The sequence below is a fragment of the Bacillus sp. FSL P2-0099 genome, assembly GCF_038007445.1.
GTDB lineage: Bacteria > Bacillota > Bacilli > Bacillales > Bacillaceae_G > Bacillus_A > Bacillus_A mycoides.
In genome coordinates this window covers 4,514,281-4,571,951 of sequence record NZ_JBBOXE010000001.1, presented here as the reverse complement: position 1 = coordinate 4,571,951, position 57,671 = coordinate 4,514,281, and the positions used below count along the sequence as shown (strand labels likewise).

Here is a 57,671-nt window from a genome sequence, read left to right as displayed (position 1 = left end):
TGAAAGCTTAAGCCTACTTTCTTGTCACTTAGGTAACGGTGCAAGTATCGCAGCAGTAGAAGGTGGTAAGTCTATCGATACTTCTATGGGCTTCACTCCACTTGCTGGTGTAACAATGGGTACACGTTCTGGTAACATTGACCCTGCGTTAATTCCATACATCATGGAAAAAACAGGCCAAACTGTAGAAGAAGTAGTTAGCGTATTAAACAAGAAGAGTGGTATGTTAGGTCTTACTGGTTACTCTAGTGACCTACGTGACATCATTGCGAAAGAAGAAGAAGGCGACCACCGTGCGAAAGTAGCACTTGACGTGTTCGTGAGCCGTATCCATAAATACATCGGTTCTTACACAGCTCGTATGAAAGGCGTTGACGCTATCATCTTTACAGCTGGTGTAGGTGAAAACAGTGCAATTATTCGTGAGCGCGTATTAGAAGGCCTTGAGTACATGGGCGTATACTTCGACGTAAAACGCAATAACGTATTCGGTGAAGAAGCATTCATCAGCTTCCCACACTCTCCAGTAAAAATTATCGTAATTCCAACTGACGAAGAAGTTATGATTGCTCGTGACGTATTACGTCTTGGAGATATTGGTTAATATACTATATGAAAAAAAGACGAGATCCTATAGGATCTCGTCTTTTTTCTTTTGGATATATTTCAAAATTCCATCCGGATATAGTAATTTTTCTTTTTGAATGAATGCAGTGAGGGAAATCCATTTTGCATATGACAGTGTTTGTTCATCTGATATATTCAGTATTTCCATTTCATATAGTGACATGTCTAATAAGCATAAAGAATATAGCTGAATGATTTCATGACCAATTTCTCCATCTAGATGAAAGATGTTTTCTAAGCAGCCTAAATAATTGGTGATTTCCACTTCTGTGTGAAGCTCTTCTTGAAATTCGCGAATAACAGTATGTGCTGATTTTTCACCAAGTTCAATTGATCCGCCAAGAGGTCGGTAATATGTTTCATCGCCTGTATGATATTCTTGTACGAGAAGGCGACCGTGATGTATAGCGATGCCAAAAGCTTTTGCACGTGGATACATATATAATCACTCCTTATTTATTTTGTATAAGGATGATTATAAGGCAGGGTGTGATAAAAGGTGACGTGTATTTAAGCGTTTGGCCGAATTGTGATGCCATTAAATAAGTCATTCCAAAATGCTTCATTGTACTGGTATATATCCATCACTGGGCATTTTATAACACAAATATTTTGTAATCCCCAATCTTCTTGGGCGATAGTTGGTACATCTTTAGGAATGAGTAATAGGACAGAGAATGTATGTTTAACTATTTGAGATAAAATTTGTTCCAAGGAACGTGCTTCTTCGTATGTTCCTCCCGTTCGAATAAACAATGTGGATTCTGCCGTTTCGATTGTAGTTAGAAAACGATTAATTCGATGCTCATAGTTTAACTTAATTTCTGTATAAGAAGGCCAGGATGTTGGTGTGTTTACATCTGTTTTAAAGTCGTGACAGGAGTCGATTTCATATAGGTTGTCACGGAGTCTTAATTTCGCATCATCATCCCAAAATGAGATGAAGGATAAGTTTTCGAACTGTAAAAAACGGTCAAATCGATTTTGTAATAATAAATTCACTTTTTCTAATGAAGGGCTTAGCATAAAATCGATAACACCAAAAAATGGTGATAATTCGAATTGATATAAAGCCCAAGCAGGCCAGCAGTTTTGTCCTAAGCTGAATACTGCATTATATTCTTTTTTTATATTGGATAGATTCATGTGATTCATCTCATCCTTTTTGCTAATATTTTATGTCACTAAAAAATGGTATGTGAATAAAGATAGACAAGCATATTTGCAAAGAAGAAGCAGAAATATGTTACAATAGAAAAAAATCGAACGAGGTGGTTGTTACGATGCGATCGAAGCGAGAACAAGCCATTTTAGACAATATAAAAGAGTGGGAAGGGCAATTAGTAGAGCAAGAAGCGACCGATTTTCAAAAGATGTTTGATAAGTGGTTGCATACGACAATTGCGAAACTGCCTGAGAAAAAACGAAAAGACTTTTTTACGAAAGCAGATGGATGGCTCTTTCATTTGCATGCGCTTATTCAAAGTTCACAATCACAGCTAGATGCACGTAATCGTATTTTAGGAACGTCGAGATTATTTGATGAATCGATTGAGCAACTTGAAGATTTGAAGGCGTTATCTATTGATCAATTAACATACATAGCAGAGCAGCAAACAGCACGTCATCGTCTATATTCATTCGTACAAGGCGGAGCAACAGGTGCTGGTGGTTTATTATTATTAACGGCTGATTTTCCGGTTATGATTGCGTTAAATGTGAAGGCTGTCCAACTTGTTGCGACATCATTTGGGCATGATGTGAACAAGCCGTATGAAATGATGCTTGCGTTAAAGGTATTCCATGCAGCATTATTGCCGGCGAGACTTCAGCAATATGCATGGTACAATTTACTGAGAGAACTCGAACAAGAGGATTCATTCTTCTATGAAGGAGACGAAGCAGTATTAAAGCCAGCTTCTACTGAGGTTGTGTTAAAACAAATTTTGAAGGCGTTTTCGATTTATGCTCTTCGTCGTAAAGTATTCCAAGGCATTCCTGTACTCGGAATGGCGATTGGCTCTACAGTGAACTATCGCTTAACGAGGAATGTTACTGAATTTGCAAATAAGTTTTATCAAGTACGCTACATATTAGAAAAAGAAAAGAGAGCATGAAAAAAAGCGAGAGGCCGAAGCCTTTCGCTTTTTAGTTTGTCGCATGTTTTTTGGATATTGGAATAGAAACGGGTTGCTTTGCTGCTTTCTTTTCTGTTTTTGGATAGTAAATTAAATCCAATGTTTTTGCCTGTACGGCAATCGAAAGAATAGTAAAAGCAATTTCTGTCCAATTTAAATAATATAATGAAAGCGCAAGAACAATCGCGTCAAAGACGAAGAAAATTTGCCCAATTGTAAACCGAGTTCGTTTACTTAATATAATTGTTAAAATATCGTCTCCACCGGTTGCACCGCCAAATCGCAATATAAAACCGAGTCCAATACCAGCTAACGCACCGCCAACTACTGCAGCTACAAATAAATTATTTGATAAATCTACCGTAAAAGGAGAATAATTTTCCATAAGGGAATAAAATACTCCAAATGAAAGTGAACCTAAGAATGAATAGCCAACCATTTTTCTACCTAAAAATGAAGCACATAGTAAAATAATAGGGATATCCATTACTACAGTTGAAATAGATGGTGAAATATCATAAAAATTTTGGATAAATAGTGCAATACCTACAAAGCCACCTTCTGTTAAGTGGTTTTGGAAGTGAATGTGATATAGCGCTGCTGCTAATATAAATGAACCGATTAAAACCATAAAAACTTCTTTAATAATTTGTCGACTTTGGATGTTCCTCATCGTTATTCCTTCTTTCCGTAGTTAGTAGTCCTTTTGGTGTTGTAAACTAACTACGAGCTCACATGTAGCTTTCAGTTAGTTTACGAAAAAAACTAACTACGCTATATGTCGCTGAAGAAATAACGAATAATCCTCTCGTCCATCAATTCTCCCTACCTTCGTTTTAGTTTAAGTCTTAAAGCGACTAAACAAAACGGGGAGTAGGATTCTTCATTTAGCAATCCTGCTCTTCTTTGTTTTGTTTAGCTAGTAACAATTAAGTCCTAAACAAAACGCTATGTGTAAGAAGAGTCTTTTTTTTGCCAAATTATCCTTCGGGCAATCATAATTTCCCCACTCTCGTATTTTTTTCGCTAGACTAAAGTATCTGAGCTGAAAAATACGCTACGTGTATGATTCGTCAATACGATGCCACATGCTCCTTCGAGCGATCATGATATCAAAATCCCTTCCTTCAAGATTTATATTATTATATCATACTTTCAAAAAATACATGCGGATGGAAACCGACAATAACCGGAGGGAATCTACAAAAAATGTTATGTTTAAATATTTTTGTAGAAAAGCCTAAGTGATTTTGCAGGATTGGACAACTTTTAGAAGTTTGTCCAATAAGTAAGAAAAGAAGGGTTTTTATTCAATTGTATTGTTCTCATCACTTTTATCTTTAAAAAATGCATCCCAGCTAATGATACTTAAAAAAGTTAAAGCGATAATAATGAAAGCTCGCATAAGTTTGAGACCTCCTTTTGTACATAGTATATGAATAATTTGTTTCGGAATGTGTCATTTTTTTACAAGCTCTAACTATTATGAGAGTATATTAATATAGATAGATGAGGGGGAGAATGGAGATATGCTAAAAGACATGTTTAAAAGAAAAGAATTAAAATGTGTTTCATGTCAGAAAAAGATTCAATATGAAGAAGAGCTAGTTGCTTTTGTAAAGTTGCCGAAAGAAAGAAGTATATTAGTAGGCCCGTTTGATGTATGTTTAGCAAAAACGGCACAAGAAATATATTGCAAAGCTTGTTACGACAAAAAAGCATGACCCAAATTAATTGAGGGGCATGCTTTTTTCATTGGTGTGCTTTTCCCTCAGATACGTTTTGGGTTAGACGATACCAAAGCCAAAGATCGTTAATAATTGAAGCAAGATCGGCAATTTCTGAATTTAGCTTGCAAGAAATTCCAAAGTCTTCTTCGTTATTTAAGTGGTGTTGTTTAGCGTTAATATGGTGCTCAAGTTCCTTTATGCGATCAGGTATTTTTCCGCGAACTTGCTCCCATTTTAATAAAATAGAATGCTGCGCTTGTTCAGAGATGTCTTCCCATTTTTCTTGTATGTTCGGTACTTCAATTCCTAGATGTTCATTGTATATAAAATACTTTTTCATAGACACCCCTCCATTTTCCTTCCTCTATTTTACATAAAAAAAGAAAGAAGTTCGACGGAATTGTTTGAAAAAAATTTATAAATTCCCCTTGATTCATTTTATGAAAGGTGATAAAGTTTGGATTATTATAAGGAAAAATGAATATTTATTCTTTAGGGGGATGCAAAATGGAGAAGAAAAAAGTTGTATTAGCATATTCCGGAGGTCTTGATACTTCCGTTGCAATTAAATGGTTACAAGAGAAAAATTATGATATTATCGCGCTTTGCTTAGATCTAGGGGAAGGTAAAGACTTAGCGTTTGTAAAAGAAAAAGCACTTTCAGTAGGTGCAATTAAATCATATATGATTGATGTTCAAGAAGAATATGCGAATGAATATGCATTGATAGCGATGCAAGCTCACACGTTATACGAAGGGAAATATCCTCTTGTCTCTGCATTATCTCGTCCGCTTATTGCAAAGAAATTAGTAGAAATTGCAGAGCAGGAAGGCGCAAGTGCAGTTGCACATGGATGTACAGGAAAAGGGAATGACCAAGTTCGTTTTGAAGTTTCTATTCAAGCGTTGAATCCATATTTAGAAGTTATTGCGCCTGTACGTGAATGGAAATGGTCACGTGAAGAAGAAATTGCATATGCAAAAGAAAATGATATACCGATTCCAATTAATTTAGATAGCCCGTTTTCAATCGATCAAAACTTATGGGGACGCAGCAACGAATGTGGAATTTTAGAAGATCCATGGGCAGCGCCGCCAGAAGACGCATACGAGATGACGTTGGCATTAGAAGATACACCGAATAAACCAGAGTTTGTAGAAATCGGATTTGAAGCAGGGGTACCGACGACTTTAAACGGCACTGCATACCCACTCTCAGAACTAATTAAAACGTTAAATGCACTTGCTGGAAAACATGGCGTGGGACGTATCGACCATGTAGAAAATCGCCTTGTCGGTATTAAATCTCGTGAAGTATATGAATGCCCAGCAGCAATGACATTAATAACAGCGCATAAAGAACTTGAAGATTTAACACTTGTGAAAGAGGTCGCTCATTTCAAACCGATGATTGAGCAAAAACTAACAGAATTAATTTATAACGGTTTATGGTTCTCACCTTTAAAACAAGCGCTCAATGCTTTCTTACAAGAAACGCAAAAAAATGTAACAGGTACAGTACGTGTGAAATTATTTAAAGGTCATGCGATTGTAGAAGGGCGTAAATCTGAGTACTCTTTATACGATGAAAAATTAGCAACGTATACTGCCCAGGATGAATTTAATCATGATGCAGCAGTTGGATTCATTTCATTATTCGGTTTACCTACGAAAGTATACAGTCAAGTGAATCAAAAGAAGGTGGAAGCGTGAGCAAACTTTGGGGCGGACGTTTTACAGAAGAAGCGGAAGCGTGGGTTGAAGAGTTTGGAGCATCCATCTCCTTTGATCAACAATTAGTAAATCAAGATATAAAAGGGAGTATCGCACATGTAACGATGTTAGCAAAGCAAGACATTGTTACGAAAGAAGAAGCAGAGAAAATAAAGATAGGGCTTCAATATTTACTAGAGGAAGCGAAACAAAATAAATTGAATTTCTCAGTCGAGGCTGAGGACATTCATTTAAATATTGAAAAGATGTTAATTGAAAGAATCGGTGAAGTAGGAGGGAAACTTCATACAGGCCGAAGCCGTAACGATCAAGTAGCGACAGATATGCATTTGTATTTAAAAGAAAAAGTAGAAGATATTATAAAAGCTACAAAACAATTGCAAACTGTTCTTGTTCATCAAGCGGAAAATAACATTGAAACAATTATGCCCGGCTATACGCACTTGCAACGTGCACAGCCGATTTCATTTGCGCATCATATTCTTGCTTACTTTTGGATGTTAGAGCGCGATGTGAATCGTTATGAAGATTCGTTAAAGCGTATTAACATTTCACCATTAGGAGCAGGAGCACTAGCTGGTACAACATTCCCGATTGACCGAGAATATAGTGCGGAGCTTCTCGGATTTAATGGAATCTATGAAAATAGTTTAGATGCGGTAAGCGATCGTGATTTCATATTAGAGTTTTTAAGTAACTCATCTATGCTTATGATGCACTTATCACGCTTTTGCGAAGAACTTATTTTATGGAGTAGCCAAGAATTTCAATTTATTGAAATGAGCGATCAATACGCAACAGGAAGCAGTATTATGCCGCAGAAGAAAAATCCGGATATGGCGGAACTTATTCGTGGTAAAACGGGCAGAGTATACGGTAATTTATTCAGTTTACTTACAGTAATGAAAGGATTGCCGCTCGCTTACAATAAAGACTTACAAGAAGATAAAGAAGGAATGTTTGATACAGTGAAAACAGTAGAAGGATGCCTTCATATTATGGCAGGCATGCTTGAAACGATGACTGTAAACAAAGAAAAAATGGGGCAAGCTGTGACGCAAGACTTCTCTAACGCAACAGAAATTGCCGACTATTTAGCAAGCAAGGGACTGCCGTTCCGTCAAGCTCATGAAATTGTCGGAAAACTAGTTCTTCATTGTACGCAAAAAGGAATCTATTTATTAGATGTACCACTTGAAACGTATAAAGAAATGAGTCCGTTATTTGAAGAAGATTTATATGAAGTTCTTTCACCTTATGCAGCTGTAAAGCGTCGTAACAGTGCTGGCGGGACAGGATTTGAGCAGATTGAAAAGGCTTTGGAGAAGGCGAAGGGGGTAACTAAAGAAGTTATTAGGAATTGAGTTGGAAAGTACGCCAGTCTGTGAAAGTCTGGCGTACTTTCTTTTTTACTAGTGTGTAAGTTATAGTATAGTGAAAAAACACAATTTAGGGGGAATTTATGAAAAAAATAGTATTTATCATTTTACTGTTAATTAGCTTAATTGCAAACGTGAAAGTATTTCTTTTGGACAAATATATGTTTGTTGGTGAAAAAGAAAAGCGAGAAGAAGCGATTATCGCAACGATGTGGCACTTGCAAGAGAAAGGATATAAAGAAAGTGATATTTCATACATAAAACCGGCCTTTTATAGTAAAATCGGTTCTTACGGTATGAATGTACAGTTTAAAGATGAACCAAATGAATCGTATACATATAGAGTTTCGAAAGATGCTAAAACAAATAAAATAACTGTACACCAAGATAGCAATGAGCCAGGTGGTATGGGTGGGAAGCATCAAGAGCTTAAATAGATATAGGAGACTGCTGATAAGTAATATGAGCAGTCTTTTATATTTTTAGAAGGGAGTCGAGCATTTTATAGTTGTTCTTCATAATGCTAAAATGATGCTTCTCATGAATCGCTAATAGTTGGATAGATTGAATAAGGTTAGGATAGTGAGCAATTGGATCTAAAAATACGATATGTCCTGCAATATCTTCTTCTATATTTTGAACTAGTTTTTTTATTTCATCTGTTTCACGTGAAAGTAATTCTTCTAATTCGTTTACATTCATAGAGTAATAGACTTTTTTTGAAGGGATTAAAATCCAAGGAGCTTTCATTCCTTTACCGTGTTTTTCTTTATATTCGGCATAAATGTCCTGCATGTCAGTTGCAAATGGAGCGTTTTTTCTTAGTTTGGCATAAGGGATAAGAGTGAAAGAGAATTTAATCGCTACTTTTAGCATCCTTGCAATTAAATATAAGTGATAAAAGTGTTCACCAATAGACCATTTTCCGTCCTCTTTTCTATGCCATAGTTGTTCTTGTGAAAGTGAATGAAGCTCAGGAAGGAACTGGTTTCTTTGCACATGTAATGTGTGAAAATGTTTTGAGATATTTTCAGATTTCATATTCTGGTATCCTCTGCGTTTTTTCCTAATTATAACATTTTTCGTATAGATGTAATTAAGCCTAGAGCAATATGTTCTAGGCTTAAAGTTTCATTGATTAATCATACTTGTGTCGATCTTCCGTAATCCGAATGTATTCAATATCCATTAAATCTCGAAGCAATGCACCGTGACTTAGTTCAACACCATGTTTTTCTTTAAAATGCTCGCGAATCGTATTTAACATTTCGAGTTCTGTATCGTTCATATCTAAAATAATACGTTCATAATCATCCATGTAGCATCCTCCTTTTCTAAACACATATATTTTGTCCGTCTATTTCTAAAAAATGTATGTTAATGTAATGTTAGGTAATGAGAAAGGAATGGAAGATGAGACGTATTTACCCCGCATTAACGGGCAGTAAGACCCCCACCTCAAAATTCAGCGAAAGCAAAGAAGTTAGGTGGGGGATCAACTGCCCGTAAAAGCCCGATTGGTTCAACTAATAATCAGTGGGGGATGAACAAAACCCCCACTGATTAAAGTTTCACTTTATTTTGTAGGGTTAATTTTGTACACGCTAATTGTATTACACGCTGCATTCCCAGAAGTATTTTCATTTGAGAATGTAGAAACAATACACGTTGCGATATTTATCTTTACTCTATTTGTAGTAGATTGCTGTATTTCTGTATGGCTTTCTAGAAAAAAGAAAGTACAAGAAGTAAAAGATAAAAAAGAAATAGAACGGAAAAAGAGAAAACGTTCATTTTGGATGACAACGTATTGTTTTTCTTTAGTGATTGCTGCTGCATTTTTTAGTGAGCATATTCCACTAGAAAGATTGGATATTGAATTTTGGGCAATTGTATTTGCATGTTATTTTTTTATGCATTTTCTTCCTTATATGAAAGAAAGGCGAGGAGTAGAGGAAGATCCGATTGAAGAAGAAGTGAGAGAACAAGAGAGTAAGAGAATAGAAGAAGACATAAAGAAACTTGGCGAACAAAAGTGGTATTTAAAATCAAAAATTATATATGTTCTTTGCTTCATTACGCCGCCAATCGGTTATGTGTATGTTTTCTTACTTCGTAAAAAAATGACAGAAGATGCAAAGCAAACGTACTTAATTGTTGCGACGATAATGATGGCGCTATGGTCTTTGAAATTCCTTCCGCCGTATGTGTTGGCAGGTACCGTTGTTGTTGTAGCTTGTCTTGTATTTATAGTGAAGTTTGTGAAATGAAAAACACCAAGCCTATGTGGACTTGGTGTTTTATTTATAAATTAAAGATCACCTTGCTCCTCGTCACCACGAACAACAAGGACATCGCATTTCGCATAGCGAATAATATGTTCAGAGACGCTACCAATTAGGAAACGTTCTACAGCATTTAAACCAGTTGCACCACACATAATTAAATCCACTTTATGGTTTGGAGCGATTTCTTTTGAAATTTTAGATTTAGGATTACCAAATTCTAATACAGTTTCCACTTTTTCAAGACCAGCTTCAAGCGCAGTTTTTTTGTAGTCTTCTAATAAGTCTTCTGCAAATAGATTTGCACGTTCAGCAATTGCGCGGCTATAAGCCTCTACTGCTGAGTATGCTTTTACATCAACGATATGAGCAATTGTTAATGTTGCGTTGTTTCGTTTTGCAACTTGAATTGCTTTTTTAAAGGCTTTTTCTGCTTCTTTAGAACCGTCCACCGCAATTAAAATATTTGTATATGTATTATTCATAGTAAATTCCTCCCAATCATTTTTATTACCGTTTACAACTTTATTATAAAACAAATTTTGGTAATGTGCTTGTCGGAAACGTTACAGAATTTTGAAAACTTTGCCTTAATTCATTTTAGTTGTAATTGAAGCGAGAACTTGTTACATATGGAGTATAGCAATTTAAAAGGAGGCATGTTTGTGAGACACGCGCTCATTACAGCCGGTACGAAAGGTTTAGGAAAGCAAGTAACAGAAAAGTTATTGGATAAAGGATATTCAGTAACAGTAACATATCATAGCGATACAAGTGCTATGGAAACAATGAAAGAAACATATAAAAATATGGAAGAACGTCTACAGTTCGTGCAAGCTGATGTCACGAAAAAGGAAGATTTACATAAAATAGTAGAAGAAGCGATGAGCCGTTTTGGCAAAATTGACTTCTTAATTAATAATGCTGGTCCTTACGTATTTGAAAGGAAAAAATTAGTCGATTACGAAGAAGACGAATGGAATGAAATGATCCAGGGTAATTTAACAGCGGTGTTTCATTTATTAAAACTTGTCGTACCGATTATGAGAAACCAGCAATTTGGCCGTATTATTAACTATGGATTTCAAGGGGCAGATAGCGCGCCTGGATGGATTTATCGTTCAGCCTTTGCAGCTGCGAAAGTCGGACTTGTTTCTTTAACGAAAACAGTCGCATACGAAGAAGCTGAATACGGTATTACTGCGAATATGGTATGTCCTGGTGATATAATTGGTGAAATGAAAGAGGCAACGATTGAAGAAGCACGAAATCTGAAAGGTAGTAACACACCCATTGGTAGATCTGGAACAGGGGAAGATATCGCGAGAACCATTTCGTTTTTATGTGAGGACGATTCTGATATGATTACTGGCACGATTATTGAAATAACAGGCGCTGTTGATGTTATTCATAGACATCGATAGAATTAAATAAAGTGAAGTTTCGAATAATTGGACAGTTTATCCTTTATACTGAGAGGTACGGATAATACTGTCCTTTCATGTAAGATTAAATCTATCGGAAAACTTGTATTAATTTTTTGTCAAATATTGAGATATTATGTTAGAATATAAGAGTATAGAAAGCGCTTTAAAAAATGATTCAGGGGTCATTTCATAACTCAAGGGGGAACTAATAATGCGTATCGGTATTCCAACAGAAATTAAAAACAATGAAAACCGCGTGGCAATGACGCCAGCGGGAGCTGTACATTTAGTACAAAATGGTCATGAAGTTTTTGTTCAAAAAGGATCAGGTGTAGGATCAGGCTTTACAGATGAAGAATACGTACAAGCTGGTGCGAAACTTGTTGAAACTGCTGAAGAAGCATGGAATCAAGATATGGTTATGAAGGTAAAAGAGCCAGTTGAAAGTGAATACGGTTATTTCCGCGAAGGTTTAATTTTATTCACATACTTACACTTAGCTCCAGAGCCAGAATTAACGAAAGCATTAATTGATAACAAAGTGGTATCAATTGCATACGAAACAGTACAATTAGACAATCGTTCTTTACCATTACTTGCACCTATGAGTGAAGTAGCTGGTCGTATGTCTGCGCAAATCGGTGCACAGTTCCTTGAGAAAAACAAAGGTGGTAAAGGTATTTTACTTGCAGGTGTTCCAGGGGTGAAACGCGGTAAAGTAACAATTATCGGCGGTGGTCAAGCTGGTACAAACGCAGCGAAAATTGCAGTAGGTTTAGGTGCAGATGTAACAATCATCGACTTAAGTGCAGAACGTCTTCGTCAATTAGATGACATTTTCGGAAACCAAGTGAAAACGTTAATGTCTAACCCGTATAACATTGCAGAAGCTGTAAGAGAATCTGACCTTGTAATCGGTGCAGTATTAATCCCAGGTGCAAAAGCGCCAAAACTTGTAACAGAAGAAATGATTCAATCAATGGAACCAGGTTCTGTCGTTGTAGATATCGCGATTGACCAAGGTGGTATTTTCGAAACAACTGACCGTATTACAACTCACGACAACCCAACTTATGAGAAACATGGTGTTGTTCATTATGCAGTTGCAAATATGCCAGGTGCGGTTCCACGTACATCAACTCTTGCATTAACAAACGTAACAGTACCATATGCAGTACAAATTGCTAACAAAGGCTACAAAGAAGCTTGCCTAGGCAACACTGCATTATTAAAAGGTATTAACACATTAGATGGCTACGTAACATTCGAAGCAGTTGCAGAGGCGCACAGCTTACAATATGCAGATGCAAAAGAGCTTCTTGAAAAAGCTCCTGCTTTATCATAATAGAAATACATGTAAGCCCCTCCTTTTGTAAGGAGGGGCTTTTTATTTAGGCTAATTGTCTAGTTTCTTTACAATTCTTAATCCGAACATCATTGTAAAGAAAAGAATACCAAACAAATAATACAAGGCATACTCAACTCGTATCATCGAATTTTTGTCAGTGATATATAAAATAAATAGTATCGCAGAACCGATTAAATGAGAGAGGCCGAAAATTTGCGCCATAAGTTTTAAACTCATCTTCTCGATTCTTTCATCCATCTCAGGTAATGGATATTTCTCGGAATCGTGCTTCTTTTTCTTAAAGAATATTCGTTTCACTACTAATAGTACCAAGGCTAAGAGTATGTATACGCTAGCGAATAGAAGGACAGAACGAATCTTTTCTTCATCACTACTATTGAAATAAAGAAAGGCCGATCCTAACACTAAAATAGTAAGATGCGAAGCAAACCCTTGGATAAAATTATTTTTCATTTTTTCCTCCCCAGTCTTATCTAATTGAAATAAATCCTCCACTTTACAGCCGAAAAACTCACATAATTTCAATGCTAATTCTAAACTCGGGTTGTATTTATTCTTCTCGATAGCGATGAGGGATTGTCTAGTGATTTGAACAGAGGAAGCTAATTGTTCTTGGGTGATGTCTCTAACGACGCGGAATTGTTTTACTTTATTTTTAATCAAATATACAAAGTCTCCTTTTTGTAAATTTGTCACATTTATAATATCCATTTTTAGGTAAAAAGTAAATAAAACTTTACAAAAAGTAAATAAAACTTTACGAGAAATATTGCTTGTTATGATGTTGTTTTTTGTGATAATTTGGAATTAAATGAAAAATGAAAGTCGATAGAGGAGATTTAATGGGGAGCAAAAAGAGTAAGAAAAAGCAAGCTAAAAGACAAAAGTATATAAAGAAAAAACAGGAACAGAACATACCTCTTTCAAAAAAAGTAGTCATTATGATAGAAAAAACATTTCGGTATATTTGTATGGCTCTGTATGTGATTTTGTGTATGTATTCATTTGGACTGTTTTACAGTTTTGAGATAACTCCTAATATTATTGAGAGTAGTCTAGTTTTTATCCTTGTTGTAATAGAATTGGTTTTATTCGTTATATTCTTTCATAAAGTATGGCCTAGTTATGAAAGTAAGAGAGATAGGAAAAGAAAAAAGAGAAAAAAATCTTCATCCGATTCAAGCTCATCAAGTGGATTTGGTGATTATAGTAGCAACGATTGTAGCAGCTCAAGTGATAGTGGAGGAGATTGCGGAGGTGGTGGAGACTAAGTTAGTTTTTCAGAAGAACGACTAATGAAAGGGTGGGACGAAAGATGGAAACTGTAAATTTATTAGAATTAACAAAGGACATTCAAGAACAACATAAAAACTTCGTCGTTTCAAATGTAAATAATCATTGTTTACGAATCGCCGTATTTACTGGTGAATATGATTGGCACTATCATTCTAATTCGGATGAATTATTTATTGTGCTAGAGGGAGAACTACTTATCGATTTTGAAGATGGAGAGACGGCGGTTTTAAAGCCAAATGATTCTATCTTAATTCCAGCATGCACGATCCATAGAACGAGAGCATTCAAGAGAACGGTAAATCTTTGTTTTGAAAATATAGAGGCGGATACGATTAAAGTGGAGCAATTATGAAAAAATTATCTGTAGCCCAGTATAGAAAAATCCTTCCGATTTTAGAAGGTCATACAAGGACAACAACCTTTGCTCATGCGGTATGTGATCAAATGATAGATGGTGAAGTTTTTGCAAACGAGAAGTTAACAGCAGGACTAATTCGTACAGCTAATGGTATCTATTATTTATTTGGTGATACGGATGATCAAAATTATAACGAATATTTATTTGCATATTTAAAAATGGCTATTGAAAAAACAGAGAAGAGATTTACATTGTTCACTTCGAGTGACGAGTGGGAAATGATGTTAGAAGAGCGTTTTAGTAATGCATTTCGGAACATCCCACGAATGACATTTCAATTTCAAAGAGAAGTTTTTGAAGATAGAAAAATAGAATTAAACAAAAATACATATGAAATTAAACGTATTGATAAAAGTGATATAGAACGAAGTAATGAATTTACAGAGGATTATTATAAAGAATATTGGGGATCAAAAGAAGTGTTTTTAAATAACGGCTTTGGTTTTTGTATAGAACAAGATGGGATGATTGTAGCCGAATGCGTCTCAATATTTAGAGGGAATGGCTTTGCTGAAATTGATATTGCAACACATGAAGCACATCAAGGGAAAGGGTTAGCTCAAGCTGTCGCAACACGTTTCATTGAACAGTGTATACAAAATCATATTACACCATGCTGGGATTGTAATGTAGATAATATTCCCTCGCAAAAATTAGCTAGTAAATTAAGCTTCCATAATCCAGTAGAATATGTTTTGTTTGTCCGCAAGAAAATGGGGGAATAAAAGATGAACGTAGAATTAACAAGATTCAAAGTCAAGCCAGGTAAAAGTCATCGTGTAGATGAATGGATGCAGCTTCTTAATGATAATATGAAAGAAGTGCTTTTGACATTAAACGACGAAAAGATGTATGTAGAGACAATTTTCCGGGAAATAAGAGATGGAGAAGAGTACTTATATTGGTATTCTGTGCAAGGAGAAGGTGGGGCTCTTGTCGAAAATTCTCATCATGAAATTGATAAAAAGCACTTAGCGTTTTGGTATGAATGTATTGATGAAGAAACACCGTCTGTTGATATGAAAACAGAAGTTGTTATGATTCAAGATGTTGTGAAGGAAGTAATGAAATAATAGAATAGTATAGTATGTTGGAGAGAAGCGCATCAAAATAGATGTGCTTTTTATTTTGAAAAACGATTTAACAATAAACTCAAAAGAATTTCTATACCAAATGAAGTATTTAGCAAAAAATAGTGAAGGTATACCAAGTGATTATTTTGAACAATATTATAAAGAAATAAAAAACACGAAACCAAAAGACCTACCAATATACGGTGTAGTTGTAACAGGGAAAACAGAGGATTTACAAGGTTTACAAGGAGCACCATATATTAAGGCGGCTGTGAGAGGCGTAACAGTTGAGAAATATTGATTACAATTAATTAATGTGAATAATCAGAAAATTTATGTTATAATATGGGAAAAGGAGGTTTATATGAGGCAAATACATGGAGCAATTTATATTTACATAACAATGTTTTTCGTGGCGATATCCTATGGATTAGGGCACGTGTATTCGCATCCTATACTAACTTTTTTAAGCGGAGCATGTATGGCGTTTGCGCTTCTTGTCCACCTTTTCTCAGTTTGGATCGTGAAATTTCAAATAAATATTAGTGAGATAGAAGAAGGCACTTTTTGAGTGGCCTTCTTTTTTAGTAATAATATTTATGAAGTTCTTGTAGTAATTTTTCAACTTCACGTTCAGTTTTTTTACATATAGACATTGTACGTAATTTGAAAAATAAGCTGCGCAAGAAAGATTTTATATTTCCGTATAGAAATTCATACGAGTCAATATGTAGTGTCGGTTTTTGAACTTGTAATTGAGCTACTAGATCACGAAGGGCTAATATGAGTATTTCTTCCTCCAAGCCATTTTGCAGCATTACGACAATCGGATAAACGAGACGCTCATCTTCTTCATATTTGTAATAAATGGAATGGACACAAACTTTGTTTAATAAAGTTTGTAGTATTTCTTCGTAATGTGAAGTTTCCAGTTTAGGATTATTAACAAGTGCCTCAAATGTATCGGAAGCATGAGCGATACTATGTGCCCAGCCTTGGTCTTGTACATACCCACGGAAATCCTGTTCTTTGTTCATATATAGAATTAATTTATCTTTTACATTTAAAATATCAGTCTGTGATAAGAAATTATGATTTGTATCAGCATCAATAATGAGTGCGATTAATAATGTTGTAAATGCACGGGTAAATACAGCATCGTCTTTATCCGAATGAATCTTATAAAATAAATATTTTTCACTGATGCTTTCTGATAATAGTTTCTGTAAGTGGGTGTGTGAAATATAGTCCTTCTTGATTAGATGATAAAAAGTAGAGTAAATGAGTTTGTCCCTTAAATAGCTATCAGTAACACCGATATGTTGAAGCATACTTGAACTTAAAGAATCAATATTGAGTGCACCATTGATTACGTAATTATTATCACGAATTTCTGCTAACTGTTGTTGTAACATGTAAACCTCCTATTTTGGAAAATTCTGTATATTAATAGTATAATGAGAGGAAGAAATAGACAAGAAATAAGTGCTTTTGGATGGGGGGGCATTATGAAGAGAGCATTATTCTTTTTTATTAGTATTTTCTTTTTTGGAAGTTGTTCGATTTCGTATGTTACTTTTTCTAGCGAGAGCAAAAGTTGGACGGGACAATATAAAGGTCATATTAAGGATGACAGTGAAGAGGGAATGTTTACGTTTCAGTATAAGGGCGGAGATGGGAATACAGAATTTGAAAATTTAGAGATTGCTATTAATGAAGCGTTTAGTACAATGACACAAACGTCAGAAAGTCATAAAGGGGCAAGGATTGAAATGAAATCATCTTGTGTAAGTTGTGCGCCTTTATCTAAAGGTGAACCGATAGAGGTTGTGATTAAATGGGATGATAAGTATGAAGAGAAGATGGTTTTAAAGCGGAAATAGCGAAGAGTGAGGGATTAAAAATGAATAGAAATATGAAAATTTCTATGCATATATTTTTAAGTGTACTTCTAATCATATTATCAGCGTGTACTACGAAAACAGTAGAGCAAGTAGTGGGAAAAGAAGAACCTAAAGAAGGGTATGTAATATTGAGAAATGGCACAATATTTTTTGACAGTGATAAAACTTTTAAAACAAAAGTAGAGTTGCAAAATTATATGGAACAACAAATGAATAAAGAGCATCCATCACATACAGTCTTGAGTTTTAAGAATAAAGACGCATATAATCAATTAAAAACAGGGGATAAAATAAAAGTATGGTCTTCTCAAACACTTGAGAGTTATCCATCAAAAATGATTGTAGAGAAATTTGAAATAGTAGAGAAATAGAAAAGGCAGCGATCACGCTACCTTTTTTATTATTTCACAAATTGTAATTCTTTCGGGAATTTCGTTAAGATTTCTGATCCGTCTTTTGTGATGTAAATATCATCTTCAATACGAACGCCGCCTACGTTTGGTACGTAAATACCTGGCTCGATTGTGAAGACCATACCTTCTTTTAATAGAGACTCATTGCCTTCTTTTACATCTGGATATTCGTGTACGCTAATTCCAAGTCCGTGACCAAGTCGGTGTGGGAAGAAGTCTCCATAACCTGTATCTGCGATAACAGAGCGAGCGGCGTTGTCAATTGCACCAAATGTAACGCCTGGTTTACATGCTTCAACTGCTTGTAGTTGTCCAGCAAGTACAGTGTTGTAAATGCGAGTTTGTTCTTCAGAAATATCACCAAATGCTACTGTACGCGTAATATCAGAGCAATAACCTTCAATGATTACACCTAAATCAAATAGTACGAAATCGCCGCGTTTCATTTTGTTTGCACCTGGAATACCGTGTGGAAGAGCAGAGTTTGCGCCTGCTAATACCATCGTATCGAATGACATTTTATGGATGCCTTTTGTTTTTAATTCATGCTCAATAATTGCTAATACTTCTAGCTCACTACGATTTTCTTTAATTGCATTTACACCAACTTCAACAGCATAATCTGCCATTTTAGCCGCTTCACGCAAAATAGAAAGTTCTTTTTCGTCTTTAATTAAGCGAAGTTCGCGAACTTTCTCTTCAGCTGATTTGAAAGCTGCATTTGGGAATAACTTTGTTAATTCTTCGTAACGTTCTACGTTTAAATGTTCTTTTTCAATTGCAACTGCATTTGCATCAATACCACGATCTTTAATTGCTTTTGCAATCATATCCCATGGTCTGTCCGTATCAGTAAATCCAATAATCTCATGTGCCCAGCCAGCGTTACGTGCTTGGCCTTCTTCCATTTTAGGACAAATTAAAATAGGCTCTTTTTCTTGGAATACAAACATACCAAGTAGTCTTTCATGTGGTTCACAGTGGAAGTTTGTCATGTAGAAGACGTTCGGTGTAGAAGTTAAGAACGCAGCTTCTACGTTTTTTTCTTTTAGCCATTGCATTAAATTTTCTAATCTAGCATTCATCGATTGGCACCCCCGAGATATTTAATTACAAATATAACTTTACATCGGAGGAAAGTGTTATGACAAGTAAATAGATGTTAGAAAAGACAGGGAATTAAGAAATCATGTAGAATAAAAAGTGTGAATGTGAATAGGGGAGGAATGTAATGATGAAAGTATCTTATCACGGGCATTCAGTTGTAAAGATTGAAACGAATGGAAAAGTTATTTTAATTGACCCATTTTTAACGGGAAATCCGAAAACAGATTTAAAGGCTGAAGATGTAAAAGTTGATGCGATTATTTTATCGCACGGACACGGTGATCATGTTGGGGATACAGTAGCGTTAGCAAAGAACAATAATGCGGTCGTTGTGGCACCGTTTGAATTAGCGACATTTTTAGGATGGCAAGGTGTAAATACACATCCAATGCATATTGGTGGTTCACATGAATTTGACTTTGGAAAGGTGAAATTTACTCAAGCATTCCACGGCTCTAGTTATATTGATGAAGAAAATAAGACGATTACATATACAGGTATGCCAGCTGGTATTTTATTTACAGCAGAGGAGAAAACGGTATATCATGCAGGAGATACTGCTTTATTCTCTGATATGAAGTTAATTGGAGAACTGAATAATATTGATTTAGCATTTTTACCAATTGGCGATAATTTCACAATGGGGCCAGAAGATGCTGTGTTAGCAGCAAAATGGATAGAGGCGAAAACAGTTGTACCGATGCATTACAATACGTTCCCAGTTATTGAACAAGATCCATATCAATTTGTAGGAAAGCTACAAAATTGTACAGGGAAAGTATTAGAAGCTGGAGAAAGTATTACACTATAAAAAAGAAACCCTTCATTTGAAATGACAAGTGAAGGGTTTTTTATGTGTGTAGTACAGTTTTTAAAGCCTGTATTTGTTTAGCTGATTCTTCTCGTTTTGTACGTGGCTGTTCAGGTGTTTCATTCAATTCCATCGCAACTTTTTTCCCATCTACGAAAGCTAAAAACACAGCACCTATAACCTCTAAAAACTTTTTCATAATGTATTCGCTCCTTTGTTTCATTTCTTGTCTTAATTGTATATTGAAGCGTGTGGACAAAACATCGAACGAGATGACAATACCATTACATTGTTGTAATAGAATGACTGGTGTAATGTAAGGAGCATTTTGTTATAAAAAAAATAGTACAGACATACAAAGAGAGAGTGTAACAGTTTTGGAAATATAGTATACTGAAAATACAACACATGAAGAATTTAGGGAAAAGAAAGTATGGTGAAACCATTTGGCTACCAAACATAATCAAATTTTAGAACATATTAATAGCCTGCCAGTAGGGCATAAAATTTCTGTGCGGCAAATTGCGAAAGATTTAAGTGTAAGTGAAGGGACCGCTTACCGTGCAATTAAAGACGCAGAAAATAAAGGATATGTTAGTACAATTGAACGTGTCGGAACAATTCGAATTGAACAAAAGAAGAAAGAGAATATCGAAAAACTGACATATGCAGAAGTCGTTAACATTGTCGATGGTCAAGTACTTGGAGGCAGAGAAGGACTACATAAAACATTAAATAAATTCGTAATTGGGGCTATGAAATTAGAAGCGATGATGCGCTATACAGAAGCAGGGAATTTACTTATCATCGGTAACCGTACGAACGCACATCAATTAGCATTAGAAACAGGGGCTGCTGTATTAATTACAGGTGGATTTGATACAGAAGAGCATGTGAAAAAGTTAGCAGATGAATTGAAATTGCCAATTATTTCAAGTGGTTATGATACATTTACGGTCGCAACGTTAATTAACCGTGCAATTTATGATCAACTTATTAAGAAAGAAATTGTACTAGTTGAAGATATTTTAACACCAATTGAAGAAACACTATATTTAAAGCCTAGTGACATAGTGCAGAAATGGCATGAGTACAATGAAGAGACGATGCATGGACGTTATCCAATTGTGGATGAAAATAAAAAGGTGTTAGGTATCGTAACTTCGAAAGATATGATTGGTGTTGCGAAAGAAACACCGATTGATAAAGTTATGACGAAACACCCTATTACGGTAAACGGAAAAATGTCTGTCGCAGCTGCAGCACGTATGATGGTGTGGGAAGGTATTGAATTACTTCCTGTTGTGGAGGATGGAAATAAATTGCAAGGTATCATTAGTCGTCAAGATGTACTTCAGGCCTTGCAGATGATTCAGCGTCAACCACAAGTTGGTGAAACGATTGATGACATTGTAACGAATCAATTTATGACGCCGAAAGAAGCAAAAAATGAGCATTTATATCAATTTTCAGTGACACCACAAATGACGAATTCAATCGGGACGTTATCTTACGGTGTATTCACAACAATTGTGACAGAAGCAACAAACCGCGTCATTCGTGCGCAGAAGAAGAGCGATTCAATTGTTGAGAACTTAACAATTTATTTCGTAAAACCGGTTCAAATTGATAATGTTGTATCGGTTCATCCGAAAGTATTAGAAATTGGCCGTAAATTTGGTAAGGTCGATGTAGAAGTACATCATGAAGGTAATGTTGTCGGGAAAGCATTACTTATGGTGCAGTTAATCGATAAATAAAAAGGTGGAACAAATCGCTTTGGTTTGTTCCATCTTTTTTGTTTTATTGGGTTTTGAAGCTGTTGCTAAAGATGTGGAGGAGTTTTAGCTGGAAATATATATATAAGGAGAGATGATTGTATAATTAGAAAAAACAGAATATTAATCCATTTAGAGTGTATACTATGATATAATTAGATTGTAAGATAATGGATGACGGAAGGGGGATGCAATATGTCATCAGAATTACTCTTTTTTGGTGGTATCGCACTCTTTTATTTCCTTGTGATGATACCAATTCAATACTTATACTTACAAGGATTAAATGAAAAAAAGAAACGAACAGGATTATCTCAGCAAGAACTATACAAACAGATGTCTTTTGGAGAAGAACAATTACATTTTCACGTGCAAGGTAATCCCTTTAATATACCATCTGCGTTTGTTGCATATATGATTTTGAAAGTGAAGGGACGTAAAAAAGCATCACAATGTTGATGCTTTTTTACGTTGTTTTATAAGATTCGGCTTCTTTGACTGCTAATGGTAGAAAATGTTTATATTGGCGGAATCCATTAAATGTACTCGCGCTGCCAAGTAACATAAACAAAACACCAACGATAATGCGTGCAGTTGAAAGTTCTAAAAAGAATTGGTTTATCCCAAAGAATAGGACGAATAAGCCGAGTGCCATTGCGGATTTTCCAGAGAGCCAACCTTTCTCCATTGGACGGTTTGTACGAAAGAATTTTGTTTTATAGAAGAGGTACAACACAAATGAGATGATAATACAAAAGACGAATACTGGCATAATACACGCTCCCATCGATTGGTATAAAAATAACAATTTAGAAAAAAGAAAAATCTAAACTTTCTAACTTTTATTATAAAGCAATTGTTCGCATGTATGAAATGTTTTCCGTTATAATGGGGGATAAAGTGAAACTTTAATTAGTGTGGGGAGATCCCACGTGCTAATTATTAGCCCTCACCAATCGGGCTTTTACGTGCATCCAGGCTCCAAATTAATTTTGCCCCATTGTTTTTAATACTTTTGAGGTGGGAGTCTTACTACACGTTAATGCGGGATAAAATGAAGAAGTTGAATAAAAAGGAGATTATACATATGCATGAGCAAATTTTAGGAGCAATTAAAGAGTTTGATACAATTATTATTCATCGTCATGTACGTCCGGATCCGGATGCGTTAGGTTCTCAGTGCGGACTTGGTACAATTCTGCAAGAATCGTTTCCAGAGAAAAATATTTATATGGTTGGGTACAACGAGCCTTCTTTATCGTTTTTACGAGTAATGGATGATATTGAAGATAGTGTATATGAAGATGCACTTGTTATCGTTTGTGATACAGCGAACCAAGAGCGTGTTTGTGATCAGCGTTATGCAAAAGGAAAGATGTTAATTAAAATTGATCATCATCCGAATGAAGACCCGTACGGAGATATTACATGGGTGGATACGACAGCAAGTTCTACAAGTGAAATGATTTATGAATTTTACAGTTATGGAAAAGATAAAGGATTAACGATTTCAAAGGAAGCAGCTCGCCTTATTTTAGCGGGTATTGTTGGAGATACAGGGCGTTTCTTATTCCCGAATACAACAGCGAAAACACTTCGTTACGTAAGTGAGCTCGTTGACATGGATGTAAAATTCACAGATTTATACAATGAAATGTATAAGACGAAAGAAAAAATTGCTCGTTTGAACGGTTATATTTTACAAAACTTTACGATGGTAGAAGAAGGTGCAGCGTACATTAAATTAACGAAAGAGGTACTAGAAGAGTTTGATGTACTTTCTACTGAAGCATCTGGTGTTGTCGGAGCACTTGGTAATATTGATGGATTAAAGGCATGGGTTCTATTTTTAGAGGAAGATGATGTTATTCGTGTTCGTCTTCGTTCAAAAGGACCAGTTATTAATAAATTAGCAATGCAATATAATGGCGGAGGACATCCGATGGCTTCTGGTGCAAAAGCATCTTCTTGGGAAGAAGCAGATCGCCTGTTTGCTGATTTACGTGAGCTGTGTAGATAAAAATTGTATGTTGAACGAAAGAGAAGGAGAGGCACAGAAGCCCTCCTTTTTTTTATTTTTCTTTCTCTATATCAATACTAATTTCAAGTACGGTATCAAAAGAGACTGTGTCTACTTTAAAGCGGTATATACGATCGTAATGTTTGTACGTTTTATTTTCGATGACTTTTTTGAGCAGGTCTTTATTTTTTGCGATGCTTTGAATGTTTTTCGTTAAAAGATGCTGGAGATCATTATGGATAGAAGTGGTCATGTTTTCAAGTGTAAGATTGTCTAAATCATATTTTTTTCGATTTATAATTTTTATTTTGATTTCTTGAATTGTTAAGAGCCGTTTATTTTCTGTGTTCAATTTCTCTTGGTCTTCGAGAAGGACGTGGAGTTTTGCTTCTTGTTTTTCGATAATTTCTTTTTGTTCTGCTATTTTACTAGTTTGTTCTTCTTGAAAAACACCATATATGTACAAAAAAACAAACCAGCTCAACACTCCTCCAACAGCAGCACCAGCTAAAACTAAATACCACCTTTTGGCTGTATTGGCGCTGGGTACTCTCATACATGTTCCTGTGTAAGCCATTTAATAATAATAAGACCAGTTTGCATACCGCCAGTTGCAAAAAAAATAAGGAGAATTTGTTTTACGATATCTTTCATATCTCCGCCAAAGAAGCTTCTTTCAAAGCTATAAAAGGTATCGAACGTTCCGCCAATTGCTGCAACGAGTGCCCAAATTCTTAAATTTTGGGCGAATTGATTAATATAAGTTAGAGTTGGTTTTCCGATGAGAAATGCACCAAATCCGCCAATTAATGAACCACCAAGTATAACTCCAAAGGCAATAAAATAACTAATAATAAGCAGAGAGAAAAAAGTATGTTCTCTTACATCCATCGTCATTCCCCTTTCTTCTTCATATATATGGACAAAGTATGAGAAGTATGTTTTGATTTCCGCTTTCCTCATCACCTATAATAAAAGTAGTCACATAGGTAAAGAGAGGGTACAACAGTGAAGTTTGTGCATTTACAATGTCAAACCGTTTTTAGTTTATTAAAAAGTGCTTGTAAAATTGATGAGCTTGTCATTCGGGCGAAAGAGCTTGGATTTTCATCGCTGGCCATTACAGATGAAAATGTTATGTATGGAGTTATTCCGTTTTATAAAGCATGCAAGAAAAATGGTATACAGCCTATTATCGGCTTAACAGCTTCTATTTTTAGTGAAGAAGAAGAAAGGTCTTATCCACTTGTCTTACTTGCTGAGAATGAAATAGGCTATCAAAATTTATTAAAGATCTCTAGCAGCATTATGACGAAGTCAAAAGAAGGTATCCCGAAGAAGTGGCTTGCTCATTATGCGAAAGGGTTAATTGCAATTTCACCAGGGAAAGACGGAGAGATTGAACAGCTATTATTAGAAGACAAAGAGAGTCAGGCTGAAGAAGTAGCTCGTACGTATCAAAATATGTTCAGCAATTTTTATATAAGTTTGCAGCATCATGCGATTCAAGATGAACTACTTTTACAAGAAAAACTGCCTGAATTTATTAATAAGGTAAACGTTCCAGTCGTTGCAACAAATGATGTTCGCTATATTAATCAAAGTGACGCACTTGTTCATGAATGTTTATTATCTGTTGAAAGCGGAACGAAAATGAATGATCCAGATAGACCGAGAATGAAAACGGATCAGTATTATTTAAAGTCATCGGATGAAATGGGAGCACTATTTTCTCATGCTGAGGAAGCGGTTCAAAATACAATAACAATCGCGGAACGTTGCCAAGTAGAAATTCCTTTCCATGTAAATCAATTACCGAAATTTCCTGTTCCATCTAACGAGACGAATGATACGTATTTGCGCCGTGTTTGTGAAGAAGGCTTGCAGAAACGCTATGGTACGCCGAAAGAAGCGCATATAGGACGTTTGGATCATGAATTAAATGTTATTTCTCGTATGGGATTTAGCGATTATTTCCTCATCGTATGGGACTTTATGAAATATGCACATGAAAATCATATTTTAACTGGGCCAGGCCGTGGATCGGCAGCTGGTTCACTCGTTTCTTACGTATTGGAAATTACAGATATTGATCCGATTGAATATGAATTATTATTTGAAAGGTTTTTAAACCCTGAACGTGTGACACTTCCAGATATTGATATTGATTTTCCAGATATAAGACGTGATGAGATGATTCGATATGTGAAAGATAAATATGGTCAGCTTCGTGTTGCTCAAATTGTAACGTTCGGAACTCTTGCAGCGAAAGCCGCAATTAGAGACATTGCTCGTGTAATGGGGCTCCTGCCAAGAGATATTGACATATTTTCAAAACTTATCCCATCAAAGCTTGGTATAACGTTAAGAGATGCATATGAGGAATCGCAATCGCTCCGTGAGTTTATACAAGGGAATCTGTTACATGAGCGTGTGTTTGAAATTGCAAAACGTGTAGAGGGATTACCGCGTCATACGTCTATTCATGCAGCTGGCGTTATTATGAGCCAAGAACCGTTAACGGGAAGTGTAGCGATTCAAGAAGGGCATAACGATGTTTATGTTACGCAATATCCAGCTGATGCATTAGAAGAACTTGGATTGCTCAAGATGGACTTTTTAGGCTTACGTAATTTAACGTTACTTGAAAATATTATAAAATTTATTGTTGAAAAAACTGGGAAACAAATTGATATAAGAAATTTACCTCTGCAAGATGAAAAGACGTTTCAATTGTTAGGAAGAGGGGATACAACAGGTGTATTCCAGCTTGAATCAGGTGGTATGCGAAATGTACTTCGTGGGTTAAAACCGAATGAATTTGAAGACATAGTCGCTGTTAACTCGTTATACAGACCAGGACCGATGGACCAAATTCCAACCTTTATTGAATCGAAGCATGGGAAAAGACAAATTGAATATTTACATCCGGATTTAAAGCCGATTTTAGAAAGAACATACGGCGTAATTGTATACCAAGAACAAATTATGCAAATCGCATCGAAGTTAGCTGGATTTTCGCTTGGAGAAGCGGATTTGCTGCGCCGTGCAGTGAGTAAAAAGAATCGTGATATTTTAGATCAAGAACGTAAGCATTTTGTTCAAGGTTGTTTGGAAAACGGATACGATGAGACATCTTCAGAACAAATTTATGATTTAATTGTAAGATTTGCGAATTACGGTTTTAACCGAAGTCACGCTGTAGCTTACAGTATGATCGGATATCAGCTTGCATATTTAAAAGCAAATTATACGCTGGAATTTATGACTGCGTTATTATCAAGTGCAATTGGAAATGAAGATAAGATTGTGCAGTATGTACGAGAAACGAAGCGGAAAGGTTTTCACGTTTTACCGCCGTCTCTTCAGAGAAGTGGTTACAACTTCCAAATAGAAGGGAATGCGATTCGATATAGTTTACTTTCGATTCGGAATATCGGAATGGCTACCGTGACGGCATTACTCGAAGAACGAGAGGAAAAAATGTTCGAAGATTTATTTGAGTTTTGTCTTCGTATGCCATCAAAATTTGTAACAGAGCGAAATTTAGAAGCGTTTGTCTGGTCTGGTTGTTTTGACGGTTTTGGTGTTTCGAGGACGACGTTATGGAGAAGTCTTAAAGGAGCGTTGGAGTATGCAAATCTTGCACGTGATTTTGATTTAGGGGATGCTGTTCCGAAATCAAAATACGTACAAGGAGAAGAGCTATCCTTTATTGAACAGTTAAATAAAGAGAAGGAAGCACTCGGTTTTTATTTATCTAGCTATCCGACAGCGCAGTATGCGGAGCTAGGAAAAGAATTAGAAATTCCATCTCTTGCTCAGGCGATGCGACATAAGAAAAAAGTACAAAGAGCGATCGTATATATAACAAGTGTGAAAGTTATTCGTACGAAAAAGTTGCAAAAGATGGCGTTTATTACATTCTGTGATCAAAATGATGAAATGGAAGCCGTTATTTTTCCAGAAACGTATATACATTTTTCGGACAGGTTACAAGAAGGTGCAATCGTTTTAGTTGATGGTACGATCGAGCAAAGAAATCATAAGTTACAATGGATCGTGAATGGACTATATCCGCTAGAAGAAATGGATGTTTATGAAGGAATGAAAGAAGCATCTGTTTACGTGAAATTGCCGTCTCAATATGAAAAAAAGCTTGTAAATCAAGTTACAAAAATATTGTTTGATTATTCAGGTTTTACGAAAGTACTAATTTATTATGAAAAGGAACATAAAATGGTACAATTATCTCGAAGTTTATCGATTCATCCAAGTGAAGAATGTCTAGGAGCACTTCGTGAAATTGTCGGTGAAGAAAATGTCGTTGTGAAAATATAATGGACAATTTCCCTACACTTCGATTATTATAGTAGTAGTGTTCGTGGTCAGACCACTTGGAGAAATTGATATCAGCAAGCATAATTTGAGGAGAGTGGATAGTTTGTCAACACTTCGTGAAGAAGCACTTCACATGCATAAAGTGCATCAAGGAAAATTAGAAACTGTATCAAAAGTAAAAGTAGAAAATGCAAAAGATTTAAGTCTTGCATATTCTCCAGGGGTTGCAGAGCCTTGTAAAGAAATTTATGACGATAAAAGTAAGGTATATGAATATACAATGAAGGGAAATATGGTAGCAGTTGTGACAGATGGAACGGCTGTACTTGGTCTTGGTAACATTGGACCTGAAGCATCTCTTCCAGTAATGGAAGGTAAAGCTGTATTATTCAAGAGCTTTGCTGGTGTAGATGCATTCCCGATTGCCTTAAATACAAACGATGTAGATAAAATTGTTGAAACTGTAAAATTAATGGAGCCAACTTTTGGCGGTGTAAACTTAGAAGATATCGCAGCGCCAAACTGCTTCGTTATTGAAGAACGTTTGAAAAAAGAGACAAACATTCCAATATTCCATGATGATCAACACGGAACAGCTATCGTAACAGTAGCAGGCCTTGTGAACGCGCTGAAGTTAGTTGGAAAGAAAATGTCTGACATTAAAGTTGTCGCAAATGGTGCAGGTGCAGCAGGTATTGCAATCATTAAACTTTTATATCGCTATGGTGTACGTGACGTTATTATGTGTGACCGTAAAGGTGCAATCTATGAAGGTCGTCCTGTCGGTATGAATCCGGTGAAAGATGAAGTTGCAAAATATACAAATAAGAGTCGTATAGAAGGTTCTTTAGCTGATGTTTTACAAGGTGCGGACGTATTCATTGGTGTATCTGCAGCAGGTGCATTAACTGAAGAGATGGTTCGTACAATGAATGACGATGCAATTATTTTTGCAATGGCGAATCCGGTTCCAGAAATTATGCCAGAATTGGCAAAAGCAGCGGGCGCAGCTGTTGTTGGAACAGGTCGTTCTGACTTCCCGAACCAAGTAAATAATGTACTAGCGTTCCCAGGTATTTTCCGCGGTGCACTTGATGTACATGCGACACAAATTAATGAAGAAATGAAGATGGCAGCTGTACAGGCCATTGCAGAGCTTGTATCAGAGGATGAGTTGAATGCAGATCATATCATTCCAGCACCATTTGACGCGCGTGTAGCGCCTCAAGTAGCGGCTTACGTTGCGAAAGCAGCAATGGAGACAGGAGTAGCTCGCCGTCAAGTAGATCCAAATGAAGTCGCTGAGAAAACAAAACAATTAGCGCTGATTGGTAAAGAATAAGCGAGGAATTTCCATTGACATCATCAAATACAAAAGTATATCTCGAAATTGTAAAAAAAATCCGTTCCATTATGGAAGAGGATTGTTTAGTAGCAGGGGATCGTTTGCCATCTGAGCGTGAGTTAAGTTCACGCTTAAATGTTGGACGTTCCTCTGTAAGAGAAGCATTACGTGCGTTAGAACTGGTAGGATTAATTGAAACGAGACGTGGTGAGGGAACGTTTATTCGAAACTTTTACGATAACGGTCTTGTACAATTAATTGCTCCGTTCTTGCTGCAAGATGAGAAAACAATTCGTGATTTATTACAAACAAAACGATTGCTTGAGAAAGATATGATTCGACTTGTATGTAATTTACCGAAAGAAACGTTTTCTGAAGTACTAAGTAAATTACACCAAGTGCTTGAAGAAAATGAAAGCTCAATTCCGGTGCTTCATCAAACGTTCTTTAAAACACTTATTGAACAATTCAATAATTATTTACTCTATCGCATTTGGATGATCGTAAATGATTACGTTGCAACTCTTTCTTGTGAAGTTTCAGGAGATTCTATCGAAATGTATAGAAAGCTTTATGCTACTTTGGAAGTGAAACAAGAAAATGATGCGTTAAAAATTTACGATGAATTAGTAGAGAATATACAGTTTCACTCGTAATGTATAAAATTTGTCGAAATGACCATGACACGTTATGACAAACATTCTACCGCATAGCGGTTAAAGTTAAACGTAAAGAGAGAGGTTATTAGACAGATTGAGAAGATAAGGCTAACATCAAACATTGGTGTTAGCCCCATTTTCTTCTTACGCTAACCTTAGCTCTCAATGAAGGGGGTCAAATTGTGCTAAGAGATTTATTCGTGAAAAAGAAAAAGTACGCTGCAATACCTTCAGAACAAGTACGAAAAGATGTACCAGATGGCGTTATGACAAAATGTCCGAAATGTAAAAAAATCATGTATACGAAAGAGCTTCTTAAAAATTTAAAAGTATGCGTGAATTGTGGATATCATCATCCGATGAATGCATGGGAACGCCTTGATAGTATATTGGACGAAGGTTCATTTCGTGAGTATGACAAAGAGATGGTTTCACTAAATCCACTTGAGTTTCCGGGATATGAAGAGAAACTAGAAAACGATCGTAAGAAGACTAAATTGAATGAAGCGGTTGTAACTGGTGAAGGAACAATTGATGACATGCTTGTTGTTGTTGCAGTAATGGATTCTCGTTTTCGAATGGGCAGCATGGGCTCTGTTGTAGGAGAGAAAATTGCCCGTGCGGTTGAAAAGGCATACGACTTACAAGTTCCATTTATTATCTTTACTGCGTCGGGTGGTGCTCGTATGCAAGAAGGGATATTAAGTTTAATGCAAATGGCAAAAACAAGCGTAGCTTTGAAAAAGCATAGTAATGCAGGAGGGTTATTTATTTCTGTTATGACTCACCCAACGACGGGCGGGGTTTCAGCGAGTTTCGCTTCACTTGGTGATTACAATCTTGCAGAGCCAGGTGCACTTATCGGATTTGCTGGTAGACGCGTAATTGAACAAACAGTGCGTGAGAAACTGCCGGAAGATTTCCAAACGGCAGAATTTTTACTAGAGCACGGTCAATTAGATGCGGTGGTGCATCGTGATGATATGAGAGAATCACTCCGTAAGATTTTAGAAGTTCATCAAGGAGGGGAAATGGCTGTATGGCAGAGCTAGAATTTGAGAAACCAGTTGTTGAGCTAAGAAATAAGATTCGTGAACTGAAAGACTATACGAAAAACAGCCAGATGGACTTCAGTGAGGAGATTCGTATTTTGGAGGACAAGCTAGAAAAACTAGAGGAAGATATATACGGCAATATGAAAGTATGGGACCGTGTTCAAATTGCTCGTCATGCAGAACGACCGACAACGCTCGATTATATTGAGCACTTATTTACTAATTTTTTTGAATGTCATGGAGATCGCCTATTTGGCGACGATGCAGCGATTGTCGGCGGCATTGCGAAATATAAGGGGATGCCCGTAACTGTAATTGGGCACCAACGCGGAAAAGATACGAAAGAAAATATTCGTCGTAATTTTGGGATGCCTCATCCAGAAGGATATCGAAAAGCACTGCGTCTAATGAAACAAGCGGAAAAGTTTAATCGTCCCATTATTTGTTTCATCGATACGAAGGGAGCTTATCCTGGTAAAGCAGCTGAAGAACGTGGACAAAGTGAGGCAATTGCCCGTAATTTATTTGAAATGGCGGGTTTAACTGTACCTGTTATTTGTATCGTTATCGGTGAAGGTGGTAGCGGTGGTGCGTTAGGTCTTGGAGTAGGAGATTACATTCATATGCTGGAAAATTCCACTTATTCTGTTATTACACCAGAGGGTGCGGCGGCGATTCTTTGGAAAGATGCTGGTAAAGCAAAAGAAGCTGCAGAAGCGATGAAAATTACAGCATTAGATTTGAAAGAATTAGGTGTAATTGACGAAATTATTCCAGAGGCAAAAGGCGGAGCACATCGTAATGTTTTGAAACAATCAGAAAATATAGATTTAATGCTTAAGAAAACTTTTGAACAATTAAGCGGAATTTCGAAAGATGAATTAATCGAAAAACGTTATGAAAAATATATGAAAATTGGGCAAGTTTCGTTTTCAAACGCTTCCATTGGGATAAAATAAGAAAAGCGTGCGTTCCTCTTCGCGAATGCACGTTTTTATTATGAAAAGACACATCTTCTCCATTGTGTTTTTGTATTTTTTCGTGTTATTTTATTATAAGGCAAATAATCTTTATGAGGTGAGTACAAATGAAACGTATTGGTGTATTAACAAGTGGTGGAGATTCACCTGGTATGAATGCTGCCATTCGTGCAGTTGTTCGTAAAGCGATTTTCCATGATATTGAAGTATATGGTATTTACCATGGATACGCTGGTTTAATTTCTGGTCATATTGAAAAATTAGAACTTGGTTCTGTTGGCGATATTATCCACCGTGGTGGTACAAAATTATATACAGCAAGATGTCCTGAGTTTAAAGACCCAGAAGTACGACTAAAAGGAATCGAGCAATTAAAGAAACATGGTATTGAAGGACTTGTCGTTATTGGTGGAGATGGTTCGTACCAAGGTGCAAAAAAATTAACTGAGCAAGGATTCCCATGTGTAGGTGTACCAGGTACAATCGACAATGATATCCCTGGAACAGACTTCACAATTGGTTTTGATACAGCTTTAAATACTGTTATTGATGCAATTGATAAAATCCGTGATACAGCTACATCTCATGAACGTACATATGTTATTGAAGTAATGGGACGTCACGCTGGAGATATCGCATTATGGGCTGGTTTAGCTGATGGTGCAGAAACTATCTTAATTCCAGAAGAAAAGTATGACATGGAAGATGTTATCTCTCGTCTGAAACGCGGTAGTGAACGTGGTAAAAAGCACAGTATTATCGTTGTAGCTGAAGGTGTTGGAAGTGCAATTGACATCGGTAAGCACATTGAAGAAGCAACAAGCTTTGATACTCGTGTAACTGTATTAGGTCACGTACAACGTGGTGGATCACCAAGTGCACAAGACCGTGTATTAGCTAGTCGTCTTGGCGCAAGAGCAGTTGAATTATTAATTGCTGGTAATGGCGGACGTTGTGTTGGTATTCAAAATAATAAACTTGTTGATCATGACATTATCGAAGCGTTAGCTCAAAAGCATACAATCGATAAAGATATGTATCAATTATCTAAAGAATTATCTATCTAATCGGCTTAATGCCTTGTATTTGGGAACGGTTTCATAATTTTCGGAGGTGCAATATGCGTAAAACTAAAATTGTATGTACTATAGGTCCTGCTAGTGAAAGTATTGAGAAATTAGAGCAATTAATGGAAGCGGGTATGAACGTTGCTCGTTTAAACTTCTCTCATGGTAGCCATGAAGAGCATGGAGCTCGTATTAAAAATATTCGTGAAGCTTCAAAGAAAACTGGTAAAACAGTTGGTATCTTACTTGATACAAAAGGTCCAGAAATCCGTACACATGACTTCGTAGACGGACAAGCTGAGCTTGTAACAGGTGCAGAAGTAATTCTTTCTACTGAACAAGTATTAGGAACTGCAGAGAAGTTCTCTGTATCTTATGCTGGTCTTTATGATGATGTTGATCCAGGTTCTCGTATTCTAATCGATGACGGTCTTATCGAACTAGAAGTAATCGAGAAAGCTGACGGAAACATCCGTACAAAAGTATTAAACAGCGGAACTGTAAAAAATAAAAAAGGTGTTAACGTACCAAACGTAAGCATTAAGCTTCCTGGTATCACTGAAAAAGACGTGCAAGATATCGTTTTCGGTATCGAGCAAAAAGTTGATTTCATCGCAGCATCTTTCGTACGTAAAGCATCTGATGTATTAGAAATTCGTGAATTATTAGAAGGGCATAACGCTCAATACATCCAAATCGTACCAAAAATCGAAAATCAAGAAGGTATCGACAACATCGATTCAATCTTAGAAGTTTCTGACGGTCTAATGGTTGCTCGTGGTGATATGGGTGTAGAAATTCCACCAGAAGAAGTACCATTAGTACAAAAACGTCTAATCAAAAAATGTAACGTATTAGGCAAACCAGTTATTACTGCAACACAAATGTTAGATTCTATGCAACGTAACCCACGTCCAACTCGTGCGGAAGCAAGTGACGTAGCAAACGCAATCTTCGATGGAACAGATGCAATCATGCTTTCAGGTGAAACTGCTGCGGGTCAATACCCTGTAGAAGCTGTAACAATGATGGCTAACATTGCGATACGTGTTGAAAAATCATTACAATATGAAGATATGTTCAAAAAACGTATTAAAGAGTTCACGCCAACAATTACAGATGCAATTAGCCAATCTGTTGCGCACACAGCACTTGCTCTTGATGTAGCTGCAATCGTAGCTCCAACAGAAAGTGGACATACTGCGAAAATGATCTCTAAATACCGTCCGAAATCTCCAATCGTAGCTGTAACATCTGACGAGCAAGTAGGACGTCGTCTTGCACTTGTTTGGGGTGTTCAAGCATTTATGTCTGAGAAACGTGCAGCTTCTACTGACGAAATGTTAGATACAGCAATTCAAACAGGTATGGATGCGGGTCTAATCGGACTTGGAGATACTGTAGTAATCACTGCTGGTGTTCCAGTTGCTGAAACTGGTACAACAAACTTAATGAAAATCCACGTTGTTGGTGAAAAAGTTGCTAAAGGGCAAGGAATCGGTCGTAAATCTGCAAAAGGTAAAGTAGTTGTAGCGAAAACAGCTGCTGAAGCTGTAGCGAACGTAAACAAAGGTGATATCCTTGTTACGACAAGCACAGATAAAGATATGATTCCTGCAATTGAAAAAGCTGCTGCTCTAGTTGTAGAAGAAGGCGGTCTAACAAGCCATGCAGCTGTTGTAGGTGTATCAATCGGTATTCCTGTTATCGTTGGTGTAAACGGCGTAACAACAACTTTAAAAAATGGCCAAGAAGTAACAGTTGATGCAGCACGCGGAATTGTTTATAATGGACATGCGGAAGTGCTATAAGAAGTAATACGGAGAGAAGGATCGGAGTCCTTCTCTTTTTTTTACACAAAAAAGGATAGAGATAGCTTTAAATACCTGAAATCGCTTTGAAAAACGTTTATTATAATGTTTAGTGGGAGAGGGTTATTTGTCCTTTGTGAAGCTTGTATGAGCGTTTTAAGGGGCTTATAAAGGGTTTTGTAAGGGTGATACTTTCAAACCTTTTAAATTGAAATATGAAGGAGTGTGAGCTATGAAGTGGTTACTGTTCTTACTTATTTTAGTGCCGGCGATTGAGATTACGGTGTTAATAGGGTCGAGTCATGTAATAGGTTTATGGTCTACGTTCGCTATGATTGTATTTACGGGTATTGTGGGTGTATATTTGGCGAAACGACAAGGGTTTAAAGTACTTAGAGAGATTCAATTTAGGCTAAATAGAGGAGAAATGCCGGGTGATGCGGTTCTAGATGGTATTTTTATATTCGTAGGAGGTATTCTTTTAGTACTGCCTGGATATGTGACGGATATAATAGGTTTTATCTTTGTTGTTCCTATAACGAGGGCTTTATTGAAGCCGGCTGTTATGAAGTGGATTGATTGGAAAATTAGAAAGAGAACTACTATTATTGTTCAGAAATAACGCGTAGATTATAGCGATCTACGCGTTATTTTTTATTTGCCACTTATAGTCAATTGTTAGCTTCCTGCTCGGGTTGGATTTTTGTTAGTTATTAAACGATAGGATGCAGAGGGTTCTTGTGAATGAAAGGTGTTACATTAGGATGATGTTTTTTGCGTGTAGTAAGATTCGACTAGTGAGCAGAAGTTAGACAGGAGAAGAAAAATTACTGATTAAAGGGTTCATCTGCCTTGTTTTGTATATTTATTCATTTACATAAAAAGTAATAAATGTAAGTAATAATTATAAAGTATATAGAATAAAAATGTATTTTTGTCCTAAAATATGCGTTTTTATGCAAAAAAATAAGAGGATTATCCTTTTTTAGGAAATTCTCTTGTAGATGTAGGTAGTACAAAAAAGTACAGTGAATAATCAGTGGAAAATTCCCACTGATTACAGTTGATTTTTTATTGTGTATGAATTAGGAAATATTATTTTGATGGTGAACCCTTAATGAATTTCCATAAGTCGTGGAATACATGAGCTTTGTGTAATGTATTAAGTAGTACTAATATGACTGGACCGATGATTAATCCTAAAAAACCAAAGAGCTTAAAGCCGACAAATAGAGCGATGAGTGTCGCTAATGGATCTAGTCCAATATTAGATGAAAGTACTTTTGGCTCCATGATTTGTCTTTGGACAATCACGACGATGTATAGGATGAGAAGACCGATGGCGAATGCAGTATCGCCTGTGAAAAATACGTATATAACCCAAGGAACGAAGACGGCTCCAGTTCCTAAATACGGGAGTAAATCTACAACCCCTGTAATAATCGCGATAGTAATTGCGTATGGCACGCGTAATATTAAAAGGCCGATTAGTACAATGATAGTTGTCATAGATACGAGTGTAAGTTGCGCTTTAACAAAACCAAACAAAGCTTTTCTTAAATCGACAAAAATAGTTTTTCCGTATCCATGCAAACGATTAGGTAGAAGTTTTCTTACTTTATGAGCAAGACGGTGCCAATCGTAACTAATGAAGAAGGTGGCTAATAAGACGAAGACAAGGACAGTTAAAGTTGTTGGTAATGCACTAATGAAATTTGTTAACCCACTTATAATGGCGGTTAAAAGTTCTTTCATTTGTGTCGTTGCTTCGGTGCCTAAGTTTTGAATGTTTTGTGTAATAGTGTATCGCTGTGGTTCTCCGAGATGATTAAATTTAGAGATTAAATCATCATAGAGAGGCATAATATGATTAAGTGCAAATTGTTGGGCGAATGCAACGATATCTGGAAACTTAACTGTAACAATTTGTAGTAAGTACGTTGTGGCAGATATTGCTTCAGTTACAAGGTATGTAACAAGTCCAACGATAGCTCCGAATACGAGAATTAAGCTAACGAGTACCGCTAATGCGCGAGGGAATTGTAGTTTTTGATTAAGGAAATTGACGACAGGATTAATCAAATAAGCGAATGCAAAAGCGATAATAAAAGGGTAGATAAGGCCTGACATGTACAGCAATGCATAGAACCCAACTACCGTTGCTACAATGACAAACATGAGTCGTAATATCATATATAGTAAGTTTCGGTTCAAAGATGTATACCTCCCATTCCAATTTGGATTATCCTAATTCGTTCAACTTATAACTAGTGAGATTCACTGATCAAAGTTTCACTTTATGTTATAGTGGAATGATGGATTTTTCCTGCTTTTTCAATATATGAGTGACCGGAAAAGCTTGGTGTTGATGCTTCTACTATATGGTAAAAACTTCATTTTCTCTTCTTTTTATTTTACCTGTTTCTTAATAGAAAAGAAAGGAGAGACGACCGTTTTTAAAAATGTATACATGCTTAAATTTTTGATGGTTAGAGTTTCAGTTTGTCATTTTAAAATATGAAAAAAATGAAGTGGTTATTGTTGCATATACATCGATATAGCATGTATAACGATAGGTTTAAAGGTATTTTTGTTTGGAAGCGAGTTCATTATTTTCAGAAAGGAAGTGCAAACATGATTAGTCAGTCAACGTTATTTTTATTCATACTACTTATTATAGGACTTATTGCTAAAAACCAATCGCTTACTGTAGCTATTGGAGTGTTATTCTTATTGAAATTTACGTTTTTAGGAGATAAAGTCTTTCCTTATCTACAAACGAAAGGGATTAACCTTGGTGTAACAGTCATTACAATAGCAGTACTCGTACCGATTGCAACAGGGGAAATAGGCTTTAAACAACTCGGAGAAGCAGCGAAATCGTATTATGCATGGATTGCTTTAGCCTCAGGCGTGGCGGTCGCTTTGTTAGCGAAAGGCGGCGTACAATTATTGACGACGGACCCACATATTACAACCGCACTTGTTTTTGGGACAATTATAGCTGTAGCTTTATTTAATGGAGTCGCTGTAGGTCCATTAATTGGGGCTGGAATTGCCTACGCAGTTATGAGTATTATACAGATGTTTAAATAAGGAATTTTATAGTAATATAAAATTTTTGAATTCTTTCTGTTCACAAAAGTCAGATAATTGTTTATAATAGGATTAGAAACTTTGAAAAGTTACATAACAGCAGAGACTTTACACCAGATAAAATAAAAACAACATAAAACAATTTTATAATGATATTGTTTTATGTTGTTTTTATCATAAACTCTTCGGAATTCATTTTCCTCACTAACTTGTTGTTCTGAGCGTGAGGATTCGGGGAGACATTCACGCTCATGCTTTCCATGTAAGCAATGGACAATAAGAGGGGAACATCGCAATAAATTTGCATGAACGTGCATTTTGCTTGCCTAAAGAGTGAACGAGCGTTCATAATTTATAAGGGGAGCAAATAGATATAAGGAGCAAGGTTGGGAGAATTTTCAGGAAAAGGAGAGAATGTCATGACTGTTATTCGAGGTTTAGAAGGGGTAGTAGCAACAACATCATCTGTGAGCTCTATTATTGATGATACATTAACTTATGTTGGGTATAATATTGATGATTTAGCTGAGAATGCTACGTTCGAAGAAGTAGTGTACTTATTATGGCACCGCAAGCTTCCTAATGAAAAAGAACTAGCGGAATTTAGTGGAACAGTATCTGAATACTATAAAGTACCAGGTGAGATTTTAACATATTTGAAACAAGTAGATTTAAAAATCGCGCACCCGATGTCGGTTTTACGAACTGCGATTTCCATGCTATCATTATATGATGAGAGCGCTGAAATAATGGATGGAAAGTCTAATTATTTGAAAGCGGTTAAATTACAGGCTCAAGTCGGAACTTTAATTGCGGCTTATGCAAGAATTCGTAAAGGGTTAGATGTTGTTGAGCCAAGAAAAGATCTATCATTAGCTGCAAACTTCTTGTACATGTTAAATGATCGTGAGCCAAATGAAGTTGAAATTGAGGCTTTTGATAAGGCACTTGTACTTCATGCCGATCATGAGTTAAACGCTTCTACATTTACAGCACGTGTTTGCGTAGCTACACTTTCAGATGTGTATTCTGGTATTACAGCAGCAATCGGTGCATTAAAAGGTCCTCTTCACGGCGGGGCAAATGAAAATGTAATGAAGATGTTAACTGAAATTGGCGAAGAAGAAAATGTAGAATCATATATTCATAATGCTCTTCAAAATAAAGTGAAAATTATGGGATTTGGTCATCGCGTATATGAGCATGGTGATCCACGCGCGAAACACTTACGCGAAATGTCTAAGAGATTATGCGTGCTTTTAGGAGAAGACAAATGGTATAATATGTCTATCAAAATTGAAGACATTGTAACAAAAGAAAAAGGTCTTCCACCAAATGTTGATTTCTATTCAGCTTCTGTATACCATTGTTTAGGAATTGACCATGACTTATTTACACCTATCTTTGCAATTAGCCGTATGTCAGGCTGGTTAGCTCATATTCTAGAACAATATGAAAACAACCGTTTAATCCGTCCGCGTGCTGATTATGATGGACCGACACATCAAGTGTACGTTCCGCTAGCGCAACGATAAGCGAAAAACACTATTTTGATAGTGAAAATACGCTTTCAAAAGTCTGATTTTTTTGGGAAGATATAATGATTAGAATATTTAAATTTGAATAACGGTTTGAACTGAGGGGTTATTCCCTCAGTTTCATACATATGAAATTTCAAACATGGGGGTTATCACATTGACGACAGGTGAAAAAATTACTGTAACTAATGGTGTTATGAATGTACCAAACAATCCGATTATTCCATTTATCGAAGGAGATGGAATTGGTCCTGATATTTGGGCTGCAGCATCTCGCGTAATAGAAGCAGCAGTTGAAAAAGCTTATGATGGTGAGAAGAAAATCGTTTGGAAAGAAGTGCTTGCAGGGGAAAAAGCATTCAACCAAACAGGCGAGTGGTTACCAGAAGAGACTTTAAATTTAATTCGTGAATATTTAATCGCAATTAAAGGTCCACTTACAACTCCAGTTGGTGGTGGTATTCGTTCTCTAAACGTTGCGCTTCGTCAAGAATTAGATTTATATGTATGTCTACGTCCAGTTCGTTACTTTGAAGGTGTTCCTTCACCTGTAAAACGTCCGGAAGATACTGATATGGTTATTTTCCGTGAAAATACAGAAGACATTTACGCTGGAATTGAATATGCACAAGGTTCTCCAGAAGCAGAAAAAGTTCTTGCTTTCTTAAAAGAAGCAATGGGTGTTAATAAAATCCGCTTCCCAGAAACATCAGGGATTGGTATTAAACCAATTTCAGAGGAAGGGACAAAGCGTCTTGTTCGCGCTGCAATTCAATATGCAATTAACGAAAAACGCTCTTCTGTTACATTAGTTCATAAAGGAAACATTATGAAATTTACAGAAGGTGCTTTCAAAAACTGGGGTTACGAAGTAGCGGAACAAGAATTTGGCGACAAAGTATTTACTTGGGCTGAATATGATCGCATTGTTGAAAAAGATGGAAAAGATGCAGCGAATAAAGCGATGGCAGACGCAGAAGTGGCTGGGAAAATCATCGTAAAAGATTCTATTGCAGACATCTTCTTACAACAAATTTTAACTCGTCCACGTGAGTTTGATGTTGTTGCAACAATGAACTTAAACGGAGACTACATCTCTGATGCACTTGCTGCACAAGTAGGTGGAATTGGTATTGCACCTGGTGCAAACATTAACTATGTGACTGGACATGCTATCTTTGAAGCTACACATGGTACAGCTCCAAAATATGCAGGTTTAGATAAAGTAAACCCATCTTCAGTTCTTCTTTCAGGTGTATTATTATTAGAGCACTTAGGATGGAACGAAGCTGCGAATTTAGTAACTGATTCAGTTGAGAAAACAATTGAATCAAAAGTAGTAACTTATGATTTCGCACGCTTAATGGAAGGTGCAACAGAAGTGAAATGTTCTGAGTTCGCTAATGAACTTATTAAAAACATGGATGTAGCGATAATCAAAAACGCATAATTAAAGCGGGGGGTAAATCATGACAATCAAACGCAAGAAAGTTTCAGTCATCGGTGCAGGATTTACAGGAGCAACAACAGCATTCTTATTAGCACAAAAAGAACTTGCAGATGTTGTATTAGTGGACATTCCACAGCTGGAAAATCCAACAAAAGGGAAAGCGTTAGATATGTTAGAAGCGAGCCCAGTACAAGGTTTTGATGCTAACATTATTGGTACATCTGATTACGCAGATACTGCTGATTCTGACGTTGTCGTTATTACAGCAGGTATTGCGCGTAAGCCTGGTATGAGCCGTGATGACTTAGTAGCAACAAACTCTAAAATTATGAAAAGTATTACGCGCGACATTGCAAAGCATTCACCAAATGCGATTATTCTTGTATTAACAAATCCAGTTGATGCAATGACATATTCTGTATTTAAAGAAGCAGGATTCCCGAAAGAGCGTGTTATCGGTCAATCGGGCGTATTAGATACAGCTCGTTTCCGTACATTTATTTCACAAGAGTTAAACCTTTCTGTGAAAGACATTACAGGATTTGTTCTTGGTGGACATGGTGACGATATGGTACCTCTTGTACGCTATTCCTATGCAGGTGGCATTCCGTTAGAAACATTAATTCCAAAAGAGCGTTTAGAAGCAATCGTAGAACGTACACGTAAAGGTGGCGGTGAGATTGTAGGCTTATTAGGAAACGGTAGTGCATATTACGCACCAGCAGCTTCTTTAGTTGAAATGACAGAAGCGATCTTGAAAGATCAACGCCGTGTATTACCAGCTATTGCGTACCTTGAAGGTGAATATGGTTATAGTGACCTTTACTTAGGGGTACCAGTAATTCTAGGTGGTAACGGAATTGAAAAAATTATTGAATTAGAACTTCTTGCAGATGAGAAAGAAGCGTTAGATCGCTCTGTAGAATCTGTACGTAACGTTATGAAAGTTCTTGTTTAATAATTAAATATAAGTGGAAAAAGATTCGGGGCCCCGAATCTTTTTCTACTATATATTGAAATGTTTTTTTGAAATAATATGAAAACGCTATCATTTGGTGTATCCTATAATGAAACTATAGACTTATACTATACATTGCCCTCATCACAGTAAATTTCGGATAAGGTATCGCTTTTAGTAGGATAATAAGGTGAAAAAATCGGAGGGGGTTGTAACATGTTAAAGAAAAAAGTTCAAATTGGTCGTAGAATGGATGAAATTACAGTAGGAGAGAAATTATCTATCACTGAAAAAATTGAGGATAAAGATTTGTTATTGTACTTAGGGTTAACGAATGATGCCAATCCATTATATATTCAGCATGATTACGCATCCCAAACTCCGTATGAAAAGCCGATTGTCCCAAGCATTATGCTAACGGGACTGATTACAACGGCGGTTACGAAATATTTACCAGGTCCAGGTAGTCATATTACTAGGAAGGACCTTAAGTTCGTGAAACATGTTCACCATTATGAAACGTTACAAATCCACTTTGAAGTTGTGGCTGTTTCAGAGGAGGAACATACAATTGATATGATTGTATTTGCTCATGATGAAAAAGGAGAAACTGTTGTAAAAGGTTCATTAACAGTAACACCACCTTTTAAATCTGTTTCCATTATGGAAAAAGCATTAGATAATTTTTAAAATATGAAAATATGAATAGCGCTAGCAAACCTTTTATAAGGGGCTAGCGCTATTTTAGTTGAAAAATCCTTCTTTGAACCCTTCAGCAAATTCTGAACAACCTGTTTTAATCGTATCCCAGCTAGGTACGTTAAAAGTAAGGAAACATGTTACTACTAAAGTTAAAATAGGTAGTAATATTCGCATAATAGCCTTCTTTTATCGAATTTATTTATATATTCAAATTAATAATATAATTATTGGTAATTGAAGTCAATTAAGGGGGAGGTTTTTTTAGATGAAGTGGAAAAGAGAAGACGTTATCTTTGAAATGATAAGAGAAGCTGAAGTATGGGCCGATTCAATCGCAAATGAAATGTACGGGAAAGTATTTGATGGATATGAAACACCAGATTATAAAATAGCGTATGCTCTTTCGTTTTTCCTAGCGCAAAATCGAGAGTTTATAGTTCATACGGAAGAAGGGTTTAAAAAAGATAGATTCATCTATAAAGTTTGGATAGCGACCGGATAGAGGGAATGAAGTTACGATTGCTTTTATTTTCCGAAACTCTAGTACAAACGAGCTCCATGAATAGACAATTATATTGAGGGAGACCTTGTTTTCTAGTATGATGAGAATAACGGGGAAAATACTAGGATGAAGAAGGTTTCAAGTCTATAACTTGGAGGAAAAGAATGAACAATCGTATTTTAGTAGTTGATGATGAGGAATTTATCTTAACTTTAATTGAATTTAATTTACAACAAGCTGGGTTTGAAGTTATTACAGCAATGGATGGAGAAATGGCGCTTCAAAAAGCGACTACAGAACGCCCAGATTTAATTATATTAGATTTAATGCTTCCAAAAATGGATGGTATGGAAGTTTGTAAAGAATTACGATTGCAGCGTATTATGACGCCGATTTTAATGTTAACAGCAAAAGATGATGAATTTGATAAGGTGCTAGGTCTTGAGCTTGGGGCTGATGATTATATGACGAAGCCATTTAGTCCAAGGGAAGTTGTTGCTCGTGTGAAGGCGATTTTGCGCCGTACGAAATTACAGCAGGAAGAACAAGTTTCAGAATCGCCAGATGAAGAGAGCATCAAAATTGGAGAGCTTAAAATTTTACCGGAGTTTTATGAAGCGTACTTCCAAGGAAGGAAACTGGAATTAACACCGAAAGAATTTGAGTTACTTGTTTATCTTGCGAAAAATAAAAGTCGTGTATTAACTCGTGACCAATTATTAAGTGCTGTATGGAATTATGATTTTGCCGGTGATACAAGAATTGTTGATGTCCATATTAGCCATTTGCGCGATAAAATTGAACAAAATACGAAAAAACCGACGTACATTAAAACGATACGTGGTTTAGGTTATAAATTAGAGGAGCCAAAAGTGGATGAATAAGTTTCGTTCCAGGCTTCTTTTTACATTTGTTTCTCTTATCGTTTTTATTTTAGTTGGACTAGGTGTATTATTAGAAACTGTATTTGAAAACTACTATATAGATCATGCTAAAGAGAGAATGATAAAAGAGACACAGTATGTTGCGGTATTAGCAGAAGAGCAAGGGTTTGATGCTGTTTTAAAAAAGCCTTATGTATTTGAAAAGTTAGAAGAAAAAATACCAGCTTCTATTATATTTGTTGATGAAAAAAAGAAAGTTCAATATAGCGGAGGGCAACCATCTGCATTTAATCAAGAGATGATTAAAGAACTTTCTTCTGAAGCAGCAAAACAACGAAGTAAAGTGATTACGCAAGAAACAGATCAAAAGAATGAATTTTATCATGCGGTGTTCGTTCAAGATCTAGCAGGAAAACAAGGATATATTTTGGTGAAAAGTACAATTGAGCCATTGAAAGACGTACATCAAAAAACGTGGGGATTATTAATTATAGGATTTGTTATCGCTTGTCTCGTAGTCGTATTTTTAGGTATGAAAATTACGGGGCAATATATTAGGCCGATTGAATCGGTTACGAAAGTTGCCATTGAATTAGCGAAGGGAAATTATAAAGCACGCGCTTATGAAAGTCATTCGGATGAAACAGGGATGCTGAGTAAAGCGATTAATATTTTAGCTCGTAATTTACAAGAGATGACTCTTGAGCAGGAAATGCAACAGGATCGTCTGCATACGTTAATTGAAAATATGGGAAGTGGAATGATTTTAATTGATAGCCGCGGTTATATAAACCTTGTAAACCGTTCTTATAAGGAAACTTTCCACGTAACAGATGAAGAATATTTAGATCGCTTATATTATGAATCGTTTCATCATACAGAAATTATTGAGCTTGTGGAAGAAATCTTTATGACAGAAGTGAAAGTGCGTAAACAAATGTTATTGCCGCTTGGAATTGAGCGAAAGCATTTCGAAGTATATGGAGCGCCAATTATTGGGACGAACCATGAATGGAAAGGTATTGTTCTTGTGTTCCATGACATAACAGAGTTAAAGAAATTAGAACAAATGAGAAAAGACTTTTTAGCGAATGTTTCTCATGAACTAAAGACGCCAATTACTTCTATTAAAGGTTTTTCAGAAACGCTCTTGGATGGGGCTATGGATAATAAAAAATTCTGCGAACATTTCTTACATATTATTTTAAAAGAAAGTGAACGCATGCAAGGATTAATTGAAGATTTATTAGACTTGTCAAAGATCGAGCAACAAGGGTTTAAACTAAATATGGGGACCGTTGATATGAAGGAACTTCTTGAAGATATTCATATGGTGCTTGATAATAAAGCGGGAGAAAAAGAAATCTCTTTACAAGTGAATGCATTGAAACGAGTTTCCGTTATTGGAGATCCAGGCCGCTTGAAACAAATCTTTATTAATTTAATTAATAACGCGATTGTATATACACCGGCTGGAGGCGTTGTTTCTGTTGAATTGGCAGAAGATAAATATAATGCTTATATAAAAGTATCTGATACTGGAATTGGTATTAGTAAAGATGAAATTCCGCGTATTTTTGAACGCTTTTACCGAGTGGATAAAGCAAGAAGTAGAAATACGGGTGGAACGGGTCTTGGTTTATCAATTGTGAAACATTTAGTTGAAGCGCATCAAGGTACGATTACAGTGGATAGTGAGGTTGGGGAAGGAACAACATTTACAGTTGTTTTACCAAAATCAGCTACTGAAAAATAGGATGAAGGATATTTACAATATATTAACAATGGCTTAATTAAATATTAATAAAGCTCTGTTAATATAATATATGAAAACCCCTTCATCCAAGGAGTAATTTTGGACGAGAGTAGTTATGCTATTCTCGTCACTTCCCTTTATGCCAATGTAAGTCTGTTTATATATGATAGAAAAAAACCGTTATTTTTCTTCTCTCTATTAGTCATGTTAATATAGAGAGAGGACAGGAACGGTTTTTTTCTGTGGAAAAAATCGTTTCAAATATGTATGGGGAGGTTTGTAGTTTGGAAAAAAAAGTCGTATTAGTAGATGGTAATAATATCGCGTATCGTGCTTTCTTTGCACTACCGCTTTTAAATAACGACAAAGGTATACATACGAACGCAATTTATGGTTTTACAATGATGTTAATGAGGATACTAGAGGAAGAAAAACCGACGCATATGCTTGTGGCGTTTGATGCGGGGAAAACAACATTCCGTCATAAAACGTATAGTGATTACAAGGGAGGGCGTCAAAAGACTCCACCTGAGTTATCAGAGCAATTCCCGTTTATTCGTGAGGTGCTTGATGCATTCAATGTACCGCGTTATGAGCTGGAAAATTATGAAGCGGATGACATTATGGGAACGTTAGCGAAAGAAGCGAGTGAGCAAGGGTTTCATGTTAAAGTTATTTCAGGAGATAAAGATTTACTGCAACTTGTTTCAGATAATACACTCGTATGTATTCCTCGCAAAGGGATTACGGAAGTAGATGAATATACGAAAGAAGCTTTATTTGAGAAATATAGCTTATCACCAAAGCAAATTATCGATATGAAAGGTTTAATGGGAGACCAATCGGATAACATTCCAGGTGTACCAGGTGTTGGTGAGAAGACAGCCATTAAATTATTAACGCAATTTGAAACAGTAGAAGCAGTATATGAAAACTTAGATCAAGTGAGTGGAAAGAAATTAAAAGAAAAGTTAGAAGCAAATAAAGAACAAGCTCTTATGAGTAAAGAACTTGCGACTATTATTACAGATGCACCGATTACTGTGCATGTAGATGATATGGAATATAAAGGGTATGAACCAAGCGATTTGATTCCAATGTTCGAGAATTTAGGGTTTACATCCCTTTTAAATAAGTTAGGTGTTACGCCGGAGGAAACGGCTCCAGCTGAATTAGATGATATTACATTTGATATTGTAGAAGAAGTTGCAGAAGAAATGCTTCAGCAAGATAGTGCGCTTATTGTTGAAGTGCAAGAAGATAATTATCATAAAGCCGATATTCAAGGTTTTGGTATTCAAAATGAAAATGGTTGTTACTTCATTCCGGCCGATGTTGCTCTTAAATCGGATGCTTTTAAAGAGTGGCTTGCAAATGGAGAAATGAGAAAACATACATTTGATGCGAAGCGTGCTATCGTTGCTCTCAAGTGGAAAGGTGTAGATATTCAAGGGATTGACTTTGATTTATTAATTGCCGCTTATTTACTTGATCCAGCCGATACAGATAAAGATTTCCGTACTGTAGCGAAAATGAAAGAAACGCATGCCGTAAAATCTGACGAAGAAGTTTACGGGAAAGGTGCGAAGCGTGCTGTTCCGGAGCTAGAGGTAGTAGCGGAGCATGTAGCTCGTAAAGTGCATGTATTATATGATGTAAAGCAAACGTTCTTAGAAGAATTAAAAAAGAACGAGCAATATGAATTATTTACGGAATTAGAATTACCACTTGCACGTGTATTAGCTGATATGGAAGTGAAAGGTGTAAAAGTTGATACGGAGCGTCTTCGTAATATGGGAGAAGAACTTGCAGGTAGATTAAAGGAAATGGAACAGGAAATTTATAAGCTTGCGGGAACAGAATTTAATATTAATTCACCGAAGCAACTTGGGGTTATTCTGTTTGAGAATTTAAACTTACCAGTTATTAAAAAGACGAAAACAGGTTATTCTACGTCGGCGGATGTATTAGATAAACTTATGGATCGTCATGAAATTATTCCAAATATTTTACATTACCGTCAATTAGGAAAGCTAAATTCAACTTACATTGAAGGTTTATTGAAAGTTGTACATGAAGATTCATCTAAAATCCATACTCGTTTTAATCAAGTGTTAACGCAAACAGGTCGATTAAGTTCAACAGATCCGAACTTACAAAATATCCCGATTCGCTTAGAAGAAGGAAGAAAGATTCGTCAGGCATTCGTTCCATCAGAAGAAGGATGGATCATGTACGCGGCTGATTATTCACAAATTGAACTTCGTGTGCTTGCTCACATTGCAAATGATCCAGGGTTAGTTGAAGCGTTCCAACATGACATGGATATTCATACGAAAACAGCTATGGATGTATTTGGTGTTGGGAAAGATGAAGTAACATCTAACATGAGACGACAAGCAAAAGCTGTTAACTTCGGAATTGTGTATGGTATTAGTGATTATGGTCTTTCGCAAAACTTAGGAATTACAAGAAAAGCAGCAGCGGAATTTATTGAAAAGTATTTAGAAAGTTTCCCTGGTGTACAAGAATACATGGATGAAATCGTAAAAGATGCGAAACAAAAAGGATATGTGGTTACATTATTAAATCGTCGCCGTTATATTCCGGAAATTACGAGTCGTAATTTCAATTTACGTAGCTTTGCTGAGCGTACAGCTATGAATACACCAATTCAAGGTAGTGCGGCTGATATTATTAAAAAAGCGATGATTATTATGGCAGATCGTCTAGAAGAAGAAGGATTACAAGCGCGTCTTCTTCTGCAAGTACACGATGAATTGATATTTGAAGCACCAAAAGAAGAAATTGAAAAATTAGAGAAGCTTGTACCTGAAGTAATGGAGCATGCAATTGAACTAGTCGTTCCATTGAAAGTTGATTATTCTTACGGTCCAACTTGGTACGACGCGAAATAAGGACGTGATGAAATGCCGGAATTACCAGAGGTTGAAAATGTTAGACGGACGCTTGAAAATCTTGTAACAGGAAAAACGATTGAAGATGTCGTTATTACTTATCCCAAAATAGTAAAACGACCGGATGATGCAGAAATTTTTAAAGAAATGCTAAGAGGCGAGACAATTGAAAATATAAAGCGAAGAGGTAAGTTTTTGCTTTTGTATGTAACGAACTATGTAATTGTTTCACATTTGCGCATGGAAGGTAAGTTTTTACTTCATCAAGAGGATGAGCCGATTGATAAACATACGCACGTCCGTTTCTTATTTACAGATGGAACTGAATTACATTATAAAGATGTGAGAAAGTTTGGTACGATGCATCTCTTTAAGAAAGGTGAAGAGTTGAATCAAATGCCTCTTGCTGACTTAGGCCCGGAGCCATTTGATGCTGAATTGACACCGCAGTATTTACAAGAAAGATTGCAAAAAACAAATCGTAAAATAAAAGTAGTATTATTAGATCAGCGTCTTTTAGTAGGGCTTGGAAATATATATGTAGATGAAGTGTTATTCCGTTCTCAAATTCACCCAGAACGAGAAGCTGCATCTTTAACAGAAGAAGAAATAGAAAGAATTTACGAGGCGATTGTTACAACGCTGGGCGAAGCTGTTAAGCGAGGCGGAAGTACAATTAGAACGTATATTAATTCACAAGGACAAATTGGTTCGTTCCAGGAACTTCTAAATGTATATGGGAAAAAAGGAGAACCGTGTGTGACTTGCGGTACGCTATTAGAAAAAACAGTTGTTGGCGGAAGGGGAACACATTACTGCCCAATTTGCCAACCTAGAATATAGAAAAGGGATAACATCGGATAGGCATTTGTCATATACATAGAGCAGAGCTATGTATAAGGGAGGAGCTTACCGATGTACCTTTATTTATCTCTTATTTTATTAGCTTTTACATTAAGCTTAGATAGCTGTAGTGTAGGGCTAACATACGGGTTAAGGAGCGTAAGAATTCCACTAAAATCAATTATAATTATCGGGATCTGTTCAGCGGCTGTCATGCTCGTTTCCATGGGAATTGGACATATGATCGCGAAAATATTTTCACCTGTTATCGCAACGCGTATCGGCGGATTTGTTCTTATTGGAATAGGTATTTGGGTATTATATCAATTTTTTCGAAGTGATAAAAAAGAAGAACCGAAGCAAGAGGAGAAGGTTTGGAAACTAGAAATTGCTTCGCTAGGGTTAGTGATTCAAATTTTGCGGAAGCCGACTGTTGCGGATTTTGATAAATCAGGAACTATCTCTGCAGGAGAAGCGTTACTTCTTGGTATTGCTCTTTCTATAGATTCGTTTGGTGCTGGAATTGGTGCATCTTTATTAGGTTATGCACCCGCGATGATGGCGGCATTAGTCGCGGTTATGAGTTCTTTATTTTTATTTATTGGAATGAAGCTCGGTACGATTTTATCAAATATGAAATGGTTACAAAAATTTACATTTCTGCCTGGGGTATTACTCATTATTATTGGAATTTGGAAAATGTAAGTATGGGCGTGGAACATTAGTTTCGCGCCTTTAATATTGTGAGGAGGATTATTATGACAGTAGTAATTGGATTAACAGGAGGCATTGCAAGCGGAAAAAGTACGGTATCAGAAATGTTTCGTGAAATGAGTATACCGGTTATTGATGCAGATATTATTGCGCGAGAAGTTGTAGAACGAGGAAAACCGGCATATAACAAAATTGTAGAGGTGTTCGGAACGGAAGTATTGCAAAAAGATGGAGAACTGGATCGACCGAAGCTTGGAAGTGTCGTTTTCTATAATGAAGAAAAACGATTGCAGTTAAACAAAATTGTTCACCCTGCAGTGCGTGAAGAAATGAATGCACAAAAGGAGATGTACATAAAAGAAGGTATGCAAGCGGTTGTGTTAGATATCCCCCTTTTGTTTGAAGGTAAATTAACAAGTCTCGTTGATCGTGTTTTAGTTGTAGCAGTTACGCCGAAAACACAATTAGAACGTTTAATGAAACGAAATAATTTTTCAGAAGAAGAAGCAACAGCTCGTATTCAATCTCAAATGCCGTTAGAAGAAAAAGTGAAGAGTGCAGATGAAGTGATAAATAATGATGGCACAATTATGGGAACGAAAACACAATTACAGGTGATTTTAAAGAATTGGAACATTATTGACTAAAAAATTGTGAAATTAATGAAAATGCTTAGTGACATATCTCCTTTTTGTGTTATACTATTATTGGGATTGGAGATAAATAGTATAACGCATTCAAGGGGGATAACATATTATGACTCGTGTGGCAATTAATGGATTTGGACGTATTGGGAGAATGGTGTTTCGTCAAGCAATAAAAGAAAGCGCATTCGAAATTGTAGCAATCAACGCAAGCTATCCATCCGAAACGTTAGCACATTTAATTAAATATGATACAGTACATGGTAAGTTTGACGGAACAGTGGAAGCATTTGAAGATCATTTATTAGTAGATGGGAAAATGATTCGCCTTTTAAACAACCGCGATCCAAAGGAATTGCCTTGGAAAGAATTAGGTGTTGAAGTTGTAATTGAAGCAACTGGTAAATTTAACTCGAAAGAAAAAGCAATTCTTCATGTTGAAGCTGGAGCGAAAAAAGTTATTTTAACAGCACCTGGTAAAAATGAAGATGTAACAATCGTAGTTGGTGTGAACGAAGACCAATTAGATATTACAAAGCATACCGTTATTTCAAATGCATCTTGTACAACAAACTGTTTAGCGCCGGTTGTAAAGGTGTTAGATGAGCAGTTCGGAATTGAAAACGGTTTAATGACAACTGTTCACGCTTATACAAATGACCAAAAAAATATTGATAACCCACATAAAGATTTAAGAAGAGCGCGTGCTTGCGGACAGTCTATCATTCCGACAACGACGGGTGCCGCGAAAGCGCTTGCAAAAGTTCTTCCACACTTAAACGGAAAACTTCATGGTATGGCACTTCGTGTACCAACGCCAAACGTGTCTCTTGTTGATTTAGTAGTAGACGTAAAACGTGATGTAACAGTTGAAGGTATTAATGAAGCATTCAAAAATGTTGCAAACGGTGCGTTGAAAGGAATTGTAGAATTTAGCGAAGAGCCTTTAGTGTCTATTGACTTTAATACAAATACACACTCAGCTATTATTGATGGTTTATCTACAATGGTAATGGGTGAGCGTAAAGTGAAAGTACTTGCTTGGTATGATAACGAGTGGGGCTACTCTCGTCGTGTTGTAGATCTTGTAACGTTAGTTGTTGATGAATTAGCGAAACAAAAAAATGTGCAACATATTTAAGTGAACGAGAGAGGGCAAGTGGGAATTTGCCCTCTTTTTTATTTTTTTCTGAAAAGAAAAAAATTATAGGGGTATATTTTCAAATAGTGGACAGACCAAAAAACGTTGTGATTACTGTATTTGTGAATCGTTTATTTTTTTTAGGGAAAAGTAAAGAGGAAATTATGACAGAAAATCGAAAAAACTGTTGTTGCAAAATGAAAATAAACAAAGTATACTAACACTCGTAAACTTAAGAGCTGAGGTACGTAGTCACTACTTAAAGGGTTAGGACCTCTCTGGACTAACTTTCCCCCGTGGTAGTGGAGCAAGCCAAATTGCAAATTAGTTTTCAATTCGAACAGTTAGAATAAATTTACAAGGGGGAACTGTAGAATGGATACTATGGATACGATGGGTCGTCACGTGATCGCTGAACTTTGGGATTGCGATTTCGACAAGCTTAATGACATGCCGTATATTGAACAATTATTTGTGGATGCAGCACTAAGAGCTGGTGCTGAAGTACGTGAGGTTGCTTTTCATAAATTTGCACCACAAGGTGTAAGTGGAGTGGTAATTATCTCGGAATCACATTTAACAATTCATAGCTTTCCGGAGCACGGTTATGCAAGTATTGATGTTTATACTTGTGGGGATCGTATTGATCCAAATGTTGCTGCAGAATATATTGCAGAAGGTTTAAACGCGAAAACGCGTGAGAGCATCGAGCTTCCTCGAGGCACTGGTAGCTTCGAAATTAAGCAGAGAGAAACAAAAGCTCTTTAAAAAAGAACATAATTGATTTAAAATGTAAAGAGGTGTATAATGCACCTCTTTTTTAGTTTATATAAAATAGGATCACGATATGTAATAACTTAGAGTGGTCATTATAGAAGAATGAGTTATATAATATTGTATATATATTTTCACATGTAGGTGAGTAGCGAAAGAATAAAGATTATAGTGTAAAGGAGTGAATGAATTGCGTTGTCCATCCTGTTTTCATAATGGAACAAGAGTGTTAGATTCGCGTCCGGTAGACGAGGGGCGCTCTATTCGAAGAAGAAGAGAGTGTGAAAGTTGTTTAAGTCGCTTTACGACATTTGAAAGAGTAGAAGAATCACCTCTTATCGTTGTTAAAAAAGAAGGAACACGAGAAGAGTTTAATAAAGAGAAAATTTTACGCGGTTTAATTAAAGCGTGTGAAAAAAGACCTGTATCTTTAAGGCAGTTAGAGGAAGTAACACAAAGTGTGGAGCGTGAACTTCGTAACTTAGGTATATCAGAAGTGAAAAGTGATATGATTGGTGAAATTGTTATGGAAGAACTTCGTGATATTGATGATGTTGCTTACGTACGTTTTGCTTCTGTGTATCGTCAATTTAAAGATTTAAATGTATTTATTGAAGAATTAAAAGATATACTGCAAAAAGAGAGAGAGTAGAAGGAATCTCTTTATATACTGTAAGTAAACGAGATAAGAGAGCTAGAAGCGGAAGCTAATAGCTCTTTTTCGCTAATAAATTATATAATAAAGATAGAACGAGTGAAATGTAGGCTAGATTGGATGAGAGAAAGGAAAAGCAAGAATGGAAAAACAGTCATGGATGGAGCTATTGCCGATTGATCGTTATAAAGTAAGTGCGAAAGGGTTGTTACATAATTACGACCGGAAAGTATTAACGATGTTGTATCAGCCGTTAATAGGTAGTAGAGCTTTTAGCTTATACATGACACTATGGGGAGAGTTAGAGCAAGATCGTGTGTTTGGAAAAGAGAATACACATCACTCCCTTATGGTGACTATGCAAATGCAACTTCCTGAAATATATGGGGAACGAGTAAAGTTAGAAGCGATTGGTCTTTTAAATGTATATATTAAGAAAGAAAAAGATATTCGGATGTTTATATATGAATTGCAACCACCTTTATCTCCGAAGCAGTTTTTTGATGATATTGTTTTAAGTATCTTTTTATATAATCGCTTGAGTCGGACAAAATACAACCAAGTAAAGCAATATTTCTTAGAAGAAGAATTCGATTTTGCTTCTTATGAAAATGTTACGCGCTCCTTCAACGATATATTTGATTCGTTTAACCCAGGTCAGTTTGAATATGCGCAAGAAGAACTGCGTATCCCGAAAACGACAATTATGCCAAGTAACGAGAATGGGGATGCTCCGAAAGTTTGGAACGATTTCTTTGATTTCTCTTTATTTGTAGACGGACTATCAGCCCTTGTTCCTAAAAAGGCGATTACAGATCAAGTGAGAGAATGTGTTATTACACTCGCTTATGTGTACGGTGTGGATGTGTTATCGATGCAAAATATCGTTCTTGGCGCAGTGACAGAAGTGCAAACAATTGATATCGAAAGGCTTCGGAAGGGAGCACGCGATTGGTATCAATTCGAAAATGGTCAAGCGTTACCTGTATTAAGTGAAAGAGTGCAACCTCATGCTGCTCGTACAATGAAAGAGAAAGAGCCATCTACGCAAGAAGAGATGCTAATGAAACAGTTAGAGGAAATCTCGCCAAAACAACTATTGAAAGAGATTTCAGGCGGTGCAGAGGCGACGAAAGCGGACTTGCAAATCGTTGAGGATGTAATGATAAATCAAAAGTTAACGCCAGGGGTTGTGAATGTACTTATTTATTACGTTATGCTACGCTCAGATATGAAGCTTGCTAAAACGTATGTCGAGAAGATTGCTGGACATTGGGCGCGAAAAAAGGTCGGTACAGTAGGCGAGGCGATGGCGCTAGCGAAAGAAGAGAATCGTCAATATCAAGAGTGGGCTGAGACGAAGAAAAAAGGTCGTACAGCGAAGAAAACAGTGCGAAAAGAAATGGTACCAGATTGGCTTAAAGAAGAGTCGAAAGAAGAAGAGAAAGAACCTGTAAAAAATGACGTAAGTGCGAAAAAAGATGCAAGTACGTTAGAAGATGAACGGAAACGATTAGAAGAAGTATTGAAAAAATATAAGCGTGATTAATAAAAGAAAATGAACGCTCTTTGAGGTGAGAAAATGGAGCATATTCAAAATTCATTTACGAAATTAATGGAAAATAAAAACTTTAAAAATAGATATGAAGTCTTAAAGGCAGAAGTGATGGCGCACCCTCGTGTGAAAGAATTTATAGACGAACATAAAGGTGAAGTAACGACTTCTATGATTGAACGAAGTCTTGTGAAGTTATATGAATATATTGGACAAAGTGTAGGGTGTGCGGATTGTCCAGATTTAGGGTCATGTAAAAATATGCTACAAGGATATGAGCCGAAGCTCGTCATTCAAGGTAAGATGATTGATATTCAATACGATCGTTGTATTAGAAAAGTAGCATATGATGAGAGAAAAAAATATGAAAAACTCGTTCAAAGTGTATATATGCCAGTTGACATTTTGCAGGCAACTATGGAAAATTTAGACCCTTCAGATTTAGATGCACGTATTGATGCAATAGGTGCAACGAATGAATTTTTAAACACATACGAACCAGGTAAAAAAGCACAAGGTTTATATTTGTACGGTAAATTTGGTGTAGGGAAAACGTATCTTTTAGGGGCAATTGCAAATGAGCTTGCGCGAAAGAAAATTAGTTCGATGCTCGTATACTTCCCTGAATTTTTACGTGAAATCAAAAGTTCGATTCAAGATAATTCGATTAGCGGAAAGATTGATGCTGTCAAACGTGTACAAGTATTAATGTTAGATGATATCGGGGCAGAAGCGATGTCAAGTTTTGTACGTGATGATGTACTCGGTGCAATCTTGCAATTCCGTATGTTGGAAAACTTACCGACGTTCTTTACATCTAACTTTGATTTCAAACAGTTGGAACATCATTTAACGTATACACAGCGCGGTGAAGCAGAAGAGATGAAAGCGGCCCGTATTATGGAACGAATTAAATATTTAGCGAAGCCAATCCCAATTGGCGGGAAGAATCGTCGTAATAAGTAAAGAGCGAGCTGAGAAGCTTGCTCTTTTTTATCCCGCTATTGGCGGGCAGTAAGACTCCCACCTCAAAATTCGGCTGTAAAGCAAAGAAGTTAGGTGGGAGCCCTGCTGCCCGTAAAAGCCCGATTGGTGCGGGCTAATAATCAGTGAACGATGGACAAAACCTCCACTGATTAAAGTTTCACTTTATTTTAATCATTTTTTCAGAGTAGCTTGTATCATTTTTTTCTCCCTCCCTTAATATATATAAAATTAGCAAGCCATATCGAGTGGATGTTCTAACAATGGGAGATAGGTTTCTACTAAGAGTGAACTTCCATAGATCGGACTCTTATAGGATTTGTAACGTATAGATGCAATCCTTTAGAGCGGGGATAAAAGGGGGGACAAAAGTGATTGAAATTTGCTTCGAAGAAAAAAATGATGCTGTGTACGTATACAGACAACTAACGAAAAGAACAGAATCCTTATATAAGGAAACAAGTGTATATTTAAACGAACAAAAGGTTGTTATTCATATACCATTATGTGAATCAAATTATATTGAAAAGATTTTATTGCCAGTATTACTATATTTCATTATGAATGTGAAACAAAATGAATGGATTCATACCATTTTAAAGGAAAAGTTTTTTTATGAAGAACAAGAAGAGTGTCATCAAATATTGCATATGGCACATGAGATTTTAAAGGAAAGAAGAAAAGGAGTATCTAGTGATTTAACACGTCAAAAATTTGAATCTTATATTGCGTCGTCTTTGAATGATTGGCTTTGTGATCCGCTCTCATTCTCGTTTTCATCATACGTTCGTTTTCGTCTTCGTACATATAGGGAAATGGTAACTAAGCTTGCTGAAGTTGCAATTGATGAGTATAAGATGGAGCAGGAATACCAAATATTCATTGAGACACTTCGCCAACAAGTAAGTAGCCGGAAATCACGTTTGTCCTGTGTACATCTTATTTTTGATGAAAGTTTTATTTTCTATGATGATAAAGGTAGGCGTTTAAAACAGGAGAAATTGGTTCAATATATAGATGAAGAATTATTAAAGAAACAGGATGTATATATCGATACGAAAGTAATTGCACCACTTCTTTCTATTTCGCCGAAAAAGATTTATTTATATACGAAAGAACAAGATCATAATATGATTATTACTTTGCGAAATGTATTTCAGGAACGAGTGCAACTACATGGATTACATGAGTTTGAGCGCAATGTGAAAAATTTAAAAAATAAAGGTAACGCCCTTGATTTTCTAAGTTTTTGAGCATATAATTACCTACATAAATGAAATATATTGAAATGTCATGATGAGGACATGGGTAGTTTTCTACGATTTTCAGAGAGGGAAGCCTTAGGGTGTGAGCTTCCTAGTACGGGATAATTACTTACCACCTCTAAACTTTAGCAGTGAACGTTTTTCTAGTAATTGCTAACGGACAACACCGTTATGTTGAACTTGAGCAATTAACAATAAGGTTAATTGGAACAAGGGTGGAACCACGAATTCAACACTCGTCCCTTTTTATGGGATGAGTGTTTTTTATTTTGAAAAAAAAGAGGAGTGACCAGTGATGGCAGATGTAGTTAAAATTACTTTCCCTGATGGAGCTGTGAAGGAGTTTCCAAAAGGAGTAACAACTGAAGAAATCGCAGCTTCTATTAGCCCAGGCTTAAAGAAAAAAGCTGTGGCTGGAAAATTAAACGATGAGATGATCGATCTTGTTACACCAATCGAAGAAGATGGTGCAGTTTCTATTATTACATTAGATTCTGAAGATGGCTTATATATTTTACGCCACTC

63 protein-coding genes, 2 pseudogenes and 1 other annotated feature (2 of these 66 only partly in view) are annotated in these 57,671 nt (G+C 36.3%); of the genes and pseudogenes, 48 read left to right on the top strand and 17 right to left on the bottom strand.

Annotated elements, in window-relative coordinates:
- Window positions 1-604, top strand: the 3' portion of a protein-coding gene (ackA, locus tag MKY90_RS23665; protein ID WP_002129402.1) for an acetate kinase. It extends 590 nt beyond the left edge of the window; only the last 604 of its 1,194 coding nucleotides appear in the window; its start codon lies beyond the left edge, outside the window; its stop codon occupies window positions 602-604.
- A 27-nt stretch (window positions 605-631) separates the two neighbouring features.
- On the opposite strand, the gene MKY90_RS23660 is transcribed toward ackA, so the two are convergent.
- Both MKY90_RS23660 and MKY90_RS23655 read right to left on the bottom strand, forming a co-directional pair.
- A complete protein-coding gene (locus tag MKY90_RS23660; protein WP_341092703.1) occupies window positions 632-1,066 on the bottom strand; it encodes an NUDIX hydrolase in 435 nt (144 codons plus the stop codon).
- A 71-nt stretch (window positions 1,067-1,137) separates the two neighbouring features.
- Window positions 1,138-1,773, bottom strand: a complete 636-nt coding sequence (locus MKY90_RS23655) for a DUF1796 family putative cysteine peptidase (RefSeq protein WP_341092701.1) — start codon at window positions 1,771-1,773, stop codon at window positions 1,138-1,140.
- A gap of 137 nt (window positions 1,774-1,910) precedes the next feature.
- Between MKY90_RS23655 and MKY90_RS23650 the strand changes: the two genes are divergently transcribed.
- The gene (locus MKY90_RS23650; protein WP_341092698.1) at window positions 1,911-2,744 is read left to right on the top strand and encodes an EcsC family protein; all 834 of its coding nucleotides are present in this window, start codon (window positions 1,911-1,913) and stop codon (window positions 2,742-2,744) included.
- A gap of 31 nt (window positions 2,745-2,775) precedes the next feature.
- On the opposite strand, the gene MKY90_RS23645 is transcribed toward MKY90_RS23650, so the two are convergent.
- Window positions 2,776-3,438 carry a YitT family protein gene (locus tag MKY90_RS23645; RefSeq protein ID WP_002015542.1) on the bottom strand — a complete coding sequence of 221 codons (663 nt, stop codon included), beginning with the start codon at window positions 3,436-3,438 and terminating at the stop codon, window positions 2,776-2,778.
- An 856-nt stretch (window positions 3,439-4,294) separates the two neighbouring features.
- On the opposite strand from MKY90_RS23645, the gene MKY90_RS23640 reads away from it, so the two are divergent.
- Complete coding sequence (locus tag MKY90_RS23640; protein WP_002034321.1) at window positions 4,295-4,489, top strand: hypothetical protein; 195 nt, start codon at window positions 4,295-4,297, stop codon at window positions 4,487-4,489.
- A 28-nt stretch (window positions 4,490-4,517) separates the two neighbouring features.
- Here MKY90_RS23640 and MKY90_RS23635 read toward each other — a convergent pair whose 3' ends face one another.
- Window positions 4,518-4,835 (bottom strand): hypothetical protein, encoded by a 318-nt coding sequence (locus MKY90_RS23635; protein WP_002129395.1) that lies wholly within the window; start codon window positions 4,833-4,835, stop codon window positions 4,518-4,520.
- Window positions 4,836-5,002: 167 nt separating this feature from the next.
- Between MKY90_RS23635 and MKY90_RS23630 the strand changes: the two genes are divergently transcribed.
- From MKY90_RS23630 to MKY90_RS23620, 3 genes are all read left to right on the top strand, one after another.
- Window positions 5,003-6,208, top strand: a complete 1,206-nt coding sequence (locus MKY90_RS23630; protein WP_002088976.1) for an argininosuccinate synthase — start codon at window positions 5,003-5,005, stop codon at window positions 6,206-6,208.
- Window positions 6,205-7,593 carry an argininosuccinate lyase gene (gene argH / locus MKY90_RS23625; protein WP_341092696.1) on the top strand — a complete coding sequence of 463 codons (1,389 nt, stop codon included), beginning with the start codon at window positions 6,205-6,207 and terminating at the stop codon, window positions 7,591-7,593. The genes MKY90_RS23630 and argH overlap by 4 nt, the downstream gene beginning before the upstream one ends.
- A gap of 98 nt (window positions 7,594-7,691) precedes the next feature.
- Window positions 7,692-8,045 (top strand): DUF3139 domain-containing protein, encoded by a 354-nt coding sequence (locus tag MKY90_RS23620; RefSeq protein WP_063218480.1) that lies wholly within the window; start codon window positions 7,692-7,694, stop codon window positions 8,043-8,045.
- A gap of 37 nt (window positions 8,046-8,082) precedes the next feature.
- Here the strand turns inward: MKY90_RS23620 and MKY90_RS23615 are convergent, their stop codons facing one another.
- Complete coding sequence (locus MKY90_RS23615; protein ID WP_341092695.1) at window positions 8,083-8,649, bottom strand: DinB family protein; 567 nt, start codon at window positions 8,647-8,649, stop codon at window positions 8,083-8,085.
- 97 nt (window positions 8,650-8,746) lie between these two features.
- Window positions 8,747-8,926, bottom strand: a complete 180-nt coding sequence (locus MKY90_RS23610; protein WP_063218478.1) for a hypothetical protein — start codon at window positions 8,924-8,926, stop codon at window positions 8,747-8,749.
- Window positions 8,927-9,170: 244 nt separating this feature from the next.
- Here MKY90_RS23610 and MKY90_RS23605 point away from each other — a divergent pair, with 244 nt between their 5' ends.
- On the top strand, window positions 9,171-9,878 hold the full coding sequence (locus MKY90_RS23605) for a hypothetical protein (RefSeq protein WP_341093290.1): 708 nt from the start codon (window positions 9,171-9,173) through the stop codon (window positions 9,876-9,878).
- Window positions 9,879-9,919: 41 nt separating this feature from the next.
- Here MKY90_RS23605 and MKY90_RS23600 read toward each other — a convergent pair whose 3' ends face one another.
- Window positions 9,920-10,378, bottom strand: a complete 459-nt coding sequence (locus MKY90_RS23600) for a universal stress protein (protein ID WP_001066676.1) — start codon at window positions 10,376-10,378, stop codon at window positions 9,920-9,922.
- A 147-nt stretch (window positions 10,379-10,525) separates the two neighbouring features.
- On the opposite strand from MKY90_RS23600, the gene MKY90_RS23595 reads away from it, so the two are divergent.
- Both MKY90_RS23595 and ald read left to right on the top strand, forming a co-directional pair.
- Complete coding sequence (locus MKY90_RS23595) at window positions 10,526-11,317, top strand: SDR family oxidoreductase (protein WP_341092691.1); 792 nt, start codon at window positions 10,526-10,528, stop codon at window positions 11,315-11,317.
- A 214-nt stretch (window positions 11,318-11,531) separates the two neighbouring features.
- A complete protein-coding gene (ald, locus tag MKY90_RS23590) occupies window positions 11,532-12,665 on the top strand; it encodes an alanine dehydrogenase (protein WP_002015529.1) in 1,134 nt (377 codons plus the stop codon).
- Window positions 12,666-12,716: 51 nt separating this feature from the next.
- Here ald and MKY90_RS23585 read toward each other — a convergent pair whose 3' ends face one another.
- Together MKY90_RS23585 and MKY90_RS23580 are read right to left on the bottom strand one after the other, a co-directional pair.
- The gene (locus tag MKY90_RS23585; RefSeq protein ID WP_063218364.1) at window positions 12,717-13,142 is read right to left on the bottom strand and encodes a hypothetical protein; all 426 of its coding nucleotides are present in this window, start codon (window positions 13,140-13,142) and stop codon (window positions 12,717-12,719) included.
- A pseudogene (locus MKY90_RS23580) lies at window positions 13,143-13,400 on the bottom strand (helix-turn-helix transcriptional regulator); the annotation flags it as partial. It abuts the gene before it with no gap.
- A gap of 131 nt (window positions 13,401-13,531) precedes the next feature.
- Between MKY90_RS23580 and MKY90_RS23575 the strand changes: the two are divergent.
- The 6 genes and pseudogenes from MKY90_RS23575 to MKY90_RS23550 all read left to right on the top strand — a co-directional run bounded on the left by MKY90_RS23575 (window position 13,532) and on the right by MKY90_RS23550 (window position 16,047).
- A complete protein-coding gene (locus MKY90_RS23575; protein ID WP_002167579.1) occupies window positions 13,532-13,960 on the top strand; it encodes a hypothetical protein in 429 nt (142 codons plus the stop codon).
- 44 nt (window positions 13,961-14,004) lie between these two features.
- Entirely contained in the window at window positions 14,005-14,337 is a 333-nt protein-coding gene (locus tag MKY90_RS23570) for a cupin domain-containing protein (RefSeq protein WP_002129379.1), read from the top strand.
- Window positions 14,334-15,128 carry a GNAT family N-acetyltransferase gene (locus MKY90_RS23565; RefSeq protein WP_002129377.1) on the top strand — a complete coding sequence of 265 codons (795 nt, stop codon included), beginning with the start codon at window positions 14,334-14,336 and terminating at the stop codon, window positions 15,126-15,128. Before MKY90_RS23570 ends, MKY90_RS23565 begins: the two co-directional genes overlap by 4 nt.
- Before the next feature lie 3 nt (window positions 15,129-15,131).
- Complete coding sequence (locus MKY90_RS23560) at window positions 15,132-15,476, top strand: DUF6176 family protein (RefSeq protein ID WP_002034307.1); 345 nt, start codon at window positions 15,132-15,134, stop codon at window positions 15,474-15,476.
- A 55-nt stretch (window positions 15,477-15,531) separates the two neighbouring features.
- Window positions 15,532-15,777 (top strand): annotated as a pseudogene (locus tag MKY90_RS23555) (anti sigma factor C-terminal domain-containing protein); the annotation flags it as partial.
- A gap of 63 nt (window positions 15,778-15,840) precedes the next feature.
- Entirely contained in the window at window positions 15,841-16,047 is a 207-nt protein-coding gene (locus MKY90_RS23550) for a hypothetical protein (RefSeq protein ID WP_002088956.1), read from the top strand.
- 13 nt (window positions 16,048-16,060) lie between these two features.
- Here MKY90_RS23550 and MKY90_RS23545 read toward each other — a convergent pair whose 3' ends face one another.
- Window positions 16,061-16,891, bottom strand: a complete 831-nt coding sequence (locus tag MKY90_RS23545) for a DUF2785 domain-containing protein (protein ID WP_341092687.1) — start codon at window positions 16,889-16,891, stop codon at window positions 16,061-16,063.
- Between the two features lie 93 nt (window positions 16,892-16,984).
- Here MKY90_RS23545 and MKY90_RS23540 point away from each other — a divergent pair, with 93 nt between their 5' ends.
- Window positions 16,985-17,359, top strand: coding sequence for a hypothetical protein (locus tag MKY90_RS23540; RefSeq protein WP_341092685.1), 375 nt, complete (start codon window positions 16,985-16,987; stop codon window positions 17,357-17,359).
- 20 nt (window positions 17,360-17,379) lie between these two features.
- Window positions 17,380-17,751 carry a DUF3221 domain-containing protein gene (locus tag MKY90_RS23535; protein ID WP_341092683.1) on the top strand — a complete coding sequence of 124 codons (372 nt, stop codon included), beginning with the start codon at window positions 17,380-17,382 and terminating at the stop codon, window positions 17,749-17,751.
- Window positions 17,752-17,780: 29 nt separating this feature from the next.
- Here MKY90_RS23535 and pepQ read toward each other — a convergent pair whose 3' ends face one another.
- Window positions 17,781-18,878, bottom strand: coding sequence for a Xaa-Pro dipeptidase (gene pepQ, locus MKY90_RS23530; protein ID WP_341092681.1), 1,098 nt, complete (start codon window positions 18,876-18,878; stop codon window positions 17,781-17,783).
- Window positions 18,879-19,027: 149 nt separating this feature from the next.
- Here pepQ and MKY90_RS23525 point away from each other — a divergent pair, with 149 nt between their 5' ends.
- Entirely contained in the window at window positions 19,028-19,711 is a 684-nt protein-coding gene (locus tag MKY90_RS23525) for a metal-dependent hydrolase (RefSeq protein ID WP_002088954.1), read from the top strand.
- Window positions 19,712-19,751: 40 nt separating this feature from the next.
- On the opposite strand, the gene MKY90_RS23520 is transcribed toward MKY90_RS23525, so the two are convergent.
- Window positions 19,752-19,910 carry a hypothetical protein gene (locus MKY90_RS23520; protein ID WP_002184837.1) on the bottom strand — a complete coding sequence of 53 codons (159 nt, stop codon included), beginning with the start codon at window positions 19,908-19,910 and terminating at the stop codon, window positions 19,752-19,754.
- A 247-nt stretch (window positions 19,911-20,157) separates the two neighbouring features.
- Here MKY90_RS23520 and MKY90_RS23515 point away from each other — a divergent pair, with 247 nt between their 5' ends.
- Together MKY90_RS23515 and MKY90_RS23510 are read left to right on the top strand one after the other, a co-directional pair.
- The gene (locus tag MKY90_RS23515) at window positions 20,158-21,471 is read left to right on the top strand and encodes a DRTGG domain-containing protein (RefSeq protein WP_098167939.1); all 1,314 of its coding nucleotides are present in this window, start codon (window positions 20,158-20,160) and stop codon (window positions 21,469-21,471) included.
- Between the two features lie 213 nt (window positions 21,472-21,684).
- A complete protein-coding gene (locus tag MKY90_RS23510) occupies window positions 21,685-21,948 on the top strand; it encodes a DUF3949 domain-containing protein (protein WP_002034294.1) in 264 nt (87 codons plus the stop codon).
- 7 nt (window positions 21,949-21,955) lie between these two features.
- On the opposite strand, the gene MKY90_RS23505 is transcribed toward MKY90_RS23510, so the two are convergent.
- Window positions 21,956-22,261 (bottom strand): YtpI family protein, encoded by a 306-nt coding sequence (locus tag MKY90_RS23505; protein ID WP_002129367.1) that lies wholly within the window; start codon window positions 22,259-22,261, stop codon window positions 21,956-21,958.
- Between the two features lie 315 nt (window positions 22,262-22,576).
- Between MKY90_RS23505 and MKY90_RS23500 the strand changes: the two genes are divergently transcribed.
- Window positions 22,577-23,509, top strand: coding sequence for a DHH family phosphoesterase (locus MKY90_RS23500; protein ID WP_002167586.1), 933 nt, complete (start codon window positions 22,577-22,579; stop codon window positions 23,507-23,509).
- Between the two features lie 52 nt (window positions 23,510-23,561).
- Here MKY90_RS23500 and ytrI read toward each other — a convergent pair whose 3' ends face one another.
- Window positions 23,562-24,065 carry a sporulation membrane protein YtrI gene (ytrI, locus tag MKY90_RS23495; RefSeq protein ID WP_002088948.1) on the bottom strand — a complete coding sequence of 168 codons (504 nt, stop codon included), beginning with the start codon at window positions 24,063-24,065 and terminating at the stop codon, window positions 23,562-23,564.
- Entirely contained in the window at window positions 24,062-24,475 is a 414-nt protein-coding gene (locus MKY90_RS23490) for a YtrH family sporulation protein (protein WP_002015507.1), read from the bottom strand. The genes ytrI and MKY90_RS23490 overlap by 4 nt, the downstream gene beginning before the upstream one ends.
- Before the next feature lie 42 nt (window positions 24,476-24,517).
- Between MKY90_RS23490 and dnaE the strand changes: the two genes are divergently transcribed.
- The 8 genes from dnaE (at window position 24,518) to MKY90_RS23450 (ending at window position 35,389) form a co-directional block, all read left to right on the top strand.
- Window positions 24,518-27,850 carry a DNA polymerase III subunit alpha gene (gene dnaE, locus MKY90_RS23485; protein WP_341092678.1) on the top strand — a complete coding sequence of 1,111 codons (3,333 nt, stop codon included), beginning with the start codon at window positions 24,518-24,520 and terminating at the stop codon, window positions 27,848-27,850.
- Between the two features lie 133 nt (window positions 27,851-27,983).
- Entirely contained in the window at window positions 27,984-29,192 is a 1,209-nt protein-coding gene (locus tag MKY90_RS23480) for an NAD(P)-dependent malic enzyme (protein WP_161793975.1), read from the top strand.
- 14 nt (window positions 29,193-29,206) lie between these two features.
- Window positions 29,207-29,851 carry a FadR/GntR family transcriptional regulator gene (locus tag MKY90_RS23475; protein ID WP_002129364.1) on the top strand — a complete coding sequence of 215 codons (645 nt, stop codon included), beginning with the start codon at window positions 29,207-29,209 and terminating at the stop codon, window positions 29,849-29,851.
- A 185-nt stretch (window positions 29,852-30,036) separates the two neighbouring features.
- Window positions 30,037-30,906 (top strand): acetyl-CoA carboxylase, carboxyltransferase subunit beta, encoded by an 870-nt coding sequence (gene accD, locus MKY90_RS23470; protein ID WP_002015500.1) that lies wholly within the window; start codon window positions 30,037-30,039, stop codon window positions 30,904-30,906.
- Window positions 30,894-31,868, top strand: a complete 975-nt coding sequence (gene accA, locus MKY90_RS23465) for an acetyl-CoA carboxylase carboxyl transferase subunit alpha (RefSeq protein WP_000818787.1) — start codon at window positions 30,894-30,896, stop codon at window positions 31,866-31,868. The genes accD and accA overlap by 13 nt, the downstream gene beginning before the upstream one ends.
- 128 nt (window positions 31,869-31,996) lie before the next feature.
- The gene (pfkA, locus tag MKY90_RS23460) at window positions 31,997-32,956 is read left to right on the top strand and encodes a 6-phosphofructokinase (protein ID WP_002015498.1); all 960 of its coding nucleotides are present in this window, start codon (window positions 31,997-31,999) and stop codon (window positions 32,954-32,956) included.
- 53 nt (window positions 32,957-33,009) lie between these two features.
- Window positions 33,010-34,767, top strand: a complete 1,758-nt coding sequence (gene pyk / locus MKY90_RS23455; protein WP_063218376.1) for a pyruvate kinase — start codon at window positions 33,010-33,012, stop codon at window positions 34,765-34,767.
- Window positions 34,768-34,999: 232 nt separating this feature from the next.
- Window positions 35,000-35,389 carry an FxsA family protein gene (locus tag MKY90_RS23450; RefSeq protein ID WP_341092675.1) on the top strand — a complete coding sequence of 130 codons (390 nt, stop codon included), beginning with the start codon at window positions 35,000-35,002 and terminating at the stop codon, window positions 35,387-35,389.
- 473 nt (window positions 35,390-35,862) lie between these two features.
- Here MKY90_RS23450 and ytvI read toward each other — a convergent pair whose 3' ends face one another.
- Window positions 35,863-36,981, bottom strand: coding sequence for a sporulation integral membrane protein YtvI (ytvI, locus tag MKY90_RS23445; RefSeq protein ID WP_002143350.1), 1,119 nt, complete (start codon window positions 36,979-36,981; stop codon window positions 35,863-35,865).
- Between the two features lie 420 nt (window positions 36,982-37,401).
- Between ytvI and MKY90_RS23440 the strand changes: the two genes are divergently transcribed.
- The 5 genes from MKY90_RS23440 (at window position 37,402) to MKY90_RS23420 (ending at window position 42,499) form a co-directional block, all read left to right on the top strand.
- Window positions 37,402-37,863, top strand: coding sequence for a DUF441 domain-containing protein (locus MKY90_RS23440; RefSeq protein WP_000625507.1), 462 nt, complete (start codon window positions 37,402-37,404; stop codon window positions 37,861-37,863).
- A 386-nt stretch (window positions 37,864-38,249) separates the two neighbouring features.
- Complete coding sequence (gene citZ, locus MKY90_RS23435) at window positions 38,250-39,398, top strand: citrate synthase (RefSeq protein WP_002015492.1); 1,149 nt, start codon at window positions 38,250-38,252, stop codon at window positions 39,396-39,398.
- A 160-nt stretch (window positions 39,399-39,558) separates the two neighbouring features.
- A complete protein-coding gene (gene icd, locus MKY90_RS23430; RefSeq protein WP_002088934.1) occupies window positions 39,559-40,851 on the top strand; it encodes an NADP-dependent isocitrate dehydrogenase in 1,293 nt (430 codons plus the stop codon).
- A 19-nt stretch (window positions 40,852-40,870) separates the two neighbouring features.
- Entirely contained in the window at window positions 40,871-41,809 is a 939-nt protein-coding gene (mdh, locus tag MKY90_RS23425) for a malate dehydrogenase (protein ID WP_002034284.1), read from the top strand.
- Window positions 41,810-42,025: 216 nt separating this feature from the next.
- Window positions 42,026-42,499 carry a MaoC family dehydratase gene (locus MKY90_RS23420; RefSeq protein ID WP_341092673.1) on the top strand — a complete coding sequence of 158 codons (474 nt, stop codon included), beginning with the start codon at window positions 42,026-42,028 and terminating at the stop codon, window positions 42,497-42,499.
- 54 nt (window positions 42,500-42,553) lie between these two features.
- Here MKY90_RS23420 and MKY90_RS23415 read toward each other — a convergent pair whose 3' ends face one another.
- Complete coding sequence (locus tag MKY90_RS23415) at window positions 42,554-42,685, bottom strand: hypothetical protein (protein ID WP_002015487.1); 132 nt, start codon at window positions 42,683-42,685, stop codon at window positions 42,554-42,556.
- A gap of 91 nt (window positions 42,686-42,776) precedes the next feature.
- Between MKY90_RS23415 and MKY90_RS23410 the strand changes: the two genes are divergently transcribed.
- From MKY90_RS23410 to thrS, 14 genes are all read left to right on the top strand, one after another.
- The gene (locus MKY90_RS23410; RefSeq protein WP_341092672.1) at window positions 42,777-43,013 is read left to right on the top strand and encodes a hypothetical protein; all 237 of its coding nucleotides are present in this window, start codon (window positions 42,777-42,779) and stop codon (window positions 43,011-43,013) included.
- A 164-nt stretch (window positions 43,014-43,177) separates the two neighbouring features.
- Window positions 43,178-43,897, top strand: a complete 720-nt coding sequence (phoP, locus tag MKY90_RS23405) for a two-component system response regulator PhoP (RefSeq protein WP_002129355.1) — start codon at window positions 43,178-43,180, stop codon at window positions 43,895-43,897.
- Window positions 43,890-45,653 carry a sensory box histidine kinase PhoR gene (gene phoR, locus MKY90_RS23400; RefSeq protein WP_002143343.1) on the top strand — a complete coding sequence of 588 codons (1,764 nt, stop codon included), beginning with the start codon at window positions 43,890-43,892 and terminating at the stop codon, window positions 45,651-45,653. Before phoP ends, phoR begins: the two co-directional genes overlap by 8 nt.
- 284 nt (window positions 45,654-45,937) lie before the next feature.
- Window positions 45,938-48,571 (top strand): DNA polymerase I, encoded by a 2,634-nt coding sequence (gene polA, locus MKY90_RS23395; protein WP_341092671.1) that lies wholly within the window; start codon window positions 45,938-45,940, stop codon window positions 48,569-48,571.
- A gap of 12 nt (window positions 48,572-48,583) precedes the next feature.
- Window positions 48,584-49,414: a DNA-formamidopyrimidine glycosylase gene (gene mutM / locus MKY90_RS23390; protein ID WP_002015480.1), complete on the top strand. Its 831-nt coding sequence runs from the start codon at window positions 48,584-48,586 to the stop codon at window positions 49,412-49,414.
- A 72-nt stretch (window positions 49,415-49,486) separates the two neighbouring features.
- On the top strand, window positions 49,487-50,119 hold the full coding sequence (ytaF, locus tag MKY90_RS23385) for a sporulation membrane protein YtaF (RefSeq protein ID WP_341092670.1): 633 nt from the start codon (window positions 49,487-49,489) through the stop codon (window positions 50,117-50,119).
- 53 nt (window positions 50,120-50,172) lie between these two features.
- Entirely contained in the window at window positions 50,173-50,775 is a 603-nt protein-coding gene (coaE, locus tag MKY90_RS23380; RefSeq protein ID WP_063218380.1) for a dephospho-CoA kinase, read from the top strand.
- Window positions 50,776-50,884: 109 nt separating this feature from the next.
- Window positions 50,885-51,913: a glyceraldehyde-3-phosphate dehydrogenase gene (locus MKY90_RS23375; protein ID WP_063218381.1), complete on the top strand. Its 1,029-nt coding sequence runs from the start codon at window positions 50,885-50,887 to the stop codon at window positions 51,911-51,913.
- 384 nt (window positions 51,914-52,297) lie between these two features.
- Window positions 52,298-52,681, top strand: coding sequence for an adenosylmethionine decarboxylase (gene speD, locus MKY90_RS23370; protein ID WP_002003660.1), 384 nt, complete (start codon window positions 52,298-52,300; stop codon window positions 52,679-52,681).
- A gap of 196 nt (window positions 52,682-52,877) precedes the next feature.
- Window positions 52,878-53,339, top strand: a complete 462-nt coding sequence (gene nrdR / locus MKY90_RS23365) for a transcriptional regulator NrdR (RefSeq protein ID WP_001203686.1) — start codon at window positions 52,878-52,880, stop codon at window positions 53,337-53,339.
- A 145-nt stretch (window positions 53,340-53,484) separates the two neighbouring features.
- The gene (locus tag MKY90_RS23360) at window positions 53,485-54,891 is read left to right on the top strand and encodes a replication initiation and membrane attachment family protein (protein ID WP_002015474.1); all 1,407 of its coding nucleotides are present in this window, start codon (window positions 53,485-53,487) and stop codon (window positions 54,889-54,891) included.
- A 33-nt stretch (window positions 54,892-54,924) separates the two neighbouring features.
- Entirely contained in the window at window positions 54,925-55,863 is a 939-nt protein-coding gene (gene dnaI / locus MKY90_RS23355) for a primosomal protein DnaI (RefSeq protein ID WP_002015473.1), read from the top strand.
- A 389-nt stretch (window positions 55,864-56,252) separates the two neighbouring features.
- Window positions 56,253-57,134 carry a putative sporulation protein YtxC gene (gene ytxC, locus MKY90_RS23350; RefSeq protein WP_061673936.1) on the top strand — a complete coding sequence of 294 codons (882 nt, stop codon included), beginning with the start codon at window positions 56,253-56,255 and terminating at the stop codon, window positions 57,132-57,134.
- A gap of 31 nt (window positions 57,135-57,165) precedes the next feature.
- Window positions 57,166-57,393: a binding site (T-box leader), on the top strand.
- A 48-nt stretch (window positions 57,394-57,441) separates the two neighbouring features.
- On the top strand, window positions 57,442-57,671 hold the start of the coding sequence (gene thrS, locus MKY90_RS23345; RefSeq protein ID WP_002034275.1) for a threonine--tRNA ligase. The gene runs 1,708 nt beyond the window's last position; 230 of the gene's 1,938 nt are visible here — the first part of the coding sequence; its start codon is at window positions 57,442-57,444; its stop codon lies off the right edge, out of view.

Coding starts and splice junctions, on each gene's coding strand:
- MKY90_RS23660 (WP_341092703.1), bottom strand. CDS start 1,066: ATGTATCCACGTGCAAAAGCTTTTGGCATCGCTATACATCACGGTCGC.
- MKY90_RS23655 (WP_341092701.1), bottom strand. CDS start 1,773: ATGAATCTATCCAATATAAAAAAAGAATATAATGCAGTATTCAGCTTA.
- MKY90_RS23650 (WP_341092698.1), top strand. CDS start 1,911: ATGCGATCGAAGCGAGAACAAGCCATTTTAGACAATATAAAAGAGTGG.
- MKY90_RS23645 (WP_002015542.1), bottom strand. CDS start 3,438: ATGAGGAACATCCAAAGTCGACAAATTATTAAAGAAGTTTTTATGGTT.
- MKY90_RS23640 (WP_002034321.1), top strand. CDS start 4,295: ATGCTAAAAGACATGTTTAAAAGAAAAGAATTAAAATGTGTTTCATGT.
- MKY90_RS23635 (WP_002129395.1), bottom strand. CDS start 4,835: ATGAAAAAGTATTTTATATACAATGAACATCTAGGAATTGAAGTACCG.
- MKY90_RS23630 (WP_002088976.1), top strand. CDS start 5,003: ATGGAGAAGAAAAAAGTTGTATTAGCATATTCCGGAGGTCTTGATACT.
- MKY90_RS23620 (WP_063218480.1), top strand. CDS start 7,692: ATGAAAAAAATAGTATTTATCATTTTACTGTTAATTAGCTTAATTGCA.
- MKY90_RS23615 (WP_341092695.1), bottom strand. CDS start 8,649: ATGAAATCTGAAAATATCTCAAAACATTTTCACACATTACATGTGCAA.
- MKY90_RS23610 (WP_063218478.1), bottom strand. CDS start 8,926: ATGGATGATTATGAACGTATTATTTTAGATATGAACGATACAGAACTC.
- MKY90_RS23600 (WP_001066676.1), bottom strand. CDS start 10,378: ATGAATAATACATATACAAATATTTTAATTGCGGTGGACGGTTCTAAA.
- MKY90_RS23595 (WP_341092691.1), top strand. CDS start 10,526: ATGGAGTATAGCAATTTAAAAGGAGGCATGTTTGTGAGACACGCGCTC.
- ald (WP_002015529.1), top strand. CDS start 11,532: ATGCGTATCGGTATTCCAACAGAAATTAAAAACAATGAAAACCGCGTG.
- MKY90_RS23585 (WP_063218364.1), bottom strand. CDS start 13,142: ATGAAAAATAATTTTATCCAAGGGTTTGCTTCGCATCTTACTATTTTA.
- MKY90_RS23575 (WP_002167579.1), top strand. CDS start 13,532: ATGGGGAGCAAAAAGAGTAAGAAAAAGCAAGCTAAAAGACAAAAGTAT.
- MKY90_RS23570 (WP_002129379.1), top strand. CDS start 14,005: ATGGAAACTGTAAATTTATTAGAATTAACAAAGGACATTCAAGAACAA.
- MKY90_RS23565 (WP_002129377.1), top strand. CDS start 14,334: ATGAAAAAATTATCTGTAGCCCAGTATAGAAAAATCCTTCCGATTTTA.
- MKY90_RS23560 (WP_002034307.1), top strand. CDS start 15,132: ATGAACGTAGAATTAACAAGATTCAAAGTCAAGCCAGGTAAAAGTCAT.
- MKY90_RS23550 (WP_002088956.1), top strand. CDS start 15,841: ATGAGGCAAATACATGGAGCAATTTATATTTACATAACAATGTTTTTC.
- MKY90_RS23545 (WP_341092687.1), bottom strand. CDS start 16,891: ATGTTACAACAACAGTTAGCAGAAATTCGTGATAATAATTACGTAATC.
- MKY90_RS23540 (WP_341092685.1), top strand. CDS start 16,985: ATGAAGAGAGCATTATTCTTTTTTATTAGTATTTTCTTTTTTGGAAGT.
- MKY90_RS23535 (WP_341092683.1), top strand. CDS start 17,380: ATGAATAGAAATATGAAAATTTCTATGCATATATTTTTAAGTGTACTT.
- pepQ (WP_341092681.1), bottom strand. CDS start 18,878: ATGAATGCTAGATTAGAAAATTTAATGCAATGGCTAAAAGAAAAAAAC.
- MKY90_RS23525 (WP_002088954.1), top strand. CDS start 19,028: ATGAAAGTATCTTATCACGGGCATTCAGTTGTAAAGATTGAAACGAAT.
- MKY90_RS23520 (WP_002184837.1), bottom strand. CDS start 19,910: ATGAAAAAGTTTTTAGAGGTTATAGGTGCTGTGTTTTTAGCTTTCGTA.
- MKY90_RS23510 (WP_002034294.1), top strand. CDS start 21,685: ATGTCATCAGAATTACTCTTTTTTGGTGGTATCGCACTCTTTTATTTC.
- MKY90_RS23505 (WP_002129367.1), bottom strand. CDS start 22,261: ATGCCAGTATTCGTCTTTTGTATTATCATCTCATTTGTGTTGTACCTC.
- MKY90_RS23500 (WP_002167586.1), top strand. CDS start 22,577: ATGCATGAGCAAATTTTAGGAGCAATTAAAGAGTTTGATACAATTATT.
- ytrI (WP_002088948.1), bottom strand. CDS start 24,065: ATGAGAGTACCCAGCGCCAATACAGCCAAAAGGTGGTATTTAGTTTTA.
- MKY90_RS23480 (WP_161793975.1), top strand. CDS start 27,984: ATGCATAAAGTGCATCAAGGAAAATTAGAAACTGTATCAAAAGTAAAA.
- accA (WP_000818787.1), top strand. CDS start 30,894: ATGGCAGAGCTAGAATTTGAGAAACCAGTTGTTGAGCTAAGAAATAAG.
- pfkA (WP_002015498.1), top strand. CDS start 31,997: ATGAAACGTATTGGTGTATTAACAAGTGGTGGAGATTCACCTGGTATG.
- pyk (WP_063218376.1), top strand. CDS start 33,010: ATGCGTAAAACTAAAATTGTATGTACTATAGGTCCTGCTAGTGAAAGT.
- MKY90_RS23450 (WP_341092675.1), top strand. CDS start 35,000: ATGAAGTGGTTACTGTTCTTACTTATTTTAGTGCCGGCGATTGAGATT.
- MKY90_RS23440 (WP_000625507.1), top strand. CDS start 37,402: ATGATTAGTCAGTCAACGTTATTTTTATTCATACTACTTATTATAGGA.
- mdh (WP_002034284.1), top strand. CDS start 40,871: ATGACAATCAAACGCAAGAAAGTTTCAGTCATCGGTGCAGGATTTACA.
- MKY90_RS23420 (WP_341092673.1), top strand. CDS start 42,026: ATGTTAAAGAAAAAAGTTCAAATTGGTCGTAGAATGGATGAAATTACA.
- MKY90_RS23415 (WP_002015487.1), bottom strand. CDS start 42,685: ATGCGAATATTACTACCTATTTTAACTTTAGTAGTAACATGTTTCCTT.
- MKY90_RS23410 (WP_341092672.1), top strand. CDS start 42,777: ATGAAGTGGAAAAGAGAAGACGTTATCTTTGAAATGATAAGAGAAGCT.
- phoP (WP_002129355.1), top strand. CDS start 43,178: ATGAACAATCGTATTTTAGTAGTTGATGATGAGGAATTTATCTTAACT.
- phoR (WP_002143343.1), top strand. CDS start 43,890: ATGAATAAGTTTCGTTCCAGGCTTCTTTTTACATTTGTTTCTCTTATC.
- mutM (WP_002015480.1), top strand. CDS start 48,584: ATGCCGGAATTACCAGAGGTTGAAAATGTTAGACGGACGCTTGAAAAT.
- ytaF (WP_341092670.1), top strand. CDS start 49,487: ATGTACCTTTATTTATCTCTTATTTTATTAGCTTTTACATTAAGCTTA.
- coaE (WP_063218380.1), top strand. CDS start 50,173: ATGACAGTAGTAATTGGATTAACAGGAGGCATTGCAAGCGGAAAAAGT.
- MKY90_RS23375 (WP_063218381.1), top strand. CDS start 50,885: ATGACTCGTGTGGCAATTAATGGATTTGGACGTATTGGGAGAATGGTG.
- speD (WP_002003660.1), top strand. CDS start 52,298: ATGGATACGATGGGTCGTCACGTGATCGCTGAACTTTGGGATTGCGAT.
- MKY90_RS23360 (WP_002015474.1), top strand. CDS start 53,485: ATGGAAAAACAGTCATGGATGGAGCTATTGCCGATTGATCGTTATAAA.
- dnaI (WP_002015473.1), top strand. CDS start 54,925: ATGGAGCATATTCAAAATTCATTTACGAAATTAATGGAAAATAAAAAC.